Source organism: Pseudonocardia sp. TRM90224 (assembly GCF_021245725.1).
In the GTDB taxonomy this organism is placed as follows: Bacteria; Actinomycetota; Actinomycetes; order Mycobacteriales; family Pseudonocardiaceae; genus Pseudonocardia.
Genome location: NZ_JAJGSX010000005.1, coordinates 115,201 through 171,175, shown reverse-complemented (window position 1 = coordinate 171,175; position 55,975 = coordinate 115,201). Strand labels below are relative to the sequence as shown.

The 55,975-nt window shown below is 72.4% G+C and carries 58 protein-coding genes (2 of these 58 running past the window's edge); 43 read left to right on the top strand and 15 right to left on the bottom strand.

Annotated elements, in window-relative coordinates; genetic code table 11:
* The 10 genes from murC to ileS all read left to right on the top strand — a co-directional run.
* Positions 1-1,319, top strand: partial view of a UDP-N-acetylmuramate--L-alanine ligase gene (gene murC, locus LL648_RS10080; RefSeq protein WP_232662197.1) — the 3' portion only. Its footprint begins 118 nt before the window's first position; only the last 1,319 of its 1,437 coding nucleotides appear in the window; its start codon lies off the left edge, out of view; its stop codon occupies positions 1,317-1,319.
* The gene (locus LL648_RS10075) at positions 1,316-2,125 is read left to right on the top strand and encodes a cell division protein FtsQ/DivIB (protein WP_232662196.1); all 810 of its coding nucleotides are present in this window, start codon (positions 1,316-1,318) and stop codon (positions 2,123-2,125) included. Before murC ends, LL648_RS10075 begins: the two co-directional genes overlap by 4 nt.
* A 137-nt stretch (positions 2,126-2,262) precedes the next feature.
* Positions 2,263-3,651 carry a cell division protein FtsZ gene (gene ftsZ, locus LL648_RS10070; RefSeq protein WP_232662195.1) on the top strand — a complete coding sequence of 463 codons (1,389 nt, stop codon included), beginning with the start codon at positions 2,263-2,265 and terminating at the stop codon, positions 3,649-3,651.
* 14 nt (positions 3,652-3,665) lie between these two features.
* Positions 3,666-4,373 carry a peptidoglycan editing factor PgeF gene (gene pgeF / locus LL648_RS10065; protein WP_232662315.1) on the top strand — a complete coding sequence of 236 codons (708 nt, stop codon included), beginning with the start codon at positions 3,666-3,668 and terminating at the stop codon, positions 4,371-4,373.
* A 59-nt stretch (positions 4,374-4,432) separates the two neighbouring features.
* The gene (locus LL648_RS10060) at positions 4,433-5,167 is read left to right on the top strand and encodes a YggS family pyridoxal phosphate-dependent enzyme (RefSeq protein WP_232662194.1); all 735 of its coding nucleotides are present in this window, start codon (positions 4,433-4,435) and stop codon (positions 5,165-5,167) included.
* A gap of 55 nt (positions 5,168-5,222) precedes the next feature.
* Positions 5,223-5,936, top strand: a complete 714-nt coding sequence (locus LL648_RS10055; RefSeq protein ID WP_232662314.1) for a cell division protein SepF — start codon at positions 5,223-5,225, stop codon at positions 5,934-5,936.
* A 4-nt stretch (positions 5,937-5,940) separates the two neighbouring features.
* Complete coding sequence (locus LL648_RS10050) at positions 5,941-6,234, top strand: YggT family protein (RefSeq protein ID WP_374112015.1); 294 nt, start codon at positions 5,941-5,943, stop codon at positions 6,232-6,234.
* A 47-nt stretch (positions 6,235-6,281) separates the two neighbouring features.
* A complete protein-coding gene (gene wag31 / locus LL648_RS10045) occupies positions 6,282-7,139 on the top strand; it encodes a DivIVA-like cell division protein Wag31 (RefSeq protein ID WP_232662192.1) in 858 nt (285 codons plus the stop codon).
* 67 nt (positions 7,140-7,206) lie between these two features.
* Positions 7,207-8,430 carry a hypothetical protein gene (locus LL648_RS10040; protein ID WP_232662191.1) on the top strand — a complete coding sequence of 408 codons (1,224 nt, stop codon included), beginning with the start codon at positions 7,207-7,209 and terminating at the stop codon, positions 8,428-8,430.
* Between the two features lie 305 nt (positions 8,431-8,735).
* On the top strand, positions 8,736-11,903 hold the full coding sequence (gene ileS / locus LL648_RS10035; protein WP_232662190.1) for an isoleucine--tRNA ligase: 3,168 nt from the start codon (positions 8,736-8,738) through the stop codon (positions 11,901-11,903).
* Positions 11,904-11,980: 77 nt separating this feature from the next.
* Here the strand turns inward: ileS and LL648_RS10030 are convergent, their stop codons facing one another.
* Positions 11,981-12,346 carry an excisionase gene (locus tag LL648_RS10030; RefSeq protein WP_232662189.1) on the bottom strand — a complete coding sequence of 122 codons (366 nt, stop codon included), beginning with the start codon at positions 12,344-12,346 and terminating at the stop codon, positions 11,981-11,983.
* A gap of 92 nt (positions 12,347-12,438) precedes the next feature.
* Between LL648_RS10030 and LL648_RS44825 the strand changes: the two genes are divergently transcribed.
* Both LL648_RS44825 and LL648_RS10015 read left to right on the top strand, forming a co-directional pair.
* The gene (locus tag LL648_RS44825; protein WP_305080782.1) at positions 12,439-13,371 is read left to right on the top strand and encodes a Clp protease N-terminal domain-containing protein; all 933 of its coding nucleotides are present in this window, start codon (positions 12,439-12,441) and stop codon (positions 13,369-13,371) included.
* Complete coding sequence (locus LL648_RS10015) at positions 13,368-14,123, top strand: class I SAM-dependent methyltransferase (RefSeq protein WP_232662188.1); 756 nt, start codon at positions 13,368-13,370, stop codon at positions 14,121-14,123. Before LL648_RS44825 ends, LL648_RS10015 begins: the two co-directional genes overlap by 4 nt.
* A gap of 195 nt (positions 14,124-14,318) precedes the next feature.
* Here LL648_RS10015 and LL648_RS10010 read toward each other — a convergent pair whose 3' ends face one another.
* The 3 genes from LL648_RS10010 to LL648_RS10000 are packed head-to-tail and all read right to left on the bottom strand — an operon-like array spanning position 14,319 to position 17,124.
* A complete protein-coding gene (locus tag LL648_RS10010) occupies positions 14,319-15,131 on the bottom strand; it encodes a DUF4097 family beta strand repeat-containing protein (RefSeq protein ID WP_232662187.1) in 813 nt (270 codons plus the stop codon).
* Positions 15,132-15,133: 2 nt separating this feature from the next.
* Positions 15,134-15,796 carry a response regulator gene (locus LL648_RS10005; protein WP_232662186.1) on the bottom strand — a complete coding sequence of 221 codons (663 nt, stop codon included), beginning with the start codon at positions 15,794-15,796 and terminating at the stop codon, positions 15,134-15,136.
* Positions 15,793-17,124, bottom strand: coding sequence for a sensor histidine kinase (locus LL648_RS10000; RefSeq protein ID WP_232662185.1), 1,332 nt, complete (start codon positions 17,122-17,124; stop codon positions 15,793-15,795). The genes LL648_RS10005 and LL648_RS10000 overlap by 4 nt, the downstream gene beginning before the upstream one ends.
* A 237-nt stretch (positions 17,125-17,361) precedes the next feature.
* Between LL648_RS10000 and LL648_RS09995 the strand changes: the two genes are divergently transcribed.
* The 8 genes from LL648_RS09995 (at position 17,362) to LL648_RS09960 (ending at position 24,986) form a co-directional block, all read left to right on the top strand.
* Positions 17,362-18,843 carry a potassium/proton antiporter gene (locus LL648_RS09995; protein ID WP_232662184.1) on the top strand — a complete coding sequence of 494 codons (1,482 nt, stop codon included), beginning with the start codon at positions 17,362-17,364 and terminating at the stop codon, positions 18,841-18,843.
* A gap of 8 nt (positions 18,844-18,851) precedes the next feature.
* On the top strand, positions 18,852-19,430 hold the full coding sequence (gene lspA, locus LL648_RS09990) for a signal peptidase II (protein WP_232662183.1): 579 nt from the start codon (positions 18,852-18,854) through the stop codon (positions 19,428-19,430).
* Positions 19,431-19,467: 37 nt separating this feature from the next.
* Positions 19,468-20,352 carry an RluA family pseudouridine synthase gene (locus LL648_RS09985; RefSeq protein WP_232662312.1) on the top strand — a complete coding sequence of 295 codons (885 nt, stop codon included), beginning with the start codon at positions 19,468-19,470 and terminating at the stop codon, positions 20,350-20,352.
* 265 nt (positions 20,353-20,617) lie between these two features.
* The gene (locus tag LL648_RS09980; protein WP_232662182.1) at positions 20,618-20,821 is read left to right on the top strand and encodes a hypothetical protein; all 204 of its coding nucleotides are present in this window, start codon (positions 20,618-20,620) and stop codon (positions 20,819-20,821) included.
* A 293-nt stretch (positions 20,822-21,114) separates the two neighbouring features.
* Positions 21,115-21,780 carry a hypothetical protein gene (locus tag LL648_RS09975; protein ID WP_232662181.1) on the top strand — a complete coding sequence of 222 codons (666 nt, stop codon included), beginning with the start codon at positions 21,115-21,117 and terminating at the stop codon, positions 21,778-21,780.
* Between the two features lie 118 nt (positions 21,781-21,898).
* Positions 21,899-22,624, top strand: a complete 726-nt coding sequence (locus LL648_RS09970) for a DUF998 domain-containing protein (protein WP_232662311.1) — start codon at positions 21,899-21,901, stop codon at positions 22,622-22,624.
* Positions 22,621-23,751, top strand: a complete 1,131-nt coding sequence (locus LL648_RS09965) for a hypothetical protein (protein WP_232662180.1) — start codon at positions 22,621-22,623, stop codon at positions 23,749-23,751. The genes LL648_RS09970 and LL648_RS09965 overlap by 4 nt, the downstream gene beginning before the upstream one ends.
* A 74-nt stretch (positions 23,752-23,825) precedes the next feature.
* On the top strand, positions 23,826-24,986 hold the full coding sequence (locus LL648_RS09960; RefSeq protein ID WP_232662179.1) for a glycosyltransferase: 1,161 nt from the start codon (positions 23,826-23,828) through the stop codon (positions 24,984-24,986).
* 138 nt (positions 24,987-25,124) lie between these two features.
* On the opposite strand, the gene LL648_RS09955 is transcribed toward LL648_RS09960, so the two are convergent.
* Both LL648_RS09955 and LL648_RS09950 read right to left on the bottom strand, forming a co-directional pair.
* Positions 25,125-26,192 carry a glycosyltransferase family 4 protein gene (locus LL648_RS09955; protein WP_232662178.1) on the bottom strand — a complete coding sequence of 356 codons (1,068 nt, stop codon included), beginning with the start codon at positions 26,190-26,192 and terminating at the stop codon, positions 25,125-25,127.
* Positions 26,189-27,064 (bottom strand): alpha/beta fold hydrolase, encoded by an 876-nt coding sequence (locus LL648_RS09950; RefSeq protein ID WP_232662177.1) that lies wholly within the window; start codon positions 27,062-27,064, stop codon positions 26,189-26,191. Before LL648_RS09950 ends, LL648_RS09955 begins: the two co-directional genes overlap by 4 nt.
* A 190-nt stretch (positions 27,065-27,254) precedes the next feature.
* Between LL648_RS09950 and dnaE the strand changes: the two genes are divergently transcribed.
* Complete coding sequence (gene dnaE, locus LL648_RS09945; protein WP_232662176.1) at positions 27,255-30,797, top strand: DNA polymerase III subunit alpha; 3,543 nt, start codon at positions 27,255-27,257, stop codon at positions 30,795-30,797.
* 83 nt (positions 30,798-30,880) lie between these two features.
* Here dnaE and LL648_RS09940 read toward each other — a convergent pair whose 3' ends face one another.
* Positions 30,881-31,741 carry a PaaX family transcriptional regulator gene (locus LL648_RS09940; RefSeq protein ID WP_232662175.1) on the bottom strand — a complete coding sequence of 287 codons (861 nt, stop codon included), beginning with the start codon at positions 31,739-31,741 and terminating at the stop codon, positions 30,881-30,883.
* Between the two features lie 120 nt (positions 31,742-31,861).
* Between LL648_RS09940 and LL648_RS09935 the strand changes: the two genes are divergently transcribed.
* Genes LL648_RS09935 through LL648_RS09920 form a run of 4 tightly spaced genes read left to right on the top strand, consistent with a single transcriptional unit; the run spans position 31,862 to position 34,555 of the window.
* On the top strand, positions 31,862-32,836 hold the full coding sequence (locus LL648_RS09935) for a GNAT family N-acetyltransferase (RefSeq protein ID WP_232662174.1): 975 nt from the start codon (positions 31,862-31,864) through the stop codon (positions 32,834-32,836).
* A 42-nt stretch (positions 32,837-32,878) separates the two neighbouring features.
* Entirely contained in the window at positions 32,879-33,853 is a 975-nt protein-coding gene (locus LL648_RS09930) for a GNAT family N-acetyltransferase (protein WP_232662173.1), read from the top strand.
* 24 nt (positions 33,854-33,877) lie between these two features.
* Entirely contained in the window at positions 33,878-34,147 is a 270-nt protein-coding gene (locus tag LL648_RS09925) for a type II toxin-antitoxin system Phd/YefM family antitoxin (protein ID WP_374112014.1), read from the top strand.
* Positions 34,148-34,555 (top strand): PIN domain-containing protein, encoded by a 408-nt coding sequence (locus tag LL648_RS09920; RefSeq protein WP_232662171.1) that lies wholly within the window; start codon positions 34,148-34,150, stop codon positions 34,553-34,555. It begins immediately after the preceding gene.
* Positions 34,556-34,732: 177 nt separating this feature from the next.
* Here the strand turns inward: LL648_RS09920 and LL648_RS09915 are convergent, their stop codons facing one another.
* The 4 genes from LL648_RS09915 to LL648_RS09900 all read right to left on the bottom strand — a co-directional run bounded on the left by LL648_RS09915 (position 34,733) and on the right by LL648_RS09900 (position 37,281).
* Positions 34,733-34,975, bottom strand: a complete 243-nt coding sequence (locus tag LL648_RS09915; protein WP_232662170.1) for a hypothetical protein — start codon at positions 34,973-34,975, stop codon at positions 34,733-34,735.
* Between the two features lie 6 nt (positions 34,976-34,981).
* On the bottom strand, positions 34,982-35,614 hold the full coding sequence (locus tag LL648_RS09910) for a DedA family protein (protein ID WP_232662169.1): 633 nt from the start codon (positions 35,612-35,614) through the stop codon (positions 34,982-34,984).
* A 274-nt stretch (positions 35,615-35,888) separates the two neighbouring features.
* On the bottom strand, positions 35,889-36,566 hold the full coding sequence (locus LL648_RS09905; protein WP_232662168.1) for an LON peptidase substrate-binding domain-containing protein: 678 nt from the start codon (positions 36,564-36,566) through the stop codon (positions 35,889-35,891).
* Positions 36,567-36,570: 4 nt separating this feature from the next.
* Complete coding sequence (locus tag LL648_RS09900; RefSeq protein ID WP_232662167.1) at positions 36,571-37,281, bottom strand: NUDIX hydrolase; 711 nt, start codon at positions 37,279-37,281, stop codon at positions 36,571-36,573.
* Positions 37,282-37,438: 157 nt separating this feature from the next.
* Between LL648_RS09900 and nadA the strand changes: the two genes are divergently transcribed.
* From nadA to LL648_RS09860, 8 genes are all read left to right on the top strand, one after another.
* Entirely contained in the window at positions 37,439-38,437 is a 999-nt protein-coding gene (gene nadA / locus LL648_RS09895; protein ID WP_232662166.1) for a quinolinate synthase NadA, read from the top strand.
* Positions 38,434-40,017: an L-aspartate oxidase gene (locus LL648_RS09890; protein WP_232662165.1), complete on the top strand. Its 1,584-nt coding sequence runs from the start codon at positions 38,434-38,436 to the stop codon at positions 40,015-40,017. The genes nadA and LL648_RS09890 overlap by 4 nt, the downstream gene beginning before the upstream one ends.
* The gene (nadC, locus tag LL648_RS09885; protein ID WP_232662164.1) at positions 40,014-40,877 is read left to right on the top strand and encodes a carboxylating nicotinate-nucleotide diphosphorylase; all 864 of its coding nucleotides are present in this window, start codon (positions 40,014-40,016) and stop codon (positions 40,875-40,877) included. The genes LL648_RS09890 and nadC overlap by 4 nt, the downstream gene beginning before the upstream one ends.
* Positions 40,878-40,946: 69 nt before the next feature.
* Positions 40,947-42,266 carry a histidinol dehydrogenase gene (gene hisD, locus LL648_RS09880; RefSeq protein WP_232662163.1) on the top strand — a complete coding sequence of 440 codons (1,320 nt, stop codon included), beginning with the start codon at positions 40,947-40,949 and terminating at the stop codon, positions 42,264-42,266.
* Between the two features lie 5 nt (positions 42,267-42,271).
* Positions 42,272-43,393 carry a histidinol-phosphate transaminase gene (locus LL648_RS09875; RefSeq protein ID WP_232662310.1) on the top strand — a complete coding sequence of 374 codons (1,122 nt, stop codon included), beginning with the start codon at positions 42,272-42,274 and terminating at the stop codon, positions 43,391-43,393.
* A complete protein-coding gene (gene hisB / locus LL648_RS09870) occupies positions 43,390-43,989 on the top strand; it encodes an imidazoleglycerol-phosphate dehydratase HisB (protein WP_232662162.1) in 600 nt (199 codons plus the stop codon). The genes LL648_RS09875 and hisB overlap by 4 nt, the downstream gene beginning before the upstream one ends.
* Before the next feature lie 123 nt (positions 43,990-44,112).
* The gene (gene hisH, locus LL648_RS09865; protein WP_232662161.1) at positions 44,113-44,748 is read left to right on the top strand and encodes an imidazole glycerol phosphate synthase subunit HisH; all 636 of its coding nucleotides are present in this window, start codon (positions 44,113-44,115) and stop codon (positions 44,746-44,748) included.
* 22 nt (positions 44,749-44,770) lie between these two features.
* On the top strand, positions 44,771-45,055 hold the full coding sequence (locus LL648_RS09860) for a hypothetical protein (RefSeq protein ID WP_232662160.1): 285 nt from the start codon (positions 44,771-44,773) through the stop codon (positions 45,053-45,055).
* A 101-nt stretch (positions 45,056-45,156) separates the two neighbouring features.
* Here LL648_RS09860 and LL648_RS09855 read toward each other — a convergent pair whose 3' ends face one another.
* On the bottom strand, positions 45,157-45,489 hold the full coding sequence (locus LL648_RS09855; RefSeq protein ID WP_232662159.1) for an ArsR/SmtB family transcription factor: 333 nt from the start codon (positions 45,487-45,489) through the stop codon (positions 45,157-45,159).
* Positions 45,490-45,554: 65 nt separating this feature from the next.
* Between LL648_RS09855 and LL648_RS09850 the strand changes: the two genes are divergently transcribed.
* The gene (locus LL648_RS09850) at positions 45,555-46,715 is read left to right on the top strand and encodes an MFS transporter (RefSeq protein WP_232662158.1); all 1,161 of its coding nucleotides are present in this window, start codon (positions 45,555-45,557) and stop codon (positions 46,713-46,715) included.
* Here LL648_RS09850 and dapB read toward each other — a convergent pair.
* Positions 46,701-47,510, bottom strand: coding sequence for a 4-hydroxy-tetrahydrodipicolinate reductase (dapB, locus tag LL648_RS09845; protein WP_232662157.1), 810 nt, complete (start codon positions 47,508-47,510; stop codon positions 46,701-46,703). The two genes, LL648_RS09850 and dapB, sit on opposite strands and share 15 nt — an antisense overlap.
* An 85-nt stretch (positions 47,511-47,595) precedes the next feature.
* On the opposite strand from dapB, the gene priA reads away from it, so the two are divergent.
* From priA to LL648_RS09815, 6 genes are all read left to right on the top strand, one after another.
* Positions 47,596-48,366 carry a bifunctional 1-(5-phosphoribosyl)-5-((5-phosphoribosylamino)methylideneamino)imidazole-4-carboxamide isomerase/phosphoribosylanthranilate isomerase PriA gene (gene priA, locus LL648_RS09840; protein WP_232662156.1) on the top strand — a complete coding sequence of 257 codons (771 nt, stop codon included), beginning with the start codon at positions 47,596-47,598 and terminating at the stop codon, positions 48,364-48,366.
* Positions 48,366-48,839: a hypothetical protein gene (locus tag LL648_RS09835; RefSeq protein WP_232662155.1), complete on the top strand. Its 474-nt coding sequence runs from the start codon at positions 48,366-48,368 to the stop codon at positions 48,837-48,839. The genes priA and LL648_RS09835 overlap by 1 nt, the downstream gene beginning before the upstream one ends.
* Positions 48,840-48,849: 10 nt before the next feature.
* Positions 48,850-49,623 carry an imidazole glycerol phosphate synthase subunit HisF gene (gene hisF, locus LL648_RS09830; protein WP_232662154.1) on the top strand — a complete coding sequence of 258 codons (774 nt, stop codon included), beginning with the start codon at positions 48,850-48,852 and terminating at the stop codon, positions 49,621-49,623.
* On the top strand, positions 49,620-49,979 hold the full coding sequence (hisI, locus tag LL648_RS09825) for a phosphoribosyl-AMP cyclohydrolase (protein WP_232662153.1): 360 nt from the start codon (positions 49,620-49,622) through the stop codon (positions 49,977-49,979). The genes hisF and hisI overlap by 4 nt, the downstream gene beginning before the upstream one ends.
* 131 nt (positions 49,980-50,110) lie before the next feature.
* Positions 50,111-50,659, top strand: a complete 549-nt coding sequence (locus LL648_RS09820; RefSeq protein ID WP_232662152.1) for a PadR family transcriptional regulator — start codon at positions 50,111-50,113, stop codon at positions 50,657-50,659.
* Positions 50,656-51,288 carry an NAD(P)-dependent oxidoreductase gene (locus LL648_RS09815; RefSeq protein ID WP_232662151.1) on the top strand — a complete coding sequence of 211 codons (633 nt, stop codon included), beginning with the start codon at positions 50,656-50,658 and terminating at the stop codon, positions 51,286-51,288. Before LL648_RS09820 ends, LL648_RS09815 begins: the two co-directional genes overlap by 4 nt.
* On the opposite strand, the gene LL648_RS09810 is transcribed toward LL648_RS09815, so the two are convergent.
* The gene (locus LL648_RS09810) at positions 51,269-52,174 is read right to left on the bottom strand and encodes a hypothetical protein (RefSeq protein ID WP_232662150.1); all 906 of its coding nucleotides are present in this window, start codon (positions 52,172-52,174) and stop codon (positions 51,269-51,271) included. The two genes, LL648_RS09815 and LL648_RS09810, sit on opposite strands and share 20 nt — an antisense overlap.
* Positions 52,175-52,282: 108 nt before the next feature.
* Here LL648_RS09810 and LL648_RS09805 point away from each other — a divergent pair, with 108 nt between their 5' ends.
* Together LL648_RS09805 and LL648_RS09800 are read left to right on the top strand one after the other, a co-directional pair.
* Positions 52,283-53,524 carry a sensor histidine kinase gene (locus tag LL648_RS09805; RefSeq protein WP_232662149.1) on the top strand — a complete coding sequence of 414 codons (1,242 nt, stop codon included), beginning with the start codon at positions 52,283-52,285 and terminating at the stop codon, positions 53,522-53,524.
* A complete protein-coding gene (locus tag LL648_RS09800; protein WP_232662148.1) occupies positions 53,521-54,186 on the top strand; it encodes a response regulator in 666 nt (221 codons plus the stop codon). The genes LL648_RS09805 and LL648_RS09800 overlap by 4 nt, the downstream gene beginning before the upstream one ends.
* A 79-nt stretch (positions 54,187-54,265) precedes the next feature.
* On the opposite strand, the gene LL648_RS09795 is transcribed toward LL648_RS09800, so the two are convergent.
* Entirely contained in the window at positions 54,266-54,874 is a 609-nt protein-coding gene (locus LL648_RS09795; RefSeq protein ID WP_232662309.1) for a TetR/AcrR family transcriptional regulator, read from the bottom strand.
* Positions 54,875-54,959: 85 nt separating this feature from the next.
* Here LL648_RS09795 and LL648_RS09790 point away from each other — a divergent pair, with 85 nt between their 5' ends.
* Positions 54,960-55,975: the 5' portion of an anthranilate synthase component I gene (locus LL648_RS09790; protein ID WP_374112013.1), read on the top strand. It continues 544 nt past the right edge of the window; 1,016 of the gene's 1,560 nt are visible here — the first part of the coding sequence; the start codon lies at positions 54,960-54,962; its stop codon lies beyond the right edge, outside the window.

The window sequence follows — 55,975 nt, the reverse complement described above, 5'->3', positions numbered from 1 at the left end:
CCAAGGAGTCGCCCGCGGTGCTCTCGCTTCGCGCGCTGGGCGCGACCGTCCACGTCGGGCATGATCCGGCGCACCTCCCGCAGGCTCCGGCGACGGTCGTCGTCTCGACGGCCATCCGCGAGACCAACCCCGAGCTGGCCGCCGCCAGGGAGCGCGGCCTCGAGGTCGTGCACAGGGCGCGGGCGCTGGCCGGGCTGACCCTCGGACGCAGGCTCGTGTGCGTCACGGGAACGGCGGGCAAGACGTCGACGACGTCGATGCTGACCGTCGCACTGCAGCACTGCGGCCTCGACCCGTCGTTCGCGATCGGCGGCGACCTCACGTCGTCCGGCTCCGGTGCGCACGAGGGCAGCGGCGAGATCTTCGTCGCCGAGGCCGACGAGAGCGACGCGTCGTTCCTCGCCTTCTCGCCCGACGTCGCGATCGTCACCAACGTCGAGGCCGACCACCTCGACCACTACGGCAGCGCCGACGCCTACGTCGAGGCCTTCGCGACGTTCCTCGGGCGGATCACCCCAGGTGGGGCGCTCGTGGCCTGCGCCGACGACGCCGGTTCCGCCGCGCTGGCCGGGGTCGCGCACGAGCGGGGCATCCGGGTGCTGCGCTACGGCCGCGCTGTGGACGCCGATGCGGACGCCGACGCCGTGCTGCTCGACTTCCGCCCCGACGGCGCCGGTGCCGTCGTGACCTTGCGCCACCGCGACGTCGAGCACACGCTGCGGCTGGCCGTGCCCGGCGAGCACATGGCGCTCAACGCGCTGGGTGCGTTCCTCGCCGCCGTCGAGCTCGGCGCTCCGGTCGAGGCGGCGCTGGACGGGCTCGCCGCGTTCGACGGCGTGCGCAGGCGGTTCGAGTTCCGCGGTCGGGCCGGCGGGGTCGCCGTCTACGACGACTACGCGCACCACCCCACGAAGGTCGCCGCCCAGCTGCGTGCGGCCCGCGACGTGCTGGGCGAGGGGCCCGGCCGGCTCGTCGTCGCCTTCCAGCCGCACCTCTACTCCCGCACGCGGGAGTTCGCCCGCGAGTTCGGCGCGGCGCTCGGCATCGCCGACGAGGTCGTGGTGCTGCAGGTCTACGGCGCGCGCGAGGATCCGGAGCCCGGCGTGAGCGGCGCGCTCGTCGCCGACGCCGTCACGCTGCCGGCCGACCACGTGCACTACGTGCCGCGCTGGTCGGACGTGCCCGGTGTGGTGGCCGGCCTCGCGCGGCCCGGCGACCTGGTGATCACGATGGGGGCCGGGGACGTCACCGTGCTCGGTGCCGACATCCTCCTGCAGCTCGGCGCGGGTCACGTGGACGGCACCAGGGCCACGCCGTGACCCGGACGGGAGCCCGCGGGCCAATGCCGTCGGCCGCCCCGCCGCCGGCGCGGCGCGGTCGCAGGCGCCCGCCCCGCGAGGCACCCCGTGAACGGCCGAGGCGCCCGACCCGCAGCGACTACCGGCGGCGCCGCCTCGCCGCGCTGTTGATCGGGCTCGTACTGATCGTCGGGTTGGGACTGGGCGGTCGGGTGCTGCTCTACGACGCCGGGCTCTTCGACGTCGAGGACGTCGCCGTCGCCGGCACCACCACGATCGCCGTGGAGGACGTGCTGGCCGTCGCGGCCGTCGAGATGCGTCGCCCGCTCGCCGAGGTCGACACCGGTGCCGTCGCGACGCGGGTCGCCACCCTCCCAGCGGTCGCGTCGGTGCAGGTAGGGCGCTCGTGGCCGCACACGGTGGCGATCGACGTGGTCGAACGGATCCCGGTGGCGAGGGTGCAGACCGTCGACGGCGAATCGCTCGTCGACACCCGCGGTGTCGTCTACCGCGGTGTCGTCCCGGTCGAGCTGCCCCGGCTGACGCTCGGCATCGCCGGCCCGGACGACCCGGCGACACAGGCCGCGATCGGGGCGCTCGTCGCGCTGCCCCCGCCGCTGCGCGCTCAGGTGCTGACGGTGGACGTCGCCGTCGCCGCGACCGGTGCGCCGGGCCAGGTGACGTTCGGTCTCACCGAGGACCGCCTGGTCCGCTGGGGTGCGCCGGACCGGGCCGCGGACAAGTCGACCGCGCTGGCCGCGCTGCTCACCCAGCCTGGAAAGGTGTACGACGTGACGAGCCCGGAACTGCCGACTATCCGCCGATAACGCGCAGGTCGACCCGGTCGGGGGGTTGCACGCGCGCGGCGCGCCTGCTGGACCACGCCCGGATCGCAACCTAGCGTTTCCCCTGATGGCCCGGACCCCCGGGGACGGACCCGAGCTTGACTGGAAGGTGCGCCCATATGACGCCCCCGCACAACTACCTGGCCGTGATCAAGGTCGTGGGAATCGGTGGCGGCGGTGTCAACGCCGTCAACCGCATGATCGAGGTCGGCCTCAAGGGCGTCGAGTTCATCGCGGTGAACACCGACGCGCAGGCCCTCCTCATGTCCGACGCCGACGTCAAGCTGGACATCGGGCGTGAGCTGACGCGCGGTCTCGGTGCAGGCGCCAACCCCGATGTGGGCCGCAAGGCCGCCGAGGACCACCGCGAGGAGATCGAGGAGGTCCTCAAGGGGGCCGACATGGTCTTCGTCACCGCGGGCGAGGGCGGCGGCACCGGCACCGGTGGCGCGCCCGTCGTCGCGTCGATCGCGCGCAAGCTCGGCGCGCTGACCATCGGTGTCGTCACGCGGCCGTTCACGTTCGAAGGCAGGCGCCGGGCCGGGCAGGCCGAGGACGGCATCCAGCAGCTGCGGAACGAGTGCGACACGCTCATCGTCATCCCCAACGACCGGCTCCTGCAGCTCGGCGACGTCGGCGTCTCGCTGATGGACGCGTTCCGTTCCGCCGACGAGGTGCTGCTCTCCGGTGTGCAGGGGATCACCAACCTGATCACCACCCCCGGCCTGATCAACCTCGACTTCGCCGACGTCAAGTCGGTCATGTCCGGTGCCGGCAGCGCGCTGATGGGCATCGGGTCCTCGCGAGGTGAGGGCCGTGCCGTGCAAGCGGCGAGCAAGGCGATCAACTCCCCACTGCTGGAAGCGTCGATGGACGGCGCGCAGGGCGTGCTGCTCTCCATTGCGGGCGGCTCCGACCTCGGCCTCTTCGAGATCAACGAGGCCGCGTCGCTGGTGCAGGAGGCCGCCCACCCCGAGGCGAACATCATCTTCGGAACGGTGATCGACGACTCGCTCGGCGACGAGGTCCGCGTCACCGTCATCGCGGCGGGCTTCGAGTCCGGCGGGCCGACGCACAAGAAGCTCGATCCCCCCATGATCGCGTCGCAGAACAAGGGCAACGGCGTGATCGCGCCCGGGGTGAGCGGGACCACCAACGGGAACGGCAACGGGAACGGGGCCAAGCCGGCCGCGACGACCCCGCCGCCCGCCCAGCCGCCTGCTCAGTCACCTGTTCAATCGGCTCCGCCGCCCGTCGCGCCGCCGGCCCAGCCGCCTGCGCCGCCGGTCAGCCAGCCCCAGTCGCAGCCGGCCGCGTACGGGAGCAGCCACCAGAGCGGGACTTTGCCGCCTCCGGCGCCGCCGTACACGCCTCCGGTGCAGCGGGTGCCGCAGCGTCCGGAGCCCGTGGTCGAGTCGCCGGTGCCGCCGCTCTACACCGAGCCGCGCACCGATGCCGACCTCGATTTCGACGACGACGTGGACGTCCCGCCGTTCATGAAGCGCTGACGGTGCCCGCACGGCTGCGTCCCCGGCGGGTGATCACCACCCGCGCCGGGGGGCGTTCCGTCGCACCGTTCGCGACGTTCAACCTCTCCGCAGGTGTCGGCGACGACCCGGCCGCGGTGGCGGCGAACCGCGCACGGGCGTCCCGTGAGCTCGGCATCCCGCTGGTGTTCCTGAAACAGGTGCACGGCACCACGGTCGCGACCGTCGACACCGTGCCGGAGCCGGGCGAACCGGACCGGCCGGACACCGACGCGGTCGTAACCGCGCTGCCCGGAGTCGGGATCGCCGTGCTCGCCGCCGACTGCGTGCCGGTGCTGCTCGCCGACCCCGGCGCGGGCGTCGTCGGGGCCGCGCACGCAGGCCGGGTGGGCGCCGCGGCCGGCGTCGTCCCCGCGACCGTCGCGGCGATGGAGGCGCTCGGTGCGCGCCGCCGCGCCATCGAGGTGCTGCTCGGGCCCGCCATCTGCGGCTCCTGCTACGAGGTGCCGGCCGCGATGCAGGCCGAGGTCGACGCCGCGCTGCCCGGCAGCGCCGTCCGCACCCGGGCCGGAACACCCGGGCTCGACCTGCGCGCCGGGATCTACCACCAGCTCACCGCGCTCGGCGTGGGCAAGGTCGGCGCCGACCTGCGCTGCACCAACGAGGAGCCGACCCTCTACTCGCACCGCGGCGACGGCCCCACCGGCCGCCAGGCCGCCATCACCTGGCTACACCAAGACTGACCGCGCCGCGCCGCCCTCCCCGCGCCCGGCTGCGGCGCCGAACACATTTAGATGTGAGCGTGGGTACCGCAGAACGAGAGCGTGAGCTCGCCGCCCGGCTGGTCGCCGTGCGCGCCAGGATCGACGAAGCATGCGTGGCGGCCGGGCGCGCTCCCGGTTCGGTCGGGCTGCTCGCTGTGACGAAGACGATCCCGGCCGCGGACGTCGCGCTGCTGCTCGATCTCGGCCTCGACACGTTCGGGGAGAACCGCGTGCAGGAGGCCGGGGTGAAGGTTGCCGAGGTCGCCGAGCTGCGTCCGGGGGCGAAACCGAAGTGGTTCTTCATCGGCGGTCTGCAGCGGAACAAGGCGAAGGCGGTCGCTCGCTGGGCCGATCGGGTGGAATCGGTCGACTCCGTCCGGCTCGCCGACGCCCTCGACGACGCCGCCCAGCGCGCGCAGGACACCGGCGAGCGCCTCGCTCCGTTACCGGTTCTGCTCCAGTACAGCGTCGACGGGGACCCACGAAGGGGTGGTGTGCCCCGAACGGACCTGCTGCGCGTCGCCGAGCACGTCGCTGGGTGCGCCGGGCTGCGCCTCGACGGGCTCATGGCCGTCGCTCCGCTCGAGTCCGATCCGGACAGTGCATTCGCCGAGGTCGCGAAGGCTGCCGAAGAACTGCGTGCCGCATACCCGCAGGCCACGACGATTTCGGCCGGAATGAGCAATGACCTGGAAGTGGCAATCCGTCATGGATCGGACGTGGTGCGTGTCGGAACGGCTCTTGTGGGGGAACGCCCGTTAACCTCCCGGTGATCGCTGGTAGCTCGTGGGCGACCGGCCGTCGGGGGCGTCGATGATGGGAGCGCGAATGGGCGCGATGTACCGGCTCAAGGCCTACTTCGGCATGGTGCCCGCGGAAGAGATGGGCGAGTACACCGACGAGCCGGAGCACTACGCACCGCCCCGCAGGTCGGCCCGCGACCCCCGTGGTGACTACCCGGACGAGCGCTGGGACGACCGCTACTCCCGCGACGACGAACGTGATCACTACGACGACGAGTGGGACCGCCGCCCACCCCGTTCCGTGAGCGCCGACCGGCCGCTGTCATCGGTGCGCGACGCCTCACGCAGCCCTCAGCCCCCGGTTCGCGGCGCACTCGCGATCGACCCCGAATCCGCACTTCACGAGCCCGTTCGCCGGCCCGAGCGGCCCGCTGCGGCCACGGCCGTGCCCGAGCAGCGCGACCCGCCGGCGCGCGGCGCGGCCGCGCTCGCGCGCATCACGACGCTGCAGCCCCGCAGCTACAAGGAAGCCCGCACGATCGGCGAGCGCTACCGCGACGGCGTTCCGGTGATCATGAACCTGACCGAGCTGGACGCCGCCGACGCGAAGCGGCTGGTCGACTTCGCGGCCGGGCTGGCGTTCGCGCTGCGCGGCTCGATCGACAAGGTCACCAACCGGGTGTTCCTCCTCACCCCCGCCGACGTCGAGGTGTCGGCCGACGACGCCCGCAAGCTCGCCCAGCGGAGTGTCGGTACGGGACGGGTGGATGCAGAACGCGGGTTCTTACGACAGGATTGATGGCGTGCCCCTCGCCATCCAGTTCGTCGTCTACTACGCGCTGTTCTTCTTCTGGCTGCTGCTCACCGCCCGCATCGTCGCGGAACTCGTGCGCAGCTTCGCTCGCCAGTGGGTGCCCGCAGGGCCCAGCGCAGTAGCACTCGAACTGATCTTCACGGTCACGGACCCGCCGGTGAAGTTGTTGCGGAGAGTGATCCCGGTCGTGCGGATCGGCGGCGTGGGGCTGGACCTGTCGATTATGGTTCTGTTGCTGGTCGTGTTCATACTGATGAACGTGACCCAGCCGACGCAGCTGTGAGCCCCAGTCACGCTGTGCCGCCGCCGAGGACTGCATGAGGTGATCCGATGCCGCTGACGCCCGCCGACGTTCATAACGTCGCGTTCAGCAAGCCCCCTATCGGGAAACGGGGGTACAACGAGGACGAGGTCGATGCGTTCCTCGACCTGGTCGAGGCCGAGCTGGCTCGCCTGATCGAGGAGAACGAGGACCTGCGCGAGCAGGTCTCGGAGCTCGAACAACGCCTCGGGAACGCGCAAGCCGACCTGGAGGAGGCACGCGCACGTCCACCGGCTCCGATGCCGGCGCAGGTGTCGCCGCCGACCCAGCAGATCCGCTCTGTCGAGCCGCCGCCTATGCAGCGCTCGATGTCCGCCCCGCCGCCCGCCATGGGCGACACGGGCGAGCAGGGCGGCGACCACCACGTGCAGGTGGCGAAGGTCTTGAGCATGGCCCAGGAAATGGCAGAGCGGCTCACCGCCGAGGCCAAGACCGAGGCCGACACGATGCTCACCGACGCCCGCACCAAGGCTGAGCAGCTGCTCTCCGAGGCGCGCACGAAGTCCGACGGCCTGGTCAACGACGCCCGCTCGCGGGCCGAGACCATGCTGAACGACGCGAGGACCAGGGCCGAGACCCTGGAACGGCAGTCGCGCGACAAGGCCGCGACGCTGGTCGGCGACGCCGAGCGCAAGCAGGCCGAGATCATCGGCACGATCACGCGCGACAAGTCCGTCCTCGAGAAGAAGATCGACGAACTCCGCACGTTCGAGCGCGAGTACCGAACCAGGCTCAAGACGTACCTGGAGTCCCAGCTCAGGGACCTGGGGGAGCGCGGTTCAGCGGCTCCGTCCGACAGCCGATCCAGCTCGAACGGTGGGTATGCTGCCAGCGGCTACGGCCAGCGTGCCGACGCCGGTAGCTGACCGACCGCAGACCTACACACGGGCGGTGCGGTACGACAATGCCGCACCGCCGCACACGGAGTGAATCGTGCTGCTGCTGGTGCTGATACTCGTACTGCTGGCCTTCGGGCTGCTCGTCGTCGCGTTGCTCTCCAGCACCGTGATGTGGGCGTGGGTCTCGGTGGCCGTGAGCGTCGCTGCCGCCATCGTCCTGCTGATCGACTGGTTGCAACGGCGCGCCGCGGTCAAGGCCGGAGCGCGCTCTGCGCTGGAGAGCGGGGGCCAGAGCTTCGGCCCGCCCCCCGTTCCCGCTGCTGAGCCGCCGGAACCGGTGACCGAGGTGCTCCCGGTCATCCCGCGTCCGGCACCTGCGGTGGCCGAGCGGCCGGCGCCCGACATCGATGCCGATGCAGGCACCGCGCTCGTGCAGGCGGCCGACCCGCCGACGACCGCAGCCGCATTCGACACCGCCTCGGACAACCAGCAGACGGTCATCATGCCGGTCGTCCAACCGTCCGGCTCTTCGGCCCGACCGTCCGGCGCTGAGGACGAGACCACCGCATCGAGGGCAGATTCGTCACCGAGCGTGACCGAAATCGGTTCCGATGCGACGGTCGCCACACCCCGCAAGGGTGACGGTGCGGAGGCTGTCGACGCGCGTGCCGATCGTGCGGAGGGCGGCGCCGATGCCGATGCCGCCGCGACCGTCATGGCGAAGCTGCCCGGCACCGAGCAGTCGGAGCCGGCACCCCCGCAGACCCCTGTCGCCGAGGACGCCGAGCCGGCGCCCGTGGCCGATGACGGTGGCGCGACCGCGATGGTCGACACCCGCAAGGCAGCCCCGGCGGCCCCCGACGCCGAGCCTGCGACGCAGCTCACCCCGAGCGGCGTGAACGGCAGCCCGGAGCCGTTCGATGCGGAGCAGACCCAGCTGACGCCGTCGGGCCAGGGTGGTCAGGGTGGCGCTGCTACACCACCCGCGGCTGACGACGGAGGGCAGACGAGCGTCTTCCAGGCCGGTGGGTCGGGTGAGCAGCCGACGCAGGTCGCTCAGCTGCCCCCGACCGAGAGCGGCGAGCCGCCGGAGGAGCCACGCGACCCGGCCGCGGCCGCGTTGGTGGCCGGCCTCGAGGACGAGGTGATCGTCGTCGACGAGCAGCCCCGCTACCACGTGGTGGGCTGCCGGGCGCTCTCCGGCACCCCGACGATCCCGCTGCCCGCGCGCGAGGCGGTGGAGCTGGGCTTCACCCCGTGCGGCTGGTGCAATCCCGATCGCACGCTGGCGAGCCGGCACCCCGCTGCCGCGCGCTGATCCGGCGCAGCTCCACGTGGGAGCGCCGGGGCGGGCCGCGGAATAACGGCTCGCGCCCCGGCGCTACGCTGGTGTCACAGGCACCGATCCGGCTATCACCGGGGAGCCTCCGGAAGAACAGGCCGTCCTCGACGGCCCCAGTAGAACCGGGCGGGTGCGGCCCGTCATAGCCGTCCGATGAGAGGCCGAGGGTCCACGTCCCACGTGGATGATCGGCAAGCGGGGTGGTACCGCGGCGCCCGCCGTGCAGGTCGACGGGCTGTCGTCCCCGTGCAGGCACGCCCGCCGCACGAGGAGCACCACCGATGGCAGACCCCGGTTACCCCACCGTCCCGGCGCACCCGTCGTTCCCTTCGCTGGAACGCGAGGTGCTCGATTTCTGGGACACCGACTCCACGTTCGTCGCCTCGGTCGAGCAGCGGCCGGCCGGTGAGAACGGCAGCAACGAGTTCGTCTTCTACGACGGCCCGCCCTTCGCGAACGGGCTGCCCCACTACGGGCACCTGCTCACCGGCTACGTCAAGGACGTCGTCCCGCGCTACCAGACGATGCGCGGCAAGCACGTCGAGCGCCGCTTCGGCTGGGACACCCACGGCCTGCCCGCGGAGACCGAGACCGAGAAGCAGCTCGGCCTGAAGAACAAGGCCGAGATCGACGAGATGGGCGTGGCCGCGTTCAACGAGGCCTGCCGCGAGTCGGTGCTGCGCTACACCGGCGATTGGCGCGAGTACGTCACCCGCCAGGCCCGCTGGGTCGACTTCGACAACGACTACAAGACGCTCGACCTGGACTACATGGAAAGCGTCATGTGGGCCTTCAAGTCGCTGTGGGACAAGGGCCTGGTCTACCAGGGCTTCCGGGTGCTCTGGTACTGCTGGCACGACGGCACGCCGCTCTCGGCGACCGAGACCAAGATGGACGACGTCTACCACGACCGGCAGGACCCCGCGGTCACCGTCGGGCTGGCGCTGAACGCGCCCGGCACCGATCTCGACGGCGCCTACGCGCTGATCTGGACGACCACGCCGTGGACGCTGCCGTCGAACCTCGCCATGGCCGTGCACCCGGACGTCGAGTACTCGCTCGTCGCCGCCAACGGCAAGCGATGGGTGCTCGCGTCGGCCCGCGTCGGCGCCTACGCGCGTGAGCTGGGCGAGGAGCCCGAGCTCCTGCGCACCCTGCGCGGCACCGACCTGCTCGGGCTGTCCTACACGCCGCCGTTCGACTTCTTCGCCGGCTGGGAGAACGCCCACCGGGTGCTCTCCGCCGACTACGTCACCACCGAGGACGGAACGGGGATCGTGCACATCGCCCCCGCGTTCGGTGAGGAGGACAAGGTCGTCACCGACGCCGCGGGCATCGAGGCGGTGGTCCCGGTCGACAGCCGCGGCGAGTTCGACTCCCGCGTCGCCCCCTACGAGGGCATGCAAGTGTTCGACGCGAACCCGCAGATCATCCGCGACCTCAAGGACGGCACGGCCCCGTACGTGCAGGGCGTGCTCCTGCGGCACGAGACGTACGACCACCCGTACCCGCACTGCTGGCGCTGCGGCAACCCGCTGATCCAGCGCGCGGTGGACTCGTGGTTCGTGCAGGTCACGGCGTTCCGCGACCGCATGGTCGAGCTGAACCAGCAGATCACCTGGGTGCCGGAGCACGTGCGCGACGGCCAGTTCGGCAAGTGGCTCGAAGGCGCCCGCGACTGGTCGATCTCGCGCAACCGCTACTGGGGATCGCCGATCCCGGTGTGGGTGAGCGACGACCCGGCGTACCCGCGCACCGACGTCTACGGCTCGCTCGACGAGATCGAGCGCGACTTCGGCGTGCGCCCGACCGACCTGCACCGCCCGTACGTCGACGAGCTGACCCGGCCCAACCCGGACGACCCGACCGGGAAGTCCGTCATGCGCCGGGTGCCGGAGGTGCTCGACTGCTGGTTCGAGTCGGGCTCGATGCCGTTCGCGCAGGTGCACTACCCGTTCGAGAACCGCGAGTGGTTCGACGACCACTACCCGGGCGACTTCATCGTCGAGTACAACGGCCAGACCCGCGGCTGGTTCTACACGCTGCACGTGCTGGCCACGGCGCTGTTCGACCGGCCGTCGTTCCGGTCGTGCGTCGCGCACGGGATCGTGCTGGGCGACGACGGGCTGAAGATGTCCAAGTCGCTGAAGAACTACCCGGACGTCAACGAGGTCTTCGACCGCGACGGATCCGACGCCATGCGCTGGTTCCTCATGGCGTCGCCGATCCTGCGCGGCGGCAACCTCGTCGTCACCGAGCAGGGCATCCGCGAGGGCGTGCGCCAGTCGATCCTGCCGCTGTGGAACACCTGGTACTTCCTCTCGCTCTACGCGGGGGCGGCCGGGCGCACGGGCACGTTCCGCACCGACAGCACGCACGTGCTGGACCGGTACGTGCTCTCCCGCACCGCAGCGCTGGTCGACGACGTGACGGCCGCGATGGACGTCTACGACATCGCCGGTGCCTGCGAGCGGGTGCGCGACCACGCGGAGGCGCTCACCAACTGGTACGTGCGCCGCTCGCGCGAGCGGTTCTGGGACGGCGACGTCGACGCGATCGACACGCTGCACACGGTCCTGGAGGTCACGGCACGGGTCGCGGCGCCGCTGCTCCCACTAACCATGGAGCAGCTGTGGCGCGGCCTGACCGGCGGCCGCTCGGTGCACCTAGCCGACTGGCCCACCTCGACGGACCTGCCGCACGACGCCGCGCTGGTGGCGGCGATGGACCGGGTCCGCCAGGTGGCCTCGGCCGCGCTGTCGCTGCGCAAGTCGGCGGGGCTGCGGGTGCGGCTGCCGCTGGCCCGCCTCACGGTGGCAGCCGCCGACGCGCCGTCCCTGGCCCCGTTCGTCGACATCCTGCGCGACGAGGTGAACGTCAAGGACGTCGTGGTCAGCGACGACGTCGAGGCGTACGGCCGGTTCGAGCTCGCCGTCAACGCGCGGGTCTGCGGGCCGCGCCTCGGCGGCGACACCCAGAAGGTGATCAAGGCCGTCAAGGCGGGGGAGTGGACGGCGAACGCCGACGGCACCGTCACCGCGGCCGGCATCCAGCTGCTGGAGGGTGAGTTCAACCAGAAGCTGGTGGCCGCGGAGCGGGCCGGCGAGGCCACCACCACGGCGGCGCTGCCCGGCAACAGCGGGCTCGTCGTGCTCGACACCGACGTCACCCCGGAGCTGGCCGTCGAGGGCACCGCGAAGGACGTCGTCCGGCTGGTGCAGCAGGCCCGCCGCGACGCGGGCCTCGACGTGTCCGACCGGATCACGGTGACGCTCGACGCCGCCGAGCCGGTGCTCGACGCCGTGCGCACGCACGAGACGTTCGTCGCCGGTGAGGTGCTCGCGCGTGCCGTGGCGTACGCACCGGTGCCGGACGCGACCTCGACCGGCTCGGTCTCGGCCCCCGACGGCACCGCCGCCGAGGTGCGCGTGAGCGTCGCCAAGGCCTGACGCGCCACGAACTTCCCCGCCGTTTTGCCAACCTGCGCGCCCTTCAGGGTGTGCAAGTAGGCAAAACGGTGGGGAAGTTACGCCTCGCCGGAGCGGGCTTCGAGTGCGGCGAGGCGGATCTCCAGCCGGTCGACGTGGCTGCGCAGCAGCGCAACCTGCGCTTCGAGGCTGATCTCACGTTCGGCCCGCTTGCGGATGCGGGCGGAGCGTTCGGCCCGCTCCAGCACGGCGTCGAGCGGGACGAGCCGCTGCGGCCCGTGCGGGCCGTCGACCAGCCGCGACGCGACCTCGCCGTTGCGGTACCAGGACCGCAGGGCCGATCGCGAGACGCCGCTTTGCGCCTCGGCCTCCGCGAGCGGCACCCATCGCTCGCCGTCCACCCGGGCGAGCAGGTCCAGCTCCGCGCGCCACGCGTCCAGCCGGGCGTCCCACTCGCTGTCCATCGCAGCCTCCCCCTGTCACTGACCCCCGCCGCTGGCAAGGACCTCTATCCCTATTAATGACACTGTATTGACAGGGTTGCGAGCATGGCTACATGTTCGAGAGATTCACGGGCGAGGCCCGACAGGTCATCGTCGACGCGCAAGAGGTCGCACGCGAGATGCGGCACAACCACATCGGCACCGAGCACATGCTGCTGGGGGTGATGCGGCTCTCGCCGGACGTCGCCGTCCGCAAGTCGCTGACGACGCTCGGGCTCACGCCGGAGGGCCTGTGGGCGGCCGTCGAGCAGGCGGTGGCGCCTGGGACGAGCGACCGCAAGGGGCACATCCCGTTCACCCCGCGGGCCAAGAAGGTGATGGAGCTGTCGTTGCGGGAGTCGCTGCGGCTCGGCCACGACTTCATCGGCCCCGAGCACCTCGTGCTCGGCATCGTGGCCGAGGGCGAGGGGGTCGCGGCGCAGGTGCTCGCCCGCGACGCAGGTGGGCTCGACCAGGTCCGCCAGGCGCTGGCCGTGCCACCCGGGCGGCGCGGCAGCGTCCCGCGGACGCCCGCCGCGGAGCGGATCGTCGCGGTCGCCGAGCAGATCGCGGCGGGCGGGCCCGTCGGCAGCCACCACTTCCTGGAGGCGCTCATGCAGGTCGACACGGGCATGGCGGCGAAGGTGCTGACCCAGCTCGGCGTCACCGCCGAGTCGATCATCGCCGGGGTCGACGCCGGCGACCTCGCGGCCACCAGCGACATCACGCCGGAGCAGGCCGCCGCCTCGACCATGCGGTGGGAGGTCGGCGAGGACACCGCAACCTTGACGATCGGCGACGACGAGACGGTGGCGAGGTTGCGTGCGCTGATCGCCGAGTCCGAAGCGCTCAACGGCGACGGCCCGCTCGCCGGGCCGTTCATCACGCTGCACCGCGCCGTCCACCAGTTCACCGACACCGTCGACGGCTTCCTCCAGCTCAACGAGACCTCGGTGGAGCAGCGGCGCTCGCTGCGCGACCGGCTCCGCAGGCGCGGACGCCCGTGACGGTGACGGCGGCGCAGCGCTGGGCGCGGTTGCAGGACGGCCGCGGGATCCCGCCGGAGATCCTCGCGCAGGCGGAGAGGACGCCGTGGCGGCACGACGTCGACCGGTTCGTCGCTCCCGAGATCGCCGAGGACACCGCGTCGCGCGCCGCGGCGCTCGGGCTGCTCGGCGCCGGCGGCACCGTGCTCGACGTCGGGTGCGGGGGCGGGGCGGCGGCGCTGGCGCTCGCCGGCGCCGCCACGCACGTCACGGGGGTCGACCGTCAGCCGGACATGCTCGAAGCGTTCGCCGCGACGGCTGCCCGCCGTGGTGCGCCGCACCGGACCGTGCTCGGGTCGTGGCCCGATGCCGCAGCGGCCGCAGGCCGCGCCGACGTCGTCGTCTGCCACCACGTGCTGCACAACGTCGTCGACCTACCGCCGTTCCTGGAGGCGCTGACGGCGGCCGCCGGGCGGGGTGTGGTGGTCGAGATGTTCACGCAGCACCCGATGGCCTGGCTGGATCCGCTGTGGCTGCGCTTCCACGACCTGCGCCGCCCACCCTCCGCCACCAGCGCCGACGCCGTCGCCGTGCTGGCGGAGCTCGGTATCACCGCGACGGCGACGGAGTGGGAGCGCCGCCCGTCGATCCGCCAGGACGTCGCCTGGATCACCCGGCAGCTGTGCCTGCCCGCCGGCCGGGCCGGTGAGGTCGAAGCGGCGCTGGCGGAGACGCCCGCTCGCCCCACCACGGTCGCCACCCTGACCTGGTAGTAGGGCGTTCGGACGACGAAGGCGTCTCCCGACGAACCGCGCTGAAACGTGGGACTCGCCCGCGGAGACGTGGGACTCGCGCGCTGAAACGTGGGACTCGCCCGCCGAGACGTGGGACTCGCGCGCTGAGATGTGAGACTCGCCGTGCCGGAAGTGTCGACTCACCGTGCTGGAGGTGTCGACTCATCCGCCTGCTCAGCGGGGGGCCACGCGCACCCTGCCGGCCGACGTCCGTGCGGTGATGGTGTTGGCGGAGCCGGGGTCGGTGGGTACCGAGACCGTCTGGTCTCCGTCGGGCGCCTCGGCCGTCACGCGGTACCGAGAGGCGCCGGGGACGCGGAGGTCGATGTCGCCGCCGGTCACCACCGCGTCGATGAGCTGGGGTGGCGAGAGCAGGTCGAGGTCGACGTTGCCGCTGGCCGTCCGGGTGGTGACGCTCGGGCTGCGCAGCTCCGAACCTCGGATCCCGCCCGACTGCGCGCGGACGTCGATCGTGCCGGCGACGCCGGAGAGCGTGACGTCACCCGTGGTGGTCCGCACGGTCAGCGGCCCGGTCAGCCCGGACAGCCGGACGTGACCCGAGCGGGTCTCGGCGTAGACGGGGAAGTCGGGCGGCACGAGCACGTCGTAGTCGACCTGGCACTCCGCGACGACCACCCCGTCGCACCTCGAAGCGAGGAACACCTCGTCGGCGTTCGCCTGCTCGGTCAGCTCGGGGCGGGTGAGGCCGTACTCGACGGTGGTGCGCACGTGCACGTTCCCGTCGGGGCTCGGCCCGATCTCGATGTCGCCGGTCAAGGCCTCGACGGAGAGGGCCCGGCCTTGCGGCACGATCGTCGTCGACTGCTCGACCGTCGACTCCACCAGGTCGGACAGGGTGTTCACGGTGCCGACGGTGATCATGGCCACGACGAACAGCACCGCGAACACGACTGCGCCGCGTCGCACCGGCGGTGGGCCGGGCGCCACCGCCGGTGTGATGGTCGCCGTGGTCTCCTGCTCGGTCATCGTCACGCCTCCAGGTACCGGAGCACGGCGAGCACCCTGCGGTGTCCTCCGTCGGCGGCCGGCAGGTCGAGCTTTCCGAAGATCCCGCTGATGTGCTTCTCCACCGCGCCCTCGCTGACCGTCAGCTCGTCCGCGATCCCCGCGTTGGAGTGGCCCTCCGCCATGAGCGCGAGCACATCGCGCTCGCGCGGGGTGAGCCCGGCGAGCGGTTCGCTGCGCCGCGATCGCGCGAGGATCTGCGAGACCACCTCGGGGTCGAGCGCCGTGCCGCCTTCGCGGACCCTGTGCAGCGCGTCGACGAACGTGTCGACGTCGGCGACGCGGTCCTTCAGCAGGTAACCGACCCCGCGGGTGTCGCCGGCGAGCAGATCCGTGGCGTAGCGCTCCTCGACGTACTGGGAGAGCACGAGCACGGCGACCGAAGGCCACCGCGCCCGGATCACGAGCGCAGCCCGCAGGCCCTCGTCGGAGTGGGTCGGCGGCATCCGCACGTCCGCGACGACGATGTCGGGCTGGTCGGCGCCGACGGCCTGCAGGAGCTGCTCGCCGTCGCCGACGGCCGCGACGACCTCGAACCCGGCCTCGGCCAACAGCCGGCAGAGCCCTTCGCGCAGGAGCACCGAGTCCTCCGCGACGGTGACGCGCGGAGCGGCGGTGGCGGTCACGGAGCGACCGGCACAGTGGTCGGGGCCGTGCGCGGCAGCTCGACGGACGGTAGCTCGACCGTCAGTACGGTCGGTCCGCCGAGCGGGGAGTCGACGCTGAGCTGGCCGTCGACGCCCGACACCCGGTCGGCGAGGCCGCGAAGCCCGGTGCCGCGGTCCGGGTCGGCGCCACCGACCCCGTTGTCCGTGATCGTGATCCAGACCGGGCCGGTGCCCTCGCGGCGCACGGTGACCGTCGCGGTCGACGCGTTGGCGTGCTTCGCGACGTTGGTGAGGCCCTCGGCGACCACGAAGTAGCCGATCGCCTCGACGGTCGCAGGCGGGCGTTGGTCGAGCTCGACGGTGAGCGTGACCGGCACGGGGCAGCGGGCCGCGATGGCGGAGAGCGCGGCGTCGAGCCCGCGGTCGGCGAGCACCGGCGGGTGCAGGCCGCGGATCAGGCTGCGCAGGTCGGTCACGGTGTCCTTGGCCTGCTTGTGCGCGTCGTCGAGCAGCTCGCCGACCTCTTCGGGGTTCTGCTTGTAGCGCGCCTTCGCCCTGCCGAGCGTCATCGCCAACGAGACGAGCTGCTGCTGGGTGCCGTCGTGCAGGTCGCGCTCGATCCGGCGGCGCTCCACCTCACCCGCGTCGACGACCCGCGCCCGGCTGCGCTCCAGCTCGTCGACCCGGCGTTCGAGCGCGCTCGCGTCGTGTCCGAGCAGCGCGTTTGCCACGGCGACGTCCATCAGCGCCAGCGCCCGGATGATCGCCGGCGCGAGCAGCAGCAGGATCAGGCCGAGGCCCGCGAGGAACGTGCGGCCGGCTGCCGAATCGCCGAACTGCATCCCGAGGATCTCGAACTGCGGGGCGTACCCGACCATCGCCACCACCGGCACCAGCAGCAACGCGAACCCGAGGCAGAGCACGAAGTAGACCGCGCCGGAGGTCAGCAGCCCGAGCGGAGCCGCCAGCACCTGGTAGGCCGCGCGGCGGCGGACCCCGGCGTCGCGCAGCAGGACACCGCCGTACCGCAGCGGGTGCAAGGTGCCCGGCGGCATCGGCCGCACCGGGATGTCGACACCGAGCAGCACCCGGTAGCGGGCCCGCTCCAGCTTCGCCAGCATCGCGCTCACCCAGGCCGTCACGATCCACACCGGCACGCCGAGCAGGGCGAACGGCAGCAGCACCACGCTCAGCATCAACCCGAAGAACAGGACGATGGCGGAGAACCAGCCGACGAAGAAGTCGAGCAGCAGGTGCGCGGTGGCGAGCCATGTCGCGGGCGACAGGAAGGCCCGCACGGGATCGGGCCGCGCGGAGAGCCGTCCGACGTGCGGAGTGAGGACCATGCCGCAAAGGCTAGGGACGGCCGGTCCGTCGGCACCATCCCGTAGGCGCCCGAGCCGGGGGTGGGGCTAACCCGAAGGTCCTCAAGGAGCGCCCTGAACAACTGGGACCTACTGCGCGGCGCCCCAGCTGTTCAGGACCCTCCCTGGGCCGACCTGCAGCCGACGTCCTGACGGATGCGATATGCACTCATCTGGTGGTGATCACCGCATCGATAGAGTTCAGCAGGCGGAGGTGGCATGGCGAGCCTGGAGCTGGTGCTGGGAGCGGGGGCCGCCGTCGTGCTGCTCGGTGTTCTCGCCGTGCGCGTCTCCGTGCGGCTCGGGCTGCCGTCGCTGCTGCTCTACCTGGGCATCGGGGTGCTGATCGGCGAATCCGGGCTCGGCATGCAGTTCTCCGACGCGCCGCTCACCGAGTCGCTCGGGCTCGCGGCGCTCGTGCTGATCCTGATCGAGGGCGGGCTGACCACGCGGTGGACGGCGGTCCGCCCGTCGCTCGGTGTGGGCGTCGCGCTCTCCACCGTCGCGGTGGCCGTCAGCATCGGCGTGGTCGGCGTGGCCCTGCACCTGCTGCTCGACCTGGACTGGCGCACGGCGTTCCTCTGGGGTGCCGTGCTCTCCTCGACCGACGCCGCGGCCGTGTTCAGCGTGCTGCGCGGGGTAGGGGTGAGCAGACGGCTCGTGGGCGCGCTGGAGCTGGAGAGCGGGATGAACGACGCGCCGGTGGTGCTCGCCGTCATCCTGCTCGCCTCGCCCGACCCGCTGACGTGGGTCACCCCGCTGCTGGTCGTCTACGAGCTGGCCGCCGGGGCTCTCATCGGGTGGCTGATCGGCCTCGGCGGGTCGTGGGCGCTGCGCCATGCGGCGTTGCCGTCGACGGGCCTGTACCCGCTGGCGGCGATGTCGACTTGCGTGCTCGCGTACTCGGCCGGTCAGTTCGCGCACGCCTCGGGGCTGCTGGCGACCTACGTCGCCGCGCTCGTGCTCGGCAACGCCGACCTGCCGCACCGCGGGGGTGTGCGCTCGTTCGCCGAGGGCACGGGGTGGCTCGCGCAGATCGGGCTCTTCGTCCTGCTCGGGCTGTACGCGTCGCCGCCGCGGCTGGCAGCGGCCGTCTTCCCGGCCTTGATCGCCGGTGTGGTGCTGATCGTCGCAGCGCGGCCGCTCTCGGTGGTCGCCGCGGCCCTGCCGTTCCGCCTGCCGTGGCGGGAACAGGCGTTCCTGTCGTGGTCGGGTCTGCGCGGCGCCGTGCCCATCGTGCTCGCGCTGATCGCCCTGACCGAGGGTGCCCCGAACGCTCAGCAGCTGGTCGACGTCGTGTTCGTGCTGGTCGTGGCGTTGACGTTGCTGCAGGGCACAACCCTGCCGTGGGTCGCGCGGCTCCTCGGGGTGATCCGGTCCGCCGAGCCGAAGGAGATCGAGGTGGACGCCGCGCCGCTCGACGAGCTCGACGCCGACCTGCTCCAGGTGCGGGTGCCGGTCGGGTCGCAGCTGCGCGGCGTCTACCTCAGCGAGCTGCGGCTGCCGCGCGGCGCGATGGTGAGCCTCGTGGTGCGCGGCGACGAGGCCTTCACGCCGAACGGCGAGACCCGCCTGCGGGAACGCGACCAGCTGCTCGTCGTCACGACATCGGCGGCGCGCGCGGCTGCCGAGGAGCGGATCCGGGCCGTCGACCTGCGCGGCAGGCTGGCCCGGTGGCACCAGGAACGCCGTGAGGGATGATGGAGCGTGTGACCGACGATCCCGCCCCTCCCGCGGCCCCGACCGCCTCGCGTGTGCTGCTGCTCGCCGTGATCGCCGCACTCGTGCTGGCCGCCGACGTCATCACCAAGATCGTCGCCGTTGCGCAGCTGGAGGGCCGCGAGCCCGTGGCGGTGCTCGGCGGGGCGGTGTACCTGCAGCTGATCCGCAACCCGGGCGCCGCGTTCTCGCTGGCGACGGGCTACACGTGGGTGCTGTCGATCGTCGCCGTCGCGGTGGTCGTGGTGATCATCCGGGTGGCTCGGCGGCTGCGGTCGACGGGCTGGGCCGTTGCGCTCGGGCTGGTGCTCGGTGGCGCGCTCGGCAACCTCTCCGACCGGGTCTTCCGCGCGCCGGGGCCGTTCCAGGGGCACGTCGTCGACATGGTGTCGCTCTTCGCGCCGGACGGGCGGGCGTGGCCGGTGTTCAACCTGGCCGACTCGTCGATCGTCTCCGGCGGGGTGCTGCTCGTGCTGATGGCGCTGCTCGGGCGCGAGCTCGACGGCAGCCGCCCGGCCGATCGCAAGGCAGCCGATCGCAAGGCAGCGGAGGCTCCAGCCGGTGAGTGACACGAGGCAGCTGCCCGTCCCCGACGGGCTCGACGGGATGCGCGTCGACGCCGGGCTGGCCCGGCTGCTCGGCCTGTCCCGCACGGTCGTCGCGGCGCTCGCCGAGGACGGCAGGGTCGCGCTCGACGGGCAGGCCGCGGGCAAGTCGGACCGGCTGACCGCGGGGTCGTGGCTGGAGGTGCAGCTGCCGGAACCGGAGGCGCCCACCACGATCGACGCGCCGGTCGAGGTCGTCGCAGGGCTGGAGATCCTGCACGCCGACGACGACATCATCGTCGTCGACAAGCCGGTCGGGGTCGCCGCGCACCCCAGCCCCGGCTGGACCGGCCCAACGGTCGTCAGCGGGCTTGCGGCGCTCGGCTACCGCGTCTCCACGTCCGGCGCGGCCGAGCGGCAGGGGATCGTGCACCGGCTCGACGTCGGCACCACCGGCGTGATGGTCGTCGCGGCCTCGGAGCACGCCTACTCGGTGCTCAAGCGGGCGTTCAAGGAACGCACGGTGATGAAGCGCTACCACGCCGTCGCGCAGGGCCACCCCGACCCGAGCAGCGGGACCATCGACGCGCCCATCGACCGGCACCCGAAGCACGACTACCGCTTCGCAGTGATCGCCGACGGGAAGCCCAGCGTCACCCACTACGACACCATCGAGGCGTTCCGCGCTGCGTCGCTGCTGGACATCCGGCTGGAGACGGGCCGCACCCACCAGATCCGGGTGCACCTCTCGGCGCTGCGCCACCCCTGCGTCGGCGACATCACCTATGGCGCCGACCCCACCCTCTCCAAGCGCCTCGGCCTGCAGCGCCAATGGCTGCACGCCCGGATGCTCGGCTTCGACCACCCCGCCGACGGGCGGTGGGTCGAGTTCGAGAGCCCGTACCCCGCCGACCTGCAGCACGCGCTCGACCTGCTGCGCGACTGACACCTAGGACGTTCTCTCTAGGCCCCTAGATATTTGCTATCTAGGGGGCCTATGGCCTGTGACACGAGGGATGAGGCTGCGCGACGTCACGCGTGCACTCCATGAGCAAGGTTGTCGAGTTCTCTCCGATCGGGGGCGAGCACACGAAATGGGGTTGTCCGTGCGGATCCCACACGGCGAACATCCCGCGACACACGAACATCTCGCCCGGCGTTGTGCGTGACACCATCAAGCGGCTGGAATGCCTGCGGAAGGGGTGGCTGCAGTGACGACCTCGTACAAGGTGACCGCACGGCGATGGGGTAGCTACTGGGAGCTCGACATCGAAGGCGTCGGTGTCACCCAGGCGCGGACGCTCTCCAGAGCCGAGCGAATGGTCCGCGACTACCTCGAACTCGACGGCCACTCCGACGCTGCAACAGCAGCGATCATCGTCACGCACCTGCTCGACGGAAAACCTGGCCAGTGAGGCCGAGGCGGCTCGGGAGGCGGTGCAGAAGGCGGAGAAGGCGCAGGAAGCAGCCGCTGCGCAGTACCGCGACATCGCGCGGCGGCTGAAGGCTGCGGGCTGTCCGGCGCGGACATTGCGGCGGTGCTGAAGGTGTCGACCCAGCGTGTGTCGCAGCTGGTCAACTCGTAGCGGCTGCACGCCCGAGGTCCTCGGCCTCCCCGAACTTCCCCACCGTTTTGCCTACCTACAGACCCCGGAGGGTGTGCGGGTTGGCAAAACGGTGGGGACGTCGGCGCGCGTAGCCTCGCGCCGTGACCACCCGCCGCCGGCTCGCCGTCCTCGGTGCCTGTGCGGTCGTCGCACTGCTGGTCGCCTGGTACGCCGGGTCGCGGTTCGGGCCGGCCGCCCCGGTCGCCGCGGCGGGGACGGTGCGGCTCGGGCCGGAGGCCGGGGAGTCCGTCGCCGGCTACCTCGCCCGCCTGCCAGCCGAGCTCCCGCCGCCGGGTGCGGTGGCGCCGGCGCTCGTCCAGTTCGACCAGGAGCGCACGCCCGCCGAGACCGCCGCCCTTCCGGTGCCGATCACCACGGCCGTCTTCCGGGCGCCCATGCACCGGGTGCAGACGGCGCTGCGGTTCGAGCCGCTCGAACAGGGCGTCCCGGTGCCCGCCGCGCTGGACAACGCCCGGGCCCGCGCCGCCGCGGCGGCCGAGGCCCGACGGGGGCCCGGCCGGTCGGGTGACGTCGCCGCGGCCGAGTCCGGCGCGCTCGCCGACGCGGGCTGCCGCTGCGTGCTCGCCGTCGTCGTCACGGCCGACCGGGCGGCCCTGGAGGCCCTCGCGCGCTCACCCGGAGTCCGCGCTGTGCACGCCGCACCAGCCGGTACGACCCTGCGTGAGCTTGCTCTCTCCCCTTTGTTGCCGGAGCAGACCGAAAGGGCCGATCCGCCTCCTGACGACGGTTCCGTGACACCACAATGACCGGCCAACCGATGTGGTGACGGGAATAACCCGATCAGGCGGATGGGGGGATACCCCCAGAAGGACTCGGTGGAGATCCTGATGTCCGTCTCAGTCCGGAGCTGGCACGGTGATCCCCATGACGATGACCGGGGGGACGGGCCAGGAGCCCGAGAGGCTGTGGCCGGCTGGTGCTTTTGCGCTTGCCGGCGTGCTCGTTGCACTGGTCCCGATGGCCGCTCTCCACGTCATCGGCGACGGCGTCGTCGATCCGCTGTGGCACCCGATCAGCGACTACGTCGTGGTGGGCGGCGGCTACGCGCTGCTGGCCTGGGCGGCGTTCGCGCTGGCCGCGAGCTGCCTGCTGCTCTCGACGGGCTTGCGGATCTCGGGGCTGCCCCGGCCACAGACCCCGGCCCGCGTCCTGATCAGCGCCGCCGCGGCGCTGGTCGCGGTCGCCGTGTTCCCCACCCACCTGCCCGGCACGACGGCCGGGATCGTGTCGAACATCCACCGCGCAGCAGGTGGCTGGGTGTTCGTCGCACTGCCCCTGGCCTGCTGGATGGTGGCCAGGCGAGCCCGTGAGGTGCCGGTCTGGAAGGCGATGGCACCGGTGCTGAGCTGGGCTTCAGGTACCGCCGGTATATTGAGTGCCGTATTCCTGCTCAGTTATGTCCCGATCGTTATCGCCGGTTCATCAGGAATTCCTCTCCTTGGCGGGGTGGAACGTGTTCTGTACGCAGCAGTGATGGTGGGACTGTTCGCTACGATCCGGGCAACCCGGCTGGCGGTCGAGGGCGCGCGGAGCAGCTCAGGCGAGGTCGCACAAGGCGCCACGCCCGCAGAGTTCGGACAAGCCGCATGAGGGAGCTCCTGACCGGTCCAGCGCTGGCGATCGTGCTCGCCGTGGTCGCCTCCGTGTGCTTCGCGGGTGCAGCTGTGCTGCAGCACCGCGCGGTCTCGGCGCAGTCGGACGACGAGCAGGTCAGCGACGAGGGCGGCGTGCTCTCGTTGAGCGGCCTGCGTGCCGTCGCCCGCCGTCCCGGATGGCTAGCCGGTCTCGCGCTGGCCGCGGCCGGCACCACCATGCACGCCGTGGCGCTCGTGCTGGCGCCGCTGTCCATCGTGCAGCCGATCGGCGTGCTCGCCGTGCCGATCGCGGTGGTGCTGAGCGTGGTGCGCACCGGGCGCAGGCCCGCGGGCGGGGTGCTCGTCGGGGTGGCGCTGAGCCTCGCCGGTGTCGCCGCGTTCGTCGCGACGGCCGCGGGGACGGCGGTCAGCACACCGGCCCCGGACAGTGCCACGCTGATCGCTGCACTCATCGTCGCCGGGATCGTCGTCGCGCTCGCCGCGCTCGGCCTCGCCCGCGCCGGCTGGGTGCGCTGCGTCGCCTGCGTCACCGCGGGGGCGGTGGCGTTCGGGCTGGTCTCGGCGCTGATGCGGGCGGTCTCGCAGTCGGTGACGACGGGCGCGGCCAGCCTGGTCGCACCTTCGGTGCTGTTCGCGCTCGTCGGGATCGTCGCCGCCGTGCTCGTCGGCGGCTGGCTCGTGCAGCAGGGCTTCGCGTCCGGACCGCCCGAGGTGGTCGTGGCGTGCCTCACGGTCGTCGACCCGATCGTCGCCGTCCTGCTGGGTGTTGTACTCCTCGGTGAGGGCAACGCCACGCCGCCGGAGACGTGGCTGCTGCTGATCGGCGCCGCGGCGACCGCAACCGCGGGTGTCGTGGCGCTGGCCAGCCACCACCCCGACGCCGTCGGCCAGTCCACTCACCGCGACACCGAGCCCGAGAACAGCGACGGTGGCGACAGCACGGGAAAACGGGGAGGACGGGAAGCGGGTCGTAAGACCGCGAGCCGTCCGATCCCCACTGATCGTCGCGACCACACCGGTCGCACAGGGCGCCGCGGAGGCAGAGCCGGGGCCGGATCCCCCGTCGCCCGCCGCGACCCGACCGCATCGAAGCGGCGCATGCCCTTGCTCCACCGCCGGTGACCCCAGCCGCCGCGCGCCGAACCGAACGCTCGACAGACTCGAGAGGACCTTCTCCAGTGAAGCCGTTGCGCATCATGATCGGTGCAGAGACGTACCCGCCCGACGTCAACGGGGCGGCCCGCTTCGCCGAGCGCCTTGCCACCGGCTTCGCCGGCCGCGGGCACGAGGTCCACGTCGTCGCGCCGTCCCCGGTCGGCCCGCCGATCCGGGAGACCCGCGACGGCGTCACCGTCCACGGCGTGCGCTCGCACCGCTACCTGTTCCACCCCGGCTTCCAGGTGTGCATGCCGTGGGAGGCCGGCCCGGCCGCGGCCGTGCTGATGGAGGCCATCAACCCCGACGTCGTGCACACCCAGGCGCACATGGTCGTCGGCAGGGGGATGGTGAAGGCGGCGCACCGCAGCGGCCGCCCGCTGGTCGCGACCAACCACTTCATGCCCGAGAACCTGATGGCGCACGTCCCGGCGTCGCGGTTCGTCCTGCCCATCGCGTCCAAGATCGCCTGGCGCGACCTCGGGCGGGTGTTCGGGCGCGCCGACGCCGTCACCGCGCCGACACCGCGCGCGGTCGAGCTGCTCGTCAACTCGGCCGGGCTGCGCGACGCGTTCCCGGTCTCCTGCGGCATCGACGCCGACCGCTACCGCTCGGTGCCGGTCCTCCGCAACGAGGTCCCGACCGTCCTGTTCGTCGGGCGGATGGACCAGGAGAAGCGGGTCGACGAGCTGATCAAGGCGTTCGCGGCGCTGCCGGCCGACGTGCCGGCCAAGCTGGAGATCGTCGGCGACGGCGCGGAGCGTGCGGCGTGGACCGCGCTCGCGGAGTCGCTCGGCGTCTCGGACCGGGTGACGTTCTTCGGGTTCGTGTCGGAGGAGGAGCTGCTGCAGGCCTACGCGCGGGCCGACGTGTTCTGCATGCCCGGCATCGCCGAGCTGCAGAGCCTGGTCACGCTGGAGGCGATGGCCGCCGGCACTCCCGTGATCGCCGCCGACGCGATGGCGCTGCCGCACCTCGTGCGCAACGGCCGCAACGGGTGGCTGTACACGCCGGGCGACGTGCCGGAGCTGACCACGCGCCTCGCCGCGCTGCTCGGCGACGCCGCGCTGCGCAAGCGCATGGGCGCGGTCAGCACCGAGATCGTCGCCGAGCACGCGATCGACGCGACCCTCGACACGTTCGAAGGCGTCTACCGCCGCATCCTCGGCGGCGAGCGGGCCTCCATCCGCCGCGTGGCGTAGGCCTCCACAGCGCGGGCGACGCAGGGGCAACCACCGAGCGTGAGCACGGCGGCTTCGCCGCGAGGGCAGGAAAGCCACTTTCCTGCCCTGTGAGGGCCGGAAAGTGGCTTTCCTGCCCTCCTCTGCGGCCGCGGGTGGCTACCGAGAGTGGGTGGCTGCCGCCCGTTCCAGCACGGTGAGCAGCGTGGCGGCCGAGCGTTCCCACGTATAGCGCTCCGCCTGCGCCCGTGCCGCCGCGGAGCGCTTCTCCCACCGCTCGGGGTCGTCGAGCTCGCGGACGGCGGCCACGACGGCGTCCACGTCGTCGGGTGGGAAGTACGCCGCGGCGTCGCCGCCGACCTCGCGGAACACCGGGATGTCGCTGACCACCACGGGCGTGCCGACCCCCATCGCCTCGACGAGCGGGATGCCGAACCCCTCGTCGCGCGAGGCTGTGACCAGCGCTGTCGCGCCGCGCAGGGTCTCGCGGTAGAGCTCGTCGCTCGCACCGTCGTGGAACACCAGCCGCCCGCCGCCGGCCAGCGCGGTGAGCCGGGCCCGGTCGGCCTCGGTCGCGCGGCTCATGAGGTGCAGTTCGTGGTCGGGCAGCCGGGCCATCGCGCGGGCCAGCACCTCGACGTTCTTGTACGGCATGAACGAGCCCATGTAGACCAGCGCGCCCGTCCGCGGCAGCCGCGACGGGTCGGGGGTCGGCTCCGGGGCGTTCGGCACGACCGTCACCGGCCTGCGGGTCAGCCGGTGCCGCGCCATGAGCTCGGCCGTGGTTGCCGACACCGTTACGACGGCGTCGGCCCGGTTCAGCAGCACCCGCTGCGGCCACCACGCGAGGTGGTAGAGCCGCCAGAGCAGCCGGATGGGCCACGCGAACTCCGGCGGCGGTGTCGGGTTCCGGTAGTAGATGAGGTCGTGCAGGGTCAGCACGAGCCCGTACCGGCGGCCCCAGCTGCCCATCGTCTGCATGGGGGAGAAGACGACGTCGGCGCCGATCCGGCGCACCTGCAGCGCGACCAGCGGCTCCCGGATGCTCGTGGGACCGCTGACGACATGGGCGGGGAGGTCCGGCAGCTGCGCGAGCTGGCGCGGGTCGCTGATCAGCAGCTCGACGTCGGCGATCCTGCCAAGCGCGGCGACCAGGCCCGCGGTGTAGCGGCTGATCCCGTCGTGCCGTTCGATGCGCGTGTACCGGCAGTCGAAGAGGATCTTCACGCGAGGAACTCCGCGATGGCGGCGGCGACGGCGGCCGGCGCCTCGTAGTGCGCGAGGTGGCCCGTTCCGGCGACCGTCACCAGCTTGGCGGTCGGGAAGCGCGTCGCGAGCACCGCCTGCGCCGCGAGCGGCGCGATGTCGTCGGCATCGGCGGCCACCAGGAGCGTCGGCGCGGAGACGCCCTGGGCGTACTCGGCCACGTCGTTCCCCACCGATGCGTGGAAGGCCTCCAGCAGCACCCGGCGATCGGCGAACGTCGAGAAGTAGCGGCCGTGCTCCGCGTGGATCCAGCGGCGCAGCGCGCGGTCGGAGGTCGTCGCCATCGCGACGCTCGCCAGCCGCGTGATCACCGGGTTGCGCAGCAGCGACGTGCCGGCCTGCTCCGGCAGCGCCGCCGCGACCTGGTGGTAGAGCACGGTCAGGCGGGTCATCGCGACCCGCGGCCCCGCCAGCGCCGACGTCGCGATGGGGTTGACGAGCACGAGGCCGGGCAGGTCGGGCAGCCCGGCCGCGGTGGCCGTCGCGACGATCGACCCGAACGAGTGCCCGGCGAGCACCGCGCCCGGCTCCGTGGCCAGCAGCTCGCGCGCCCACTCCGTGTAGCCGGCGACGTCGTGCCGGTCGTGCGGGAGCGCGGGGGACAGGCCGAAGCCCGGCAGGTCGGGCACGACCACCCGGACGCCGTCGAGGTGCGCGACGATCGGTTCGAGGCCGTGATGATCACCGCGCAGGCCGTGCAGGAAGACGAGCGTGGTCGCGGCGTCGGCAGGGCCGTACACCCAGCAGTGGGTGAGCCCTCCGCGCAGCTCGAGCGCGGTGCGGCGCACCTCGGTCCGCCCGACGAGCGTCGCGTAGGGAGAGCGGTCGGTCACTCACCCGATACTACGAGCCGGCCTACACCCCGAGGGTGCGCGCCACGCCCGCACCCGGGTCGCGTGAACTGTCGGGGCACGGGGTTAACCTGACTCATCCCTGCGGCTCCCCGTCTCCCTCGTGGCGACGGGCACCGCGTCGATCGAGCGTTGCCCTGCGGGCCGCGCCAGGAGGGAGCTCCCCAGCCCGATGGCCAATTCTTCCGGCGACAGCTTCGTCCACCTCCACACCCACACCGAGTTCTCCATGCTCGACGGGGCCGCCCGACTGGACGACCTGTTCAAGGAAGCCGCGCGGATGGAGATGCCCGCGCTGGCCATGACCGACCACGGCAACGTGTTCGGGGCTTACGAGTTCTGGCGCAAGGCCAACGCCCACGGCGTCAAGCCGATCATCGGCATGGAGGGCTACCTCTCGCCCGGCTCGCGCCACGAGCGCAAGCGCGCGACGCTCGGCGGCCAGACGATCAGCGACGACAACCCGGGTGAGATGTACACCCACATGACGTTGCTGGCGGAGAACACCGAGGGGATGCACAACCTCTTCCGGCTCTCCTCGCTCGCGTCGCTCGAGGGCTACTACTACAAGCCCCGCATGGACCGCGAGCTGCTGGAGACCTACGGCAAGGGGATCATCGCCACCACCGGCTGCCCGTCCGGCGAGGTGCAGCGGCTGCTCCAGCAAGACCGCTTCGACGACGCGTGCCAGGCCGCGAGCGACTACCGCGACATCTTCGGCAAGGACAACTTCTTCTGCGAGTTGATGGATCACGGCATCGAGATCGAGAAGCGGGTCCAGCAGCAGCTTTTCGATCTTAAGAAGAAGCTCGACCTGCCGGGGCTGGCCACCAACGACCTGCACTACACCTACGCCGAGGACGCCAAGCCGCACGAGGTGCTGCTCTGCGTGCAGACCGGCAAGACCCTCGCCGACCCGAACCGCTTCAAGTTCGACGCGCAGGACTTCTACCTGAAGTCGCCCGCCGAGATGCGTGCGCAGTGGGACCCGCAGTTCCCCGAGGCCTGCGACAACACCCTGCTGATCGCCGAGCGCGTGAACGTCACGTTCACCGAGGGCCAGGACCTCATGCCGCGCGCGCCCGTCCCCGAGGGGGAGACGGAGGAGAGCTGGCTGATCAAGGAGGTCGAGCGGGGTCTGCACATGCGGTTCCCCAGCGGCATCACCGAGCAGTACCGCAAGCAGGCCGAGTACGAGCTGCAGACCATCATCCAGATGGGCTTCCCCGGCTACTTCCTCGTGACCGCCGACCTCATCCAGCACGCGAAGTCGGTCGGCATCCGGTGCGGCCCCGGCCGTGGCTCGGCGGCGGGCTCGCTGGTCGCGTACGTCCTCGGGATCACCGACCTCGATCCCATCAAGCACAAGTTGATCTTCGAGCGGTTCCTCAACCCCGAGCGCATCTCGATGCCCGACATCGACATGGACTTCGACGAGCGCCGGCGCGGCGAGATGATCCGCTACACCACGGAGAAGTACGGCGAGGACCGCATCGCCCAGATCATCACGTACTCCACGATCAAGGCGAAGGCCGCGATCAAGGACTCCGCGCGGGTGCTCTACGGCCAGCCCGGCTACGCCGTGGCCGACCGCATCACCAAGGCGATGCCGCCAGCGATCATGGGCAAGGACATCCCGCTCTCGGGTGTCTTCGACCCCAGCCACAAGCGGTACTCGGAGGCCACCGAGGTCAGGGCGCTGTACGAGGCCGACCCGCAGGTCAAGGAGATCATCGACACCGCGCGGGGGCTCGAGGGCCTCAAGCGGCAGTGGGGCGTCCACGCCGCCGGTGTGATCATGTCGTCGAAGCCGCTGCTCGACGTCATCCCGATCCAGCGCCGCGATTCCGACGGCGCCATCATCACGCAGTTCGACATGGGCGCATGCGAGACGCTCGGGCTGCTGAAGATGGACTTCCTCGGCCTGCGCAACCTCACGATCATCGACGACGCGCTGGAGAACATCGAGCTCAACGGCAAGCCGAAGCTCGTCATCGAGGACGTCGAGCTCGACGACCCGAAGACCTACGAGCTGCTGGCCAAGGGCGAGACGCTCGGGGTGTTCCAGCTCGACGGCGGCCCGATGCGCGACCTGCTGCGGCGCATGGCGCCCACCGAGTTCGACGACATCTCGGCCGTCGGCGCGCTGTACCGGCCGGGCCCGATGGGTGCCAACGCGCACAACGACTACGCCGACCGCAAGAACAAGCGGCAAGAGGTCACGCCGATCCACCCCGAGCTGGCGGAGCCGCTCAAGGACATCCTCGGCGAGACGTACGGCCTGATCGTCTACCAAGAGCAGGTCATGGCGATCGCGCAGAAGCTCGCCGGCTACACGCTCGGCAAGGCCGACCTGCTGCGCCGCGCGATGGGCAAGAAGAAGAAGGAGATCCTCGACAAGGAGTACGCCGGCTTCGCGCAGGGCATGAAGGACCACGGCTACTCGGCCGCCGCGGTCAAGACGCTGTGGGACATCCTCCTGCCCTTCTCCGACTACGCGTTCAACCGCGCCCACTCCGCCGCGTACGGCGTGGTGTCGTACTGGACCGCCTTCCTGAAGGCGAACTACCCCGCCGAGTACATGTCCGGCGTCCTCACCTCGGTGCGCGACGACAAGGACAAGGCCGCGGTCTACCTCGCCGAATGCCGGCGGATGGGGATCACGGTGCTGGCGCCCGACGTCAACGAGTCGGTGCGCAACTTCGCGCCGGTCGGCACCGACATCCGGTTCGGGCTCGGCGGCATCCGCAACGTCGGGGTCAACGTCGTCGACGCGATCGTCGCGGCGCGCAAGGAGAAGGGCAACTTCACCGACTTCTCCGACTTCCTGCGCAAGGTCGACGCGGTGGTCTGCAACAAGAAGGTCATCGAGTCGCTGATCAAGGCCGGCGCGTTCGACTCGCTCGGCCACCCCCGCAAGGGCCTCCTGCTCGTCCACGCCGACGCGATCGACGCGGTGATGAGCACCAAGAAGGCCGCGTCGATGGGGCAGTTCGACCTCTTCGGGTCGATGGACGGTAGCGGCCCCTCCGAGCTCGACTCGGTGTTCGACGTCAAGGTGCCCGTCGATGAGTGGGACCCGAAGCACCAGCTGGCCGTCGAGCGGGAGATGCTCGGGCTCTACGTCTCGGGCCACCCGTTGCACGGCGTCGAGCAGGTGCTCTCGGCGAAGGCCGACACCCCGATCTCCACGATCCTCGAAGGCACGGTCCCCGAGGGCGCGCAGGTCACCGTCGGCGGGATCCTCGCCGGGGTGAACCGGCGGGTGAACAAGAACGGCGAGCCGTGGGCGTCGGCGCAGCTGGAGGACCTCGCCGGCGGCATCGAGGTGCTGTTCTTCCCGCGCTGCTACCAGGTTGTCGGCGTCGACGTGGCCGAGGACGCGATCGTGCTGGTCAAGGCCCGGGTCAACCGGCGCGACGACCGCGTCTCGCTGATCGTCAACGACCTCGCCGTGCCCGACCTCACCCAGGGCGGCAACGGGCCGGGCGCGCCGGTGAAGGTCAGCATGCGCACCGAGCAGGTGACCCCGCAGCGGATCTCGCGGCTGAAGGAGGTGCTGGTCAACCACCCGGGAACGTCGGAGGTGCACCTCACCCTGATCCGCGGGAACGTCAACACCCCCTTGCGCCTCGACGACGCGCTCAAGGTCACCAACTCCCCGTCGTTGATGGGCGATCTGAAAGCGCTGCTCGGGCCGGGCTGCTTGGGCTAGGGCGTTCCGACTTCCCCACCGTTTTGGGCACTTGCGCGCTCGCTGGGCGCGCATCCACCCAAAACGGTGGGGAGATTCGGGGGTCAGACGGCGGTGCGGACGAGGCGCTGCCAGTGCTGCTGGGCGGGCTTGTCCCAGCGGGCGTGGAGGGTGTCGAAGAGGCGGGCGGCGCGCGCGCCCGCCCACTCCGAGGGCAGCAGTTCGCTGGGCAGCTTCGGGTCGAGGAACGGGAAGCGCCGCCAGGTGTGGACGAGGTGGATCTGGTGCGCGAGCACCTCGGCGGGCGACGAGGGTGCGGCGTCGGTGAACGTCTCCAGGAACTCCTCGTAGGCCGACTCGACCTCCGCGAGGTGCCACGCCTGCTCGACGACGGCCCGCTGCTCGCCGATAGGGCCGAACGGGCCGACGAACGAGCTGGTCACGCCGGTGAGCCCGAGGTCGGCGATGACCTCGGCCACCTCGTCGGACTTCGCGGGGTCGGGCGTGACCCACACGCCTGGCGCGGGGGAGCCGAGGCCGGCCCACGCGAGCCGGGTGCGCAGGCGGTGGCGCAGCTGGCGGCGGGTCTCGGGCACGCTGACGAGCAGCACCAACCACCGCCCGTCCCAGGCGCGTGCGGCGGCGCCGAAGCCGTAGATGCGGGACGCCCCGTCGGTCAGCAGCCTGCGGCCCTGCTCCGTGAGCGACCAGCGGACCCTGCGGCCGGCCCGGTCGGACACCAGCAGTCCTTCGGCCGCAGTGCGCGCCAACGCCTGGCGCGCCGACTTGTGCTCCACGCCGAGACTGCCCAGCACGTCGATCAGCACCTGCGTCCAGACGGGCTCGTTGCGGGGCAGGACGAACTCGCCGAGGACGGTGAGCAGCAGCGATCGGGCGCTCGTTGCGCCGAGCTCACGGCGCCGGGAGAGCGCCGGATGAACGGTGAGGGGCTCGGCGGCCGACATGGCCAGTCACATTAGGGCATCTGGCCGACACAGTGAGAGCACGCACTGTCCATTGCGCTGCCGACGATCACCTCGATGTTCCGGTACCGGCTTGCATTGCAGAACGTCTAACGTCGGCTGGTGCCCGCTCCTGAGCTCCCGGCCGGACTGCGCCACCGCCCGCTCCAGGTCGAGGACGCCGCTGCGCTCGCCGAGCTGAGGTTCGCGATCGAGGAGGTGGACCGGTTCGGCGACCACGCCGACGTCGCCGATTGCACACGCGAACTCGGCTATCCCTCCGTCGAGCTGGCGGACGCCAGCGCCCTGGTGTTCGACGGCGCGAAGGCTGTTGCGTACGTGCTGCTCAGCAGCGGGAGCGGGCTGGACGTCGGCCCGTTCCTGCGCGGGCGCGGCGGAGTGCACCCGACCCATCGCGGCCGGGGGATCGGCACGGCGCTGGTGCGGTGGGTCCGGGAGGTGGCTGCGGCGAAGTACGTGACGTTGCTGCTGACGGTCCAGGACGCCGACCCGGCGGCCGTCGTGGTCGCCGAGCGGACCGGGCTGGTGCCGGGCAGGCGGTGGGCCGACCTGACGCGCGACCTCGCGGTTCCCGTGACGCCCGCCCCGGTTCCGGACGGGCTGCGGCTGCTCCGGCTGGGGCCGGGGTACGACCCCGCACGCTGGGACGGGCCGCTGCGGGCGGCGCACAACGCCGCGTTCGCCGACCATTGGGGCTCCCCGCCCATCAGCGCGCAGAGCTGGGTCCACGGGCGGACGGGCAACAGCAACTTCCGGCCGGAGGCTTCCGTCGCCACCATGGCGCCCGACGGCGAGGTCGCCGGCTACGTGCTGGGCTTCGAGTACGACTCGGCGACGGCCCGGACCGGCGTGCGGGAGCTGCTCGTGCACACCGTCGGAACGGTGCCGGCCTGGCGAGGCAGGGGCGTCGGCGCGGCGATGATGGCGTACGTGCTGGCCACGGCCGCATCGCTCGGGTACGAGCGCTCGGGGTTGTCCGTCGACACACGGAACCCCACCGGTGCCGTCGGCGTCTACGAACGCGCCGGATACACCCTGGAGCGAACGGCCGTCGTCTACTCCTCCCGCGCGCTGTGAAATCGGCAGCGTTCTGCAACGGTCGCTGGCTACCGTTGCGGAGTGACGACGTCTGCGCTCCCGCCCGCGCTGCGGCTGCGGCCGCTCCAGATCGACGATGCGGAGCGACTGGCGTCCCTGCGCGGTGCGATCGAGGAGGTCGACAAGCGGGGTTGGCACTACGACGTCGAGGACTGCGCCGAGGAGCTCGCCGATCCCGACATGGACCTCGCGCTCGACACAGTCATGGTGCTCGACGGCGAGGAGCCGGTCGCCTACCAGATCATCTACAAGGGCGAGGGGGCGATGACCGGGCAGAAGGTCATGGCGTTCGCCGCTGTCCATCCCGAGCGCCGCGGGCAGGGGATCGGCACGGCACTGCTGAGCGTCGCCGCGCAGCGTGCCGAGCAGCTGAACGCGATGCTGACCGCGAAGGTGCCGGAGGAGATGGCCGACGCTGCCGCGCTGTTCGCCGACTTCGGCATGGCGCCGGTGCGGTGGTGGTCGGAGCTGAAGCGCGACCTCGCGAGGCCGGTTGCGGCCGTTGCGGTCCCCGACGGTCTCACGCTCAACCCGCTTGGCCCCGAGTACGACCGCGACTGGGACGAGCGGCTCCGCGCAGCCCACAACGAGGCGTTCCGCGACCACTGGGGATCCTCGCCCGACACCGCAGAGGGATTCGCGCACGCGCGGACGTACAGCAAGAACTTCCGCTCGGGCTGTTCCGTCGCCGCGTGCGACGCCGGGGGAGCCGTGGCCGGCTACGTCCTCTCCTACGAGTACGAGGCCGACTTCGCCCACACCGGGATCAAGGAGCTGCTGATCGACACGGTGGGCACCGTCGCGGAGTGGCGCGGCAAGGGCGTCGCCGCGGCACTGCTGGCGCACGTCCTCGCGACGGCGGTCGAGCAGGGCTTCGAGCAGGCGGCGCTCACCGTCGACAGCCAGAACCCGACCGGTGCGGTGGGGGTGTACGAGCGCGCCGGATTCGTGCTGCGGCGGCGCGAGGTTACGTTCGGGCGTAGCGCGAAGGCGTAGCGCATATGCGCTACGATGGCTCTCGTGCCTCGAACCATCAGCCAGCGCGAGTTGCGGAACGACAACGCCGAGATCATGCGGAGCGTCGAGGCCGGCGAGAGCTTCACGGTGACCCGCAACGGCAAGCCGATCGCGGACATCGTGCCGCACGCAGGGGTGCCTGCGAAGCGGCGGATGACGTTCGGCGAATTGCAGAAGCTCAGGCAGAGCCAACCGCCGGTCGACGTCGGGCAGTGGTACGCAGACCGGGCGGCGGACGACGTCATCTTCGGCGACGACCGCATCGAGTACTGAGTGACTGAGCACTACGTCGTCGACACGTCCGTCTACATCGACTTCGGACGTCTGCGGCTCGGCGAGTTCACCGACCGAACTCCGGTGTTGACCGCCGTCACACTGGCCGAACTCGCATTCGGCCTCGGCTTGGGCAACCCTACGGTTCAAGCCGAACGTGATCGGCTCTACCGTGAGGCCCTCGACTTGTTCGAGATCCTGCCCTTCGGAGTCGAGGAGGCAAAGATCTACGGCGTGCTGGCGACACTCGTTCGGGCAGTTGGTCGAAACCCGCGGCCACGACGGCTCGACCTGCAGATCGCGGCGACGGCTGCGGCGGCCAAGCTGCCATTGGTCACATGCAACCCGGACGACTTCGTCGGCATCGACCGACTGGTCGACGTCATCGCCGTCGAGCCCGCGTCCTGAGCGAGGCCGTGCAACCTGTCGCCTCGCTCAGCGGGTGCTTGCTCCGTGAATGCGACTCGATCAGCTCCACCTGCGGGGATTGCGTGCGGTCGGTCTCCGACCATTCGTCCCAGCTCGGGTTCTCGATGATGATGTCGATCAGACCGGTCGAGTCGCCCGGCGTTGCTGCGGGTGGGTTCAGTCACCACGGCTCATGGCCATGATCTCTTCGGTGCTGAGCATGCCGTCGCCGGTGCCTCGGAGAGCGTCGACGACCTGGCGACCGTGACCCCGCGGCTCTGTGGTGGGCACGACGGTCGCCACATCGTCGCGGACGTCGTCCGCCGGTTCGACGTCGAGCGCCCCGCAAACTGGCTCGGGGCTGGATATCCGTCGTTCGGACGTGATCCGCACCGCGGAAACGTACAGCTGTTCCGACATCTCGGATCAGCGTGCGGCGGAGCCGGTCAGCTCCTGCTCCGCAGTGGGTGCCGCCTTGCGCTTGCGGACGTAGCGGACGACCTCCACGATCACGGTGATCGTGACGGCGATGCCGACGCCGAGGAGCAGACCCTTGATCGGGTCGTTCTCGAACGCCGCGCCGCCGATGAAGCCGATCAGGCCGGAGTAGACGGCCCACGACGTCGCGGCGATGGCGTCGAAGAAGGCGAAGGACCGGCGCGGGTAGGCGACCGCGCCCATGGTCAAGGTGCAGGCGGTGCGGCCGCCCGGGATGTAGCGGGCGACGACGAGCGCGAGGCCGCCGCGTTCGGCGAGCAGGCGTTCCGTCCACGCGAACGACTTCGCGGTGCGCTTGCCCGTGCGGAGCTTGGTGTTGGTGGTCCGGCCGATCGTGTAGGCGATGTGGTCGCCGACGAACGCGCCGACCGCGGCGACGGCGATCACGAGCAGCAGGTGCGGCTGCCCGGTCGAGGCCGCGAAGACGCCCGCCGTGATCACGGCCGTCTCCGCGGGCACCACCGGGAAGAACGCGTCGAGCGTCGCGAGCGCGAAGATGGCGAGGTAGAGCCACGGCGAGCTCATCACCGTGGTCAGGATGTCGAGGATGGCGTGTGTCACGCAGATGATGTTGCTGATCGCGGGCGCCGGTGACATCCGGGCGGGCCCCCGAGATCGGACTCAGGGTTTCCCTACCTTCGGATGAACGGCGCGGAACTTCGGTCGGACGGGGCCGGCGAGGGCGGACGGAGCCGGGGGAATCCGACTGCCGGGCGGGGTGCCGGTGGAGGGCAGGAAAGCCACTTTCCTGCCCTGTGAGGGCCGGAAAGTGGCTTTCCTGCCCTCGCGTGCGGGTCGCACGCACCCCGGCGCAGCCCGCCACCCACCCGGAACCTCAATTGAAGCTGTGGTCCACGGCGTAGGCGGTGATCGGTGCCGGCACGGCGCGCAGCTGGGTGAGCAGGCCGGTCTCGCGGGCGAGCATCGCGCGGATCATGCGCAGCCGCTCGGTGGGGGAGGTCTGCTCGAGCAGCTGTTGGCGATCGGCCATCGGGAGCAGGCAGTCGGCCGCGAGCATGTGCGGCAGCGTCGCCGCCTCGACGTCGGCCTCCGGCTCCGACCACTCGCCCTGCTTCCACGCCGTCGCGCAGTAGCGGCGATGCGCGTCGCGCGCGGACGCGATCAGCATGCGGGTGAGGTCGGCGGTGTCGGCGCACTCGGCGTCGGGCAGGTACTCGACGGTGCCCATGAGGTACGGCTTCGTCTCCGCGTCGAGCTCCAGCAGCCGGAACCGCTGCGCGCCGCAGGTGATGATGTCGTAGCGCCCGTCGGGCAGCTTGGTGACGTCGCGCAGCTCCGCGGTGCACCCGATGCCGTGCAGGCCGTCGATGCCGTCGTCGTCGGCGGTCCAGCCTTCGCGCACGGCGATGACGCCGAACTGCTTAGCCGGCGCCGCGCCCGTCACCAGATCGACGGTGAGCTGGCGGTACCGCGGTTCGAAGATGTGCAGCGGCAGCGTCGCACCCGGCATCAGCACGGTTCCCAGCGGGAACATCGGGAGCGTCTCGGCCACGTGACTACGGTACGGCGCCGCGGACGGCCTCGCCCGGCGGCCGGAGAACCGCGAACGCGTCGGTTACGCGCAGCGTGATCTCCGCGAACCGGAAGAGGGCTGCTGGGCGGCCTCCCGACGGCCCGGGCGGCGCGACGGCACCCGTCGGTTCGAGTACTGACCTGCGGGTGAGCACCCGTTGGAGGTTGGTGGCGGAGACCGGATGGCCCAACGCGGCGGTGTAGAGGTCGCGCAGCGCGGAGATCGTGAACTCGCGTGGCGCGAGCGCGAACCCGAGGTTCGTGTAGGAGAGCTTCGCGCGCAGCCGCTCGTGACCCGCCGTGACGATCTCCGCGTGGTCGAACGCCGTCGGCACGGTTCCGTCGAGCAGCGCGGTGATCGGGTGCCAGGCGGTGTCGTCGGGGATCGCGGGCACGGCGTCGGACGGCACGAGCCCGAGGAACGCCGTCGCGATCCGGCGGGCGCCGGGCACGCGGTCGGGCCTGCTGAAGACGGCGATCTGCTCGACGTGGGCGACCTCGCGGACGTCGACCTTTTCGGCGAGCTGGCGAAGCACCGACTGCTCGACGTCCTCGTCGTCGCGCAGCAGGCCGCCCGGCACGGCCCAGCGGCCCTCGTCGGGCGGGCGGGCGCGCTGCCAGGTGAGCGCCTGGAGCACGCCGTCGCGGATCTGGAGCACGGCCGCGAGCACCTCGTGCTCGACGGGACGGGCCATGGCCGGACCTTATCGCCCGCGCCGCGCCCGCTCGGTGCACATGAACGGCGGGTTGCGGGCCGGTGAGGTCCGCGTCACGTCGGTGGGCCCGGCGGGCCGGGAGCGGGTTAGGATCGTGCCAGTTTACGACTAAGAGTCGAAAACAGAGGAGACCACGATGACCGTCTCGGAGCTCGCAACCGCCGGCGCCGATCCGTACCCCGGCTGGGCGGAGGAGGTGCGTGAGCTGGCCCGCCGCCGCAACGCCGTGGTCCTCGCGCACAACTACCAGCTGCCGGCGATCCAGGACGTCGCCGACATCACCGGCGACTCGCTGGCGCTCTCGCGGGCCGCCGCCGCGTCCGAAGCGTCGACGATCGTCTTTTGCGGCGTCCACTTCATGGCGGAGACGGCCAAGATCCTCGCCCCGGACAAGACGGTGCTCATCCCCGACGCGAACGCCGGCTGCTCGCTCGCCGACTCGATCGACGCCGACCAGCTGCGCGCGTGGAAGGCCGAGCACCCCGGCGCGGTCGTCGTGTCCTACGTCAACACGACCGCCGCGGTGAAGGCCGAGACCGACATCTGCTGCACGTCGTCCAACGCCGTCGAGGTGGTCGAGTCGATACCGGCCGACCGCGAGGTGCTGTTCCTGCCCGACCAGTTCCTCGGCGCGCACGTCCGCCGGATCACGGGCAGGGAGAACATGCACGTCTGGGCCGGCGAGTGCCACGTGCACGCCGGCATCAGCGGGCCGTCGCTGACCGCGACCGTCGAGGCCAACCCCGACGCCGAGCTGTTCGTGCACCCCGAGTGCGGCTGCGCGACCTCGGCGCTCTACCTCGCGGGTGCCGGGGCCGTCGCGCCGGAGCGGGTCAAGATCCTCTCCACCGGCGGGATGCTCGACGCCGCGCGCGAGAGCACGGCCAGCTCGGTGCTCGTCGCGACCGAGATCGGGATGCTGCACCAGCTCCGGAAGGCGGCTCCCGAGATCGACTTCCGGGCCGTCAACGAGCGGGCGTCCTGCCGGTACATGAAGATGATCACACCGGAGAGGCTCGTCCGCTCGCTGCGCGACGGCACCGACGAGGTGCACGTCGCGCCCGACCTCGCGGCCCGCGGCCGGGCGGCCGTCCAGCGGATGATCGAGATCGGCAAGCCCGGCGGTGGCGAATGAGCTGGGACGCGCAGGCCGACCTGATCGTCGTCGGGTCGGGCGTCGCCGGCCTGACCGCCGCGCTGGACGCCGCCGAGCTGGGCCTGAGGGTCGTCGTCGTGACGAAGGACGCCGTCGACGCCGGCTCGACCCGCTGGGCGCAGGGCGGCGTGGCCGTGGTGGTCGGCGACATAGCCGGTGACACCGTCGACGCGCACGTCGCCGACACACTCGAAGCCGGCGGTGGGCTGTGCGACGCCGCTGCGGTGGCGTCGATCCTCGCCGACGGGCCCGGCGCGGTGGCCCGGCTGCGGGCCCGCGGTGCCCGGTTCGACCCCGGCGCCGACGGGCGCCTCGCCCGCACGCGCGAAGGCGGCCACTCTGCGTTCCGGGTGGTGCACGCGGGCGGCGACGCGACCGGCGCCGAGGTCGAGCGCGCGCTCGTCACGGCCGCCACCGACCGCCGGTTGCCGCTGCTCACCGACCACGTGGCCGTCGACGTGCTGCGTGACCAGTCCGGTGCCGTCGCGGGCCTCTCCGTGCTCGACGGGAGCGGCCGTCCGGGTGTGCTCGCGGCGCCGGCGGTGCTGCTGGCGACCGGCGGTTACGGGCAGCTCTACGCCTCGACGACCAACCCCTCGACGGCGACCGGCGACGGCATCGCTCTCGCGCTGCGCGCCGGGGTGGCGGCGGCCGACCTCGAGTTCGTCCAGTTCCACCCGACCGTCCTCTACGACGGCCCGGCGACGGGACGGCGGCCGCTGGTCACCGAGGCCGTCCGGGGGGAGGGCGCGGTGCTGCTCGACCGGGCCGGCCGCCGGTTCATGACGGATGTGCATCCGCTGGCCGACCTCGCGCCACGTGACGTCGTCGCGGCCGCGATCACCCGCACGCTCGCCGCGACGGGCGCCGAGTGCGTCTACCTCGACGCGCGGGCGCTCGACGGCTTCGCGCAGCGCTTCCCGACGGTCTTCGCTGCCTGCCGCGCGGCGGGGATCGACCCGGTGCGCGAGCCCATCCCGGTGACCCCGGCCGCGCACTACGCGTGCGGCGGGGTCGTAACCGACCTGACCGGGCGGACGGCTGTGTCCGGCCTGTACGCGGCCGGTGAGGTCGCGCGCACCGGCCTGCACGGTGCGAACCGACTTGCGTCCAACAGCCTGCTGGAGGGCCTGGTGCTCGGCAGCCGGGCCGCGCGGGCCGTCGCGACGGACCTGGTCGGGCGCGACCGGCAGGGCCCCGGCCCGGTCGGCTCCCCGACGCTCGCCGTCGCACCGCGCGGGGTCGTGCAGCGGGCGATGAGCGCCGCCGCCGGCATCGGGCGCGACGCCGCGGGGCTCGCGGCCGCGTCCGACATCATCGAGGCCGCGGCCGTGCCGCGAGCCGTCACCGACCGGGCGGGCGTCGAGGACGCCGCGCTGACCGTGCTCGCGCAGGCCGTGCTGGCCGTGGCGGGCTCCCGCACCGAGAGCAGAGGATGTCACGTGCGTACCGACTTCCCCGATCGCGACGACCGCTGGCAGCGCGCCAGCTCCGTGGTGGTGCTCGACGCCGCCGGCCGGCCCGTCGTGCGCACCGACGCGCTGGTGGGTGCGGCATGACCGCCACCGTTGCCGGGCCCGACCTCGACGACCTGCGGCGCGTCGTGCGCACCGCGCTCGACGAGGACCTGCGCTACGGCCCGGACGCCACCACCGCGGCGACCGTGCCTGCCGACGCCGTCGCCGTCGGCTCGTTCACGACGCGGCAGCCGGGGGTGCTGGCCGGAGTTCCGGTCGCGCTCGCGGTGCTCGACACCGTGCTCGGCGAGGGCACGTACGAGGTGCTCTCCGCGCTGCCCGACGGGCAGCGGCTGGCCGCGGGCGACGTCGCCCTGGCCGTTCGTGCACCGGTGCGCGGGCTGCTCACCGCGGAACGCACGGCGCTGAACCTGCTCTGCCACCTCTCGGGCGTGGCGACGGCGACCGCGGCGTGGGTCGATGCCGTCGCCGGCACGGCCGCGCGCATCCGCGACACCCGCAAGACCCTGCCCGGGCTGCGGCTGCTGGAGAAGTACGCGGTGCGCTGCGGCGGCGGCGTCAACCACCGGTTGGGGCTCGGCGACGCCGTGCTGATCAAGGACAACCACGTTGCCGCGGCCGGCTCGGTCGGCAAGGCGCTCGCTGCGGCCCGCGCGTTCGCCCCGGAGCTGCCCTACGAGATCGAGGTCGACTCGCTCGAGCAGCTCGACGAGGTGCTCGAGCTCGACGCCGAGCTGGTGCTGCTGGACAACTTCACCGTCGAGGCGACCCGCGAGGCCGTCCGGCGGCGGGGGAGCGGGCGCGCGTTGCTGGAGTCGTCGGGCGGGCTGGTGCTGGCGAACGCCCGCACCTACGCCGAGACGGGCGTCGACTACCTGTCGATCGGCGCGCTCACGCATTCCGTCAAGGCCCTCGACCTCGGGCTCGACCTCGGAACGTGACCCGGTGGGGCCCATGAGGTTGGTCGCTCGGCGGTAACCGGAGCGACACGGCGACGTAGGCTGATCCCCATGCTCCGCCGACTCGATCTCCGTTCCGAGCCGCTGCCGCGCACCGCGGCACTGCGCGGCCTGCTGCCGCGCGCCGAGGTGGACATCGACTCGGTGGTGCACCAGGTCCGGCCGATCGTCGACGCCGTGCGCGACCGCGGCGTCGAGGCCGCCATGGAGTTCGCCGAGCGGTTCGAGAAGGTGCGCCCCAGCGCTGTCCGGGTGCCGCAGCAGACGCTCGCGGGCGCGCTCGCCGCGCTCGACCCCGCCGTGCGCTCGGCGCTGGAGGTCGCGATCGAGCGCACCAGGGCGGTGCACTCCGAGCAGCGCCGCGCCGACATCGTCACGGGGGTCGTGCCCGGTGGCACGGTCACCGAGCGGTTCGTCCCGGTCCGCAGGGTCGGGCTCTACGCGCCCGGCGGGCTCGCGGTCTACCCGTCGACCGTCGTCATGAACGTCGTGCCGGCGCAGGAGGCCGGGGTCGAGTCGCTCGTCGTCGCCTCGCCGCCGCAGGCCGAGCACGGCGGGCTCCCGCACCCGACGGTCCTCGCGGCGGCCGCGCTGCTCGGCGTCGAGGAGGTGTGGGCGGTCGGCGGCGCGCAGGCCGTCGCGCTGCTCGCGTACGGCGGCACCGACACCGACGGCGCCGAGCTGGAGCCGGTCGACGTCGTCACCGGGCCGGGCAACGTCTACGTGACGGCCGCGAAGCGGCTGCTCCGCGGCATGATCGGGATCGACGCGGAGGCCGGCCCCACCGAGATCGCCGTGCTCGCCGACCACACCGCCGACCCGGTGCACGTCGCGGCCGACCTGATCAGCCAGGCCGAGCACGATCCGAACGCGGCATCGGTGCTGGTCACCGACTCGGTCGAGCTCGCCGACGCGGTCGACCGCGAGCTGGAGCAGCGCGTCGCCGACACCAAGCACACCGAACGGATCCGCACGGCGCTCACCGGCCCGCAGTCGGGCATCGTGCTCGTCGCCGGCGTCGACGACGGCGTGCGGGTGGTCGACGCCTACGCCGCCGAGCACCTGGAGATCCAGACCGTCGACGCGAGGGCCGTCGCCGACCGCGTCCGCAACGCCGGCGCGATCTTCGTCGGGCCGTGGGCGCCGGTCTCGCTCGGCGACTACTGCGCGGGCTCGAACCACGTCCTGCCCACCGGTGGCTGCGCGCGCCACTCCGCGGGGCTGTCCGTGCAGACGTTCCTGCGCGGCGTGCACGTGATCGAGTACACCGAGGAGGCGCTGCGCGACGTCGCCGACGCCGTGCAGACCCTCGCCGTCGCGGAAGACCTCCCAGCGCACGGCGAGGCCGTGAGCGCCAGGTTCGCGCGGTGACGGCGCTGGCCCAGACGGTTGGTGCGGAGATCACGCTCGACGCGCTGCCGCTGCGCGACGACCTGCGCGGCCGCCGCCCGTACGGCGCGCCGCAGCTGGAGGTCGCCGTCCGCCTCAACACCAACGAGAACCCGTACCCCCCGCCGCCGGAGCTCGTCGCCGACGTGGCGGCGGCCGCGCAGGAGGTGGCGGGGCAGCTGCACCGCTACCCGGACCGCGACGCCGTCGCGCTGCGCACCGACCTCGCCGCGTACCTGACCCGCGTCACCGGCGTGCAGCTCGCAACCGCGAACGTCTGGGCGGCCAACGGCTCCAACGAGGTGCTGCAGCAGATCCTGCAGGCCTTCGGTGGGCCCGGGCGCACCGCGGTCGGGTTCGAACCGTCGTACTCGATGCACCCGATCATCGCCGCCGGCACCCGCACGGAGTGGCTGCCGGCGCCCCGCCGCGCCGACTTCTCCGTCGACGTCGCCACTGCAGCGACGCTCCTGCGCGACCGCGCGCCCGACATCGCGTTCCTGACCAGCCCGAACAACCCGACCGGTCAGTCGCTGGCGCCGAACGAGCTCGCGCAGCTCGTCGACGCGGCACCCGGCATCGTGGTGGTCGACGAGGCGTACGCCGAGTTCTCCGACCTGCCCAGCGCGATCACGCTGCTCGGCACGCACGCGCACAAGCTGATCGTCAGCCGCACGATGAGCAAGGCCTTCGCCTTCGCCGGCGGGCGCCTGGGCTACCTCGCTGCCGCACCTGCCGTCGTCGACGCGTTGCAGCTGGTCAGGCTGCCGTACCACCTCTCGTCGCTCACGCAGGCCGCAGCGCGTGCCGCGTTGCGCCACGCCGCCGCGACCCTCGGCTCCGTCGCGCTGCTGCGCGCCGAGCGCGGGCGGGTCGTGGACGAGCTGGCCGCGATCGGCTACGACGTGGTCCCGAGCGACTCGAACTTCGTGCTCTTCGGTCGGTTCGCGGACGCCCCGAGGGCGTGGCGCTCGTTCCTCGACCGCGGGGTGCTGATCAGGGACGTCGGCATCGAGGCGCGGCTGCGCGTCACGATGGGGACCCCTGAGGAGAACGACGCGTTCCTGCAGGTCGCAGCGAACGTCTTCGCAGAGGAGGTCACCCGGTGAGTCGGATCGGCCGCGTGGAACGGGCCACGAAGGAGACCAAGGTCCTCGTCGAGATCGATCTCGACGGCACGGGTCGCACCGAGATCAGCACCGGCGTCCCCTTCTACGACCACATGCTGGAGGCGCTGGGCAAGCACGGCGCCTTCGACCTCACCGTCCGGGCCTCCGGCGACGTGCACATCGACGTGCACCACACCGTCGAGGACGTCGCGATCGTGCTCGGGCAGGCGATCCGGCAGGCGCTGGGCGACAAGGCCGGGATCCGCCGCTTCGGCGACGCCTGGATCCCGATGGACGAAGCGCTCGCGCAAGCCGTCGTCGACGTGTCCGGGCGGCCCTACACCGTGCACACCGGCGAGCCGGAGAGCATGGCCGGGTTCGTCGTCGGCGGGCACTACCCGACGGTGCTCAACCGGCACGTCTTCGAGTCGCTCGCCTTCCACGGCCACCTCGCGCTGCACGTGCGGGTGCTCGAAGGCCGCGACCCGCACCACATCACCGAGGCGCAGTTCAAGGCCATCGCCCGGGCCCTGCGCGCGGCTGTCGAGCCCGACTCCCGCATCACCGGCATCGCCTCGACCAAGGGCACGCTCTGACGGGGTGACCGCCCCGCCGGGCGCACGCGCGACGCACGCACTCTTGACCCGGCCGCCTGGCCTTCCGCGTCTGCTACGGAGCGTGTCGGGAAAGGGCGTGCGGCCCCGGGCTATCCTTGACGGGTGTCACGGATCGTCGTGCTCGACTACGGGTCGGGCAACCTGCGTTCGGCCGAGCGCGCGCTGCGACGGGTCGGTGCTGATGTCACCGTCACCGCCGATCCGCAGCTGGCGCTCGATGCCGACGGCCTGGTCGTCCCGGGTGTCGGCGCGTTCGCCGCGTGCATGCGCGGTCTGCGGGGCGTGGGTGGCCCGCGGATCATCGAGCGGCGCCTCGCCGGTGGCCGTCCCGTGCTGGGCATCTGCGTCGGCATGCAGGTGCTGTTCGACCTGGGCGTCGAGTGGGGCGAGCGCACCGAGGGTTGTGCGCAGTGGCCTGGCATGGTCGAGCGGCTGAAGGCCGACGTCCTGCCGCACATGGGCTGGAACACAGTGCGCGTCCCGGCCGGCTCGGCGCTGTTCTCCGGCATCGACGCAGACGAGCGGTTCTACTTCGTCCACTCCTTCGGTGTGCGCCGCTGGGAGATGGAGGAGTCAGAGGTGCTGCGCCCGCCGCTGGTCACGTGGTCGCACCACGGCGAGGACTTCGTCGCGGCCGTCGAGAACGGGCCGCTCGCGGCCACGCAGTTCCACCCGGAGAAGTCCGGCGACGCCGGTGCCGCGGTGCTGCGGAACTGGCTGCGTGACGTCGTCGGCTGAGCCGGCAGGAGCGAGGATCGTCATGGCCCGCAAGCGGCAGCGCGACGAGCCCTACCCGCGCGCCGGCGCGCGCCGCAAGCCCGCGAGGCGCAGGCGGCCGCCGTCGGTCGCGAGCACGCTGGGCACCGCGGTCGGCACGGCGCTCGCCGCGTTGCTGGCGGTCCTGCTGGGCGGCTTGCCGTGGTGGGGCTGGCTGCTGATCATCGTCGTCGGGCTCGGCGTCGGCGCGCTGTGGTCGTCGCGCCGCACCACGGCGTTGCTGCACCCGCCGGAGAAGCCGGCCGCCGACCCGCCCGTCGCAGCCTGAACCACCGGCCAGTGCCGCCCCGATGGGGTGCCAGGAAAGTGGCTTTCCTGTCCTGTGGTGCCAGGAAAGTGGCTTTCCTGGCACTCCCGGGCCCGCGGGGCTCAGCTTCCGGCGTCGGCGAGCACCGGCCCGACGGCGGCGAGCACGGCGTCGAGCAGGCCGGGGAAGCGGGCGGCGAGGTCGTCGCGCCGCAGCCGGACGCGCCGGGAGCGGCCCTCGATCGTCGTGTGCGTGACGCCGGCCTCGCGCAGCACCCGGTAGTGGTGCGAGAGCGTCGACTTGTGCAGGTCGATTCCCGCGCAGGTACCTGAGCAGCTCTCACCGTCGAGGGAGGCGAGCCGGGCGACGATCTCCAGTCGGGCCGGATCGGCGAGCGCATGCATCACCTGCGGAAGCTCGATGTCGGCCGTCGCCGGCTCCCACGGTTCACGCATGGAGGCATCCTACAGCCGGGGTTTGATGGTTGGACGGATATCAATCTGTCCGCTAGCTTGCCCTTGTGTTCCTGCGGCTGTTCCCCCTCGCCCTGGCGACGTTCGCCGTCGGCACCGACGGGTTCGTCATCGCCGGCCTGCTGCCAGCCATCGCGGCCGACCTCGACGTCGGTGTCGCCGCCGCGGGCCAGCTGGTCACGGCGTTCGCCTTGACGTTCGCCGCCGCGGCTCCCGTCCTGGGTGCGGCGACGGCCGCGCTCGACCGGCGCAAGGCGCTGCTCGCCGCGCTCACCGTCTTCGTGATCGGCAACGTGGCCACCGCCCTCGCCCCCACCTACGAGATCGCGCTGACCTCCCGCATCCTGACGGCCGCCGGTGCCGGCATCATCACCTCGACGGCGTCGAGCGCCGGGGCGGCGATGGTGCCGCCGGAGCGTCGCGGCCGCGCGCTCGCGACGGTGATGGGTGGCCTGGTCAGCGCGTCCGCGCTGGGGCTGCCGATCGGCACGCTCATCGGCGGCGCCGACTGGCGGATCACGATGTGGGTGGTCGCCGGTGTCGGTGTGGTGGCCGCGATCGGCATCGCGGTGCGGCTGCCCGCGCTCTCGCTGCCGGTCCCGTCGCTCCGCGACCGCGTCGCCTACCTGGTGCGACCGTGGGTGCTGGTGACGCTCGCGCCGACCGTGGCGGCCATGGCCGGCACCTACATCCTCTACACCTACATCGGCGTCGCGCTCGAAGGCGCCACGGGCGGCTCGGCGGCGCTGCTGACGATCGTGCTGCTGCTCTGGGGGCTCGGCGCGGTCGCCGGCAACACCCTGGTCGGCCGGCTGACCGACCGGTTCGACGCGACCACGGTGCTGGCCTGGAGCATCGCGGCCGCCGTTGTCCTGCTGGCGGTGAGCCCGCTGGTCGTGGCGAGCCTGCCGGCCGCGCTGGCCTGGGGTGCGCTCTGGGGTGTCGCCACCGGCTTCCCGACGGTCGCGCAGCAGCACCGGCTCGTCACCCGTGCGCCGGAGGCGACGCCGATCCTGCTCGGGCTGAACTCGTCCGCGGTGTACGCGGGCATCGCGCTGGGCGGTGCGCTCGGCGGGATCGCGCAGACGTGGCTCACACCGGCGCAGCTGGGTCTGCCGGGGGCGGCGGTGATGGTCGTCGCGCTCGGGTTCGTCCTCGCCGGATCGCGGCTGTCCGGAGCGGCGCCGGTGGCGTCAGCCCAGCAGTAGCGTGTCCAGCCCGCGGGTGACACCGACCCGCTCGCCGACCCGCCGGATCGCCAGCAGGGTGCCTGCGACGTAGGGCGCCGCGGTGCTGCCCGCGTCGTGCCTGATCACCAGGCGCTCGTCCGGCAGCCCGAACACCACCTCCGTCGAGACGACGAAGCTCGGCAGCCGCACCGAGTGCACCTGCGTGCCCGCGATCGTCGCGCCGCGCGCCTCCGGGTGTCCCGCGACGTCGGCCACCGGCACCTCGGCCCGTGGTGTCGCGACGGCGGCCAGCTGCTCGGCGAGCTCCCGCGACGTCCCGCTCGGGGCGTCGGGCTTGCCTGCGGACGCGTAGTCGATGATCTCCCAGCCGGGCAGGTGCGGCGCGACGAGCCGGGCCGCGGCCTGCGCCATCGCTGCGGTGAGCGAGAAGTTGCCGGCAGCGACGACCCCGACCCCCGCGGCCCGCGCCGCTGCGTCGATCTCGGCGAAGTCGTCGGCGCTCAGCCCCGACGACCCGATCACGACGGCCACCCCGCGCTCGATCGCGGCGAGCGTGTTCGCGCGGACCGCGGCGTGGGACGTGTAGTCGACCAGCACGTCGACACCACCGCTTGCACCGTCGAGGGCCTCCGCGACCCCGGCGTGCACGGTGACGCCGACCGGCTCCTCGTCCCACGCGACACCGAGGTCGCTGCCCGCGGTGCTGCGGCTCACCGCGGAGCGCAGCCGCAGGTCGTCGGCCGCGAGCACGGCCTCGGCAACAGCTCGTCCGGTCCATCCCGTGGCACCGGCAACACAAACCGACACGGTCACGGCGTTCTCCTTGCGATCGGGGGCCCCGCTCCGATCATGCACCGTCACGGACGGGTGTCCTCATCGGATGGGTACGCTGCACAGCGTGAGCTTCACGCTGCTGCCTGCTGTCGACGTCGCCGACGGCCAGGCCGTCCGACTGGTCCAAGGGGAGGCCGGCACCGAGACCGGCTACGGCGAGCCGCTCGACGCCGCACTCGCGTGGCAGCGCGACGGCGCCGAGTGGATCCACCTCGTCGACCTCGACGCCGCGTTCGGCCGCGGCTCCAACGCCGAGCTGCTCGCGGAGGTCGTCCGCAAGGTCGACGTCGCCGTCGAGCTCTCCGGTGGCATCAGGGACGACGCGTCGCTGGAGCGCGCCCTGTCGACCGGCTGTGCGCGGGTCAACATCGGCACCGCGGCGCTGGAGGACCCGGAGTGGTGCGCGCGGGCGATCGCGGCGCACGGCGAGCGTGTCGCCGTCGGGCTGGACGTGCGGATCGTCGAGGGCGAGCACCGGCTCGCCGCGCGCGGCTGGACCACCGACGGCGGCGACCTGTGGGAGACCCTCGAACGGCTCGACCGCGACGGCTGCTCCCGCTACGTCGTCACCGACGTGAGCAAGGACGGCACCCTGCGCGGGCCGAACATCGACATGCTCCGCGCGGTCGCCGAGGCCACGACGGCGCCGGTCATCGCGTCCGGCGGGATCGCCGAGGTCAGCGACCTCGTGACGCTCGCCGAGGTCGCGGCGGGCGGGGTCAACATCGAGGGTTCGATCGTCGGCAAGGCGCTCTACGCCGGGCGGTTCACGCTGCCCGACGCGCTCGCCGCCGTCCGGGCCGTCGACGCGGCGGCCGGCCGAGCAGCCGGTTGATGCGCGCTGCCGCCGCGGTGCTCGTCACGGCCGGGGCGCTCGTGCTGGCCGGGTGCTCGACCGCCATGCCCGTGACGCTGCCGGCTACGGCCGAGCCTGCGGCTTCCGCTTCCCCGGCGACGTCGCCTGCCGCCGCGGCGCCGGGCGGGGTGCCGGACACCGCCACTCTGGTGAGCTGTCTGCGCGGCGGCGTGCCGGGCGCCGAGGTCGCCGAGATCGACACCCCGCCCGGCGGCACTGCCGCCGTCGCGGTCGACGTCGCCCGCCCCGACCTGCCGAAGAGGATCAACCGCATCACCGTCATCGCGTTCCCGAGCAAGGCCGACGCCGATGGGTTCCGGTCGGGCGCCGGGGCGTTCGTCAGCGGCACCGGCGGCAGCGCCGAGACCGTCGGCCCTGCCGTCGTCATGTCGACGTTCGCGGGCGACGCCGCCGCCGTGGCCGCGGCGAAGACGTGCGTCGCGGGGTCGTAAGCTCGAAGCCGTGCCCGTAGCAGTCCGCGTGATCCCTTGCCTCGACGTCGACGACGGCCGAGTCGTCAAGGGCATCAACTTCGAGGACCTGCGCGATGCGGGCGACCCCGTCGAGATGGCCGCCGTCTACGACGCGGAAGGCGCCGACGAGCTGACGTTCCTCGACGTCACGGCGTCGTCGGGGGAGCGCGGCACGATGCTCGACGTCGTGCGCCGCACTGCGGAGCAGGTGTTCATCCCGCTGACGGTCGGCGGTGGCATCCGCTCGTGCGACGACATCGACACGCTCCTGCGCGCCGGCGCGGACAAGGTCGGCATCAACACCGCCGCGATCATGCGCCCCGAGCTGCTGCACGAGGCCAGCCGCCGGTTCGGCGCCCAGTGCATCGTGCTCTCCGTCGACGCCCGCACCGTCCCGGAGGGTGGCAAGCCGACGCCGTCGGGCTGGGAGGTCACCACCCACGGAGGGCGCAAGGGCACCGCGATCGACGCCGTCGAGTGGGCCGCGCGCGGCCAGGAGCTCGGGATCGGCGAGATCCTGCTCAACTCGATGGACGCCGACGGCACCCGCGCCGGGTTCGACCTGAAGATGATCGAGGCCGTGCGCGCCGCCGTCGACGTCCCGGTGATCGCGAGCGGCGGCGCCGGCAAGGTGGAGGACTTCGTGCCGGCCGTGCGCGCGGGCGCTGACGCCGTGCTCGCCGCGACCGTCTTCCACTTCGGGCACTTCCGGATCGGCGACGTCAAGACGAGCATGCGTGCGGCGGGGGTGGAGGTTCGATGAGCAGGGTCGACGTGTCGCAGCTGGATCCCGAGATCGCGGCGCGGCTCAAGCGCACCCCCGACGGGCTGGTCTGCGCGATCGCGCAGCAGCGCGGCACCGGCGAGGTGCTGATGGTCGCGTGGATGGACGACGAGGCGCTGCACCGCACGCTCACGACGGGCCGGGCGACGTACTGGTCGCGCTCGCGCGAGGAGTACTGGGTGAAGGGCGAGAGCTCCGGCAACACCCAGCAGGTCCACGAGGTCCGGCTCGACTGCGACGGCGACGCCGTGCTGGTGGTCGTCGACCAGACCGGCCCCGCCTGCCACACCGGCACCCGCACCTGCTTCGACGCGGACGTCCTGCTCGAGGCCTAACCGCCCGAACTTCCCCATCGTTTTGCCAAGCTGCACACCCTCCGGGGTCTGCAAGTAGGCAAAACGGTGGTGAAGTTTGGGCTGCATAGTCGTGTTTGACTAGCGTTTCGTAGTCGTGTTTGACTATGGCCATGAGCAGCGCTCGCCTCTTCGCGCTGAGCGCGCTGGCTCGTCTCGGTCCCGTGCACGGCTACCAGATCCGGCGTGAGGCGCAGATCGACCGCACCGAGCTGTGGACCGACATCAAGCCCGGCTCGCTCTACGGCGTGCTGCACCGGATGGAGCGGGAGGGGCTCGTCGAGGTCGTGCGCACCGAGCGGGAGGGCAACCCGCCCGAGCGCACCGTCTACGGCATCACCGAGCAGGGCCTGCTGGAGCTCAAGACGTTGCGCGACGCTGCGTTGCGGGAGGTCAAGCTGCTGCCGGACCCCGTCGACCTCGCGCTGCAGTACACCCACGACCTCGACGAGGAGCACCTGGCGGGAGCCATCGGCGCTCGCCGGCAGGTCGTCGCGGCGCGGTTGGCGATCCTGGAGCAGGAGTTCCGCACGTCCGGCCCGTACCTGCGCGGGCTGGAGCCGATGGCGATCCAGCACGGCCTCCACCGGCTGCGCGCCGAGCTGGCGTGGCACGACGCGTTGCTGGAGGAGCTGCCGAAGTTGATGGGGGGATCCGGATGAAGATCGTTGTGCTCGGACCGACCGGAGGGACGGGGGAGCAGGTCCTCCGGCAGGCGGTGGCTGCAGGTCACGACGTCACCGCGCTCGCCAGGCGGCCGGAGGCCGTCGCGGAGCCCGGCGTCGACGTCCGGAAGGGGGACGTGCTCGATCCCGCCTCGCTGCAGGGTGTCTTCGACGGCGCCGACGCCGTGCTGTCGGCGCTCGGCGCGCGCAGCGGGCGAGCGCCGACCGAGATCTACTCGCGCGGCATCCGGAACGTCCGGGCCGCCATGGCGGAGGTCGGGGTACGCCGGCTGGTCGTGCTGAGCGCCGTCCCCGCGTCGCGGCCGGAGGAGAAGACCTTCCTCGAACGGTGGGTCGTACACCGGTTGCTGCACCTGCTGTTCGGCGGCGGCTACGACGACCTGCGCCGGATGGAGGCCGACCTGCGCGCCGCCGACGACGTCGACTGGACGGTCATCCGGCCGCCGCGGCTGCTCGACGGCCCGGCCACCGGCACGTACCGCAGCTCCGTCGACGGGCCGCTGCGCGGCGCCGCGGACATCCGGCGAGCGGATCTCGCGGCCGCCATGCTGGACGCGGTCGAGGACCGCGCGCTGCACGGCAAGGTCATGATCGTCGCTCGCTGAGCGGGGTGACGAGGGCGAGCAGCCCGGCGACGGCGAGCGCGAAACCACCGAGCAGCCCGCTCAGCCCGGCCATCCCCGCAAGTGCGTTCGTGCCGTCGAACACGGTGGTGCCCATCATCGTCACAGCCGCCCAGAGCCCCCACGAGAACGGCGCGGCGCTGCCGGCGAAGACGCCGCCCACCGCGAGCCACCTGCGCTCGGCGCGGCCCTTGACCAGCGCGATCATGCCGGCGATCGCGGCCACGCCCAGCCCGGCGTGCACCGCGCCGATGAACGCACCCGACGCCGTCCCGCTCGCCACGCCGTCCACGAGGCGCAGCAGCGCGCTGACGGCGGCGGTCGCCATCCCCCCGACGGCAACCACCGCCAGCACCTGCCCGAGCGGCCCGGACGGCGCTCCCGGCACCCGTACCGCCGCATCCCACCGGCGCCGCGCGTGCAGGACGAACGCCGCGATCAGGAAGACGCCCTGCCACGCGAATCCGCTGTAGACCATGGGCTGCACCCACGACTCCAGCTGCGGCATCGTCGCCGGCGGCGCTTCGGACGCTTCGAGCAGCAGCCCCGGCACCACCGCGATCGCCATCGGTGCGAGGAAGCCGGTGCCGACCCAGACGGGCAGCAGCAACGTCCATGCCGGCAGCCGACGGCCCCACGGGTACACAAGTGCCAAGGCGAGCACGATGACCAGCAGGTCCATCACGGCTGTCACGACGTTGAGCACGAGGACCGACGGGTCGGCGAGCAGCGCGGGGTCGGCGACGCCGGCGTGCCCGCCGAACAGCCAGATGCCCTTGAGCGCCAGGTACGGGACGGTGCCGGCGGCGGCGGCCCAGCCGAGCGCGCGTTCCAGGCCGGCCGGTCCGGTCTCCGTGTGCGTGGTCATGGAGCACACCTTGCGCGCTGCCAGGAGCGCCGACCTCCCGCTGCGGCACGATCCGCGCTCCCTCTTGCAGGGGAGGGCGGCGGCCCGCTGATCTGCGACGATCGACACGTGGAAGACCGGGTTCGGCGCGCGATCGGCTGGGCGGCCACGCCGTTGCGCGCCGGCCTGACGTACCGCCGCTACGTGCACCTCCTGCTGGGCGCCGTGCTGCTCCTGCCGTACCTGGCACTCGGTTGGCTGTTCGTCACGTCGTTCACGACCGGTGGGCTCGACCCGCTTGCCTTCGTCCTGCTGCTCGTCCTGGCGACGCCCGCGGCGATCGGGGTGGCGCTGGTTCCCGGCGTCCGGACGTTGGAGCTGACTGCCGCGCGGGCCCTGCTGGGCATCACGATCCCCGAACCGGACCACGCCACCATCGACGCGTGGCCGGCCCGGCTGCGTGCAGCGGGCTGGCTCGCGGTCAACTGCGTCGCCGGCGGGGTGATCGCGCTGCTGACGCTCATCGCGGTGCCGTTCTCGATCGGGTTCCTGATCGCGCCGGTCCAGGAGCTGCCGCCGTTCCCGACGGGCTGGGGTGCGGCGTGGCTCACGATCGTGGGCGTGCTGATCCCGGTCGCCCTGCTGCACGTCGTCTCGGCCTCGGGCGCCGGGCTTGCCTGGCTCGCCCCGCGGATGATCGGCCCGACCCGCACTGAGCAGCTGGCCGCCGAGCTGGAGGCCGCGCGGCAGTCCGAGCGGACGCTGGCGGAGCGCAACCGGCTGGCCAGGGAGCTGCACGACTCGGTGGGGCATGCGCTCACCATCACGACCCTGCAGGCCGGGGCGGCCGCGCGGGTGCTGGAGAGCGATCCCGAGTTCGTCGCGCGGGCGCTGGAGGCCATCGCCGAGGCCGGCCGCACCGCGCTCGCGGAGCTCGACCACGTGCTCGGCCTGCTGCGCGAAGGCGAGCCGGACCGGGCGTCCCGCGCGCCGCAGCCGGACCTCGCCGACCTCGACGCGCTGCTCACCGGCACCCGATCGGCAGGCGTCCAGGTGGATGCCGAGCTGCTCGGGACCGCCGAGGCGGTGCCGTCGGCGGTGTCGCGCGAGGCGTACCGGATCGTCCAGGAAGGGCTGACGAACGCGCTGCGACACGCCGGCCCGGTGCCCGTCGTGGTGCGGGTTGCGGTGGCCGCCGACGCCGTCGAGCTCGAGCTGACGAACCCGCTCGGAGATCATCCAGCAGGTCAGGGCGGCGGGCGCGGGCTCGCCGGCATGCGCGAACGTGTCGGGATGCTGCGCGGGGATCTCACCGCCGGGCCCGACGCTGGCGTGTGGCGCGTGCGCGCCCGCCTCCCACTGGCACCATGACGCCCGTGATCGGGCTGTTGCTGGTCGACGACGAGGAGCTGGTACGGGCCGGGCTGCGGGCGATACTCGCCGCCGAACCGGACCTCGAGGTGCTGGGAGAGGCCTCGGACGGCGCCGAGGTGCCGGGGCTCGTGCGGCGCCACCGGCCCGACGTCGTCCTGATGGACGTCCGGATGCCGGCGGTCGACGGGATCGCCGCCACCCGCCACCTCGTCGAGACGATGACCGAGCCGCCGCGCGTGCTCGTCCTCACGACCTTCGGCAACGACGGGTACGTCTACGACGCGCTGCAGGCGGGCGCGACCGGGTTCCTGCTGAAGCGGGCCCGGCCCGCCGAGATCGTGCAAGCGGTGCGGACGGTCGCCCGTGGCGAGTCGCTGCTCTTCCCCGCCGCGGTGCGCGACCTCATCGCGACGCAGGGCCAGGCCCGCGGCGACGGCCTGCGCAGCGCGGGGCTCACCGAGCGAGAGGGCGAGGTGCTGCGCCTGGTCGCCCGAGGGCTGTCCAACGCGGAGATCGCGCGCGAGCTGGTGGTCGGCGTCGAGACCGTCAAGACCCACGTCGGCAACGTGCTCGCGAAGCTCGGCGCGCGCGACCGCACCCAGGCCGTCGTCGCGGCGTACGAGTCGGGCTTCATCGACCCCCGCCGCCCGCCCGACTAGCCGTAGAAGTTCCCCACCGTTTTGCCAACCTGCACACCCGAAAAGCCGTGCAGGTTGGCAAAACGGTGGGGAAGTTTGATTACAGGTCGCCGGTCAGGTAGCGCTGCAGGTTGGGGGCGATGGCGGCGACGAGGGTGGCGTGGTCGGCCGAGGCGAGCGGCTCGAGCTTGAGCACGTAGCGCACCATCCCCATGCCGAACAGCTGCGACCCGCACAGCGCCGCGCGCAGCTGGGGGCGGTCGGGCGCGACGGCGCTCACGACCCGTCCGACCAGCACGACCGTGATGAACTCGCGCATCATCCTGGCGGCCTCTTCGTGGCTGGCGACGCTCTGGATGATCGCGGCGAGCGGCCCGCCGCCGGTGGCGTCCCACACCTTGAGGAACGTGGCGACGATCCGCTCGCCGAGCTTCTCGGGATCGCCCGGCAGCACGCTCGTCAGCAGCGCGGCCGGGTCGACGGGCAGGTCGAGCGCTGCCGTGAACAGGGCGTCCTTGCCGCCGAACCAGTGGTTGACCATCGCGGGGTCGACGCCGGCCCGATCGGCGATCATGCGGACGGTCGCGCCCTCGAAACCGCGCGACGCGAACTCGATGCGGGCGGCCTCCAGCAGCTGGGCGCGCGTGTCGGAGCCACCGGGGCGCCGGCCGCGCCTGCGGCCCTTGGAGTCTCCAGTAGAGGTTGCCACCACCGCCCCATCTTCCAGGCAGTTGCCCCCGAGGGCCACCGCGCCCACCGGAACCCCGGTGACACCGGCTGCGACAATGGCGCCCATGACCGTTTCCGCGACCCCTTCCGGGGTGCTCGGTGAGGTCACCCCCAGCCGCGAGGAGTTCCGCGCGCTGGCCGTCGAGCACCGGGTGATCCCGGTGACGCGACGGCTGCTCGCCGACGACGAGACCCCCGTCGGGGTCTACCGCAAGCTGGCCGGTGACCGGCCCGGCACGTTCCTGTTCGAATCGGCGGAGAACGGGCGGTCCTGGTCGCGATGGTCGTTCGTGGGCGCCCGCAGCGCGGCGTCGCTCACGGCGGTCGACGGCGAGGTCGTGTGGACGGGTGACGTGCCGGTCGGGCTCCCGGTGGGCGGCGACCCGATGGCCGCGCTGCGCACGGTCGTCGAGGAGCTGCGCAGCGAGCCGCTGCCGGGTTTGCCGCCGCTCACCGGCGGGATGGTCGGCTACCTCTCCTACGACGTAGTGCGGCGGCTGGAGCGGCTGCCCGAGCACGCCGTCGACGACCTGCGGATCCCCGAGCTGGTGATGCTGCTGGCCACCGACCTCGCGGCGCTCGACCACCACGAAGGCACGATCACGCTGATCGCCAACGCGATCAACTGGGACGCGAGCGACGAGCGGGTCGACGAGGCCTACGACCACGCCGTGGAGCGGCTCGACCGGATGACGGCCGAGCTGGCCGCGCCGGCGCCCTCGACGGTGGCGGTGTACCGGCCGGCCGAGCCGCGGTTCGTCCGCCGCCGCAGCCCGGCCGAGCACCACGCTGCCGTCGAGGTGGCGAAGGAGCAGATCAGGGCGGGCGAGGCGTTCCAGGTGGTGGTCTCGCAGCGGTTCGAGACCGAGTGCTCGTCCGACCCGCTCGACGTCTACCGGGTGCTGCGTGCGACCAACCCGAGCCCGTACATGTACCTGCTGCGGCTGGCCTCGGCGGCCGGCGAGCGGTTCGACATCGTGGGTTCGAGCCCCGAGGCCCTGGTGACCGTGCGCGACGGCGTCGCGACCACGCACCCCATCGCCGGCACGCGGTGGCGTGGCGCCACCGAGGAGGAGGACCT

Bases quoted from the DNA above. Each gene is read 5' to 3' on its own strand.
- ftsZ (WP_232662195.1), top strand. From the start codon at position 2,263: ATGACGCCCCCGCACAACTACCTGGCCGTGATCAAGGTCGTGGGAATC.
- LL648_RS10055 (WP_232662314.1), top strand. From the start codon at position 5,223: ATGGGCGCGATGTACCGGCTCAAGGCCTACTTCGGCATGGTGCCCGCG.
- wag31 (WP_232662192.1), top strand. From the start codon at position 6,282: ATGCCGCTGACGCCCGCCGACGTTCATAACGTCGCGTTCAGCAAGCCC.
- ileS (WP_232662190.1), top strand. From the start codon at position 8,736: ATGGCAGACCCCGGTTACCCCACCGTCCCGGCGCACCCGTCGTTCCCT.
- LL648_RS10030 (WP_232662189.1), bottom strand. From the start codon at position 12,346: ATGGACAGCGAGTGGGACGCCCGGCTGGACGCGTGGCGCGCGGAGCTG.
- LL648_RS44825 (WP_305080782.1), top strand. From the start codon at position 12,439: ATGTTCGAGAGATTCACGGGCGAGGCCCGACAGGTCATCGTCGACGCG.
- LL648_RS10010 (WP_232662187.1), bottom strand. From the start codon at position 15,131: ATGACCGAGCAGGAGACCACGGCGACCATCACACCGGCGGTGGCGCCC.
- LL648_RS10000 (WP_232662185.1), bottom strand. From the start codon at position 17,124: ATGGTCCTCACTCCGCACGTCGGACGGCTCTCCGCGCGGCCCGATCCC.
- LL648_RS09995 (WP_232662184.1), top strand. From the start codon at position 17,362: ATGGCGAGCCTGGAGCTGGTGCTGGGAGCGGGGGCCGCCGTCGTGCTG.
- LL648_RS09985 (WP_232662312.1), top strand. From the start codon at position 19,468: ATGCGCGTCGACGCCGGGCTGGCCCGGCTGCTCGGCCTGTCCCGCACG.
- LL648_RS09970 (WP_232662311.1), top strand. From the start codon at position 21,899: ATGACGATGACCGGGGGGACGGGCCAGGAGCCCGAGAGGCTGTGGCCG.
- LL648_RS09965 (WP_232662180.1), top strand. From the start codon at position 22,621: ATGAGGGAGCTCCTGACCGGTCCAGCGCTGGCGATCGTGCTCGCCGTG.
- LL648_RS09960 (WP_232662179.1), top strand. From the start codon at position 23,826: ATGATCGGTGCAGAGACGTACCCGCCCGACGTCAACGGGGCGGCCCGC.
- dnaE (WP_232662176.1), top strand. From the start codon at position 27,255: ATGGCCAATTCTTCCGGCGACAGCTTCGTCCACCTCCACACCCACACC.
- LL648_RS09940 (WP_232662175.1), bottom strand. From the start codon at position 31,741: ATGTCGGCCGCCGAGCCCCTCACCGTTCATCCGGCGCTCTCCCGGCGC.
- LL648_RS09915 (WP_232662170.1), bottom strand. From the start codon at position 34,975: ATGTCGGAACAGCTGTACGTTTCCGCGGTGCGGATCACGTCCGAACGA.
- LL648_RS09900 (WP_232662167.1), bottom strand. From the start codon at position 37,281: ATGGCCCGTCCCGTCGAGCACGAGGTGCTCGCGGCCGTGCTCCAGATC.
- nadA (WP_232662166.1), top strand. From the start codon at position 37,439: ATGACCGTCTCGGAGCTCGCAACCGCCGGCGCCGATCCGTACCCCGGC.
- LL648_RS09890 (WP_232662165.1), top strand. From the start codon at position 38,434: ATGAGCTGGGACGCGCAGGCCGACCTGATCGTCGTCGGGTCGGGCGTC.
- nadC (WP_232662164.1), top strand. From the start codon at position 40,014: ATGACCGCCACCGTTGCCGGGCCCGACCTCGACGACCTGCGGCGCGTC.
- hisD (WP_232662163.1), top strand. From the start codon at position 40,947: ATGCTCCGCCGACTCGATCTCCGTTCCGAGCCGCTGCCGCGCACCGCG.
- LL648_RS09860 (WP_232662160.1), top strand. From the start codon at position 44,771: ATGGCCCGCAAGCGGCAGCGCGACGAGCCCTACCCGCGCGCCGGCGCG.
- LL648_RS09855 (WP_232662159.1), bottom strand. From the start codon at position 45,489: ATGCGTGAACCGTGGGAGCCGGCGACGGCCGACATCGAGCTTCCGCAG.
- LL648_RS09835 (WP_232662155.1), top strand. From the start codon at position 48,366: ATGCGCGCTGCCGCCGCGGTGCTCGTCACGGCCGGGGCGCTCGTGCTG.
- hisI (WP_232662153.1), top strand. From the start codon at position 49,620: ATGAGCAGGGTCGACGTGTCGCAGCTGGATCCCGAGATCGCGGCGCGG.
- LL648_RS09820 (WP_232662152.1), top strand. From the start codon at position 50,111: ATGAGCAGCGCTCGCCTCTTCGCGCTGAGCGCGCTGGCTCGTCTCGGT.
- LL648_RS09815 (WP_232662151.1), top strand. From the start codon at position 50,656: ATGAAGATCGTTGTGCTCGGACCGACCGGAGGGACGGGGGAGCAGGTC.
- LL648_RS09810 (WP_232662150.1), bottom strand. From the start codon at position 52,174: ATGACCACGCACACGGAGACCGGACCGGCCGGCCTGGAACGCGCGCTC.
- LL648_RS09800 (WP_232662148.1), top strand. From the start codon at position 53,521: ATGACGCCCGTGATCGGGCTGTTGCTGGTCGACGACGAGGAGCTGGTA.